The sequence below is a fragment of the Streptococcus sp. HMSC061E03 genome (genome assembly GCF_001813505.1).
GTDB lineage: Bacteria > Bacillota > Bacilli > Lactobacillales > Streptococcaceae > Streptococcus.
The window spans coordinates 18,334-70,316 of sequence record NZ_KV812792.1 but is presented as its reverse complement, the minus strand read 5'-3'; the positions used below and the strand labels follow the sequence as shown (position 1 = coordinate 70,316).

48 protein-coding genes, 1 other RNA gene and 2 pseudogenes are annotated in these 51,983 nt (G+C 41.5%); 45 read left to right on the top strand and 6 right to left on the bottom strand.

What is annotated here, in order from left to right; all coding sequences use genetic code 11:
• Positions 1–111: 111 nt before the first annotated feature.
• Genes tsaE through HMPREF2917_RS07620 form a run of 3 tightly spaced genes read left to right on the top strand, consistent with a single transcriptional unit; the run spans position 112 to position 2,297 of the window.
• Positions 112–567 carry a tRNA (adenosine(37)-N6)-threonylcarbamoyltransferase complex ATPase subunit type 1 TsaE gene (gene tsaE, locus HMPREF2917_RS07630; RefSeq protein WP_049505954.1) on the top strand — a complete coding sequence of 152 codons (456 nt, stop codon included), beginning with the start codon at positions 112–114 and terminating at the stop codon, positions 565–567.
• Positions 560–1,090, top strand: a complete 531-nt coding sequence (locus HMPREF2917_RS07625) for a GNAT family N-acetyltransferase (protein ID WP_049474383.1) — start codon at positions 560–562, stop codon at positions 1,088–1,090. The genes tsaE and HMPREF2917_RS07625 overlap by 8 nt, the downstream gene beginning before the upstream one ends.
• A 13-nt stretch (positions 1,091–1,103) precedes the next feature.
• Positions 1,104–2,297 (top strand): glycopolymer--peptidoglycan transferase LytR, encoded by a 1,194-nt coding sequence (locus HMPREF2917_RS07620; protein ID WP_070590001.1) that lies wholly within the window; start codon positions 1,104–1,106, stop codon positions 2,295–2,297.
• A 21-nt stretch (positions 2,298–2,318) separates the two neighbouring features.
• On the opposite strand, the gene HMPREF2917_RS07615 is transcribed toward HMPREF2917_RS07620, so the two are convergent.
• Together HMPREF2917_RS07615 and HMPREF2917_RS07610 are read right to left on the bottom strand one after the other, a co-directional pair.
• Complete coding sequence (locus tag HMPREF2917_RS07615) at positions 2,319–2,609, bottom strand: hypothetical protein (protein WP_070589999.1); 291 nt, start codon at positions 2,607–2,609, stop codon at positions 2,319–2,321.
• Between the two features lie 12 nt (positions 2,610–2,621).
• Entirely contained in the window at positions 2,622–3,035 is a 414-nt protein-coding gene (locus tag HMPREF2917_RS07610) for an HIT family protein (protein ID WP_003012582.1), read from the bottom strand.
• Positions 3,036–3,102: 67 nt separating this feature from the next.
• Between HMPREF2917_RS07610 and HMPREF2917_RS07605 the strand changes: the two genes are divergently transcribed.
• The 20 genes and pseudogenes from HMPREF2917_RS07605 (at position 3,103) to HMPREF2917_RS07515 (ending at position 26,657) form a co-directional block, all read left to right on the top strand.
• Complete coding sequence (locus tag HMPREF2917_RS07605) at positions 3,103–3,834, top strand: ABC transporter ATP-binding protein (RefSeq protein ID WP_070589996.1); 732 nt, start codon at positions 3,103–3,105, stop codon at positions 3,832–3,834.
• Positions 3,831–4,886 carry an ABC transporter permease gene (locus HMPREF2917_RS07600; RefSeq protein ID WP_049505947.1) on the top strand — a complete coding sequence of 352 codons (1,056 nt, stop codon included), beginning with the start codon at positions 3,831–3,833 and terminating at the stop codon, positions 4,884–4,886. Before HMPREF2917_RS07605 ends, HMPREF2917_RS07600 begins: the two co-directional genes overlap by 4 nt.
• Before the next feature lie 40 nt (positions 4,887–4,926).
• Positions 4,927–5,721 carry a cell cycle regulator CcrZ gene (gene ccrZ, locus HMPREF2917_RS07595; protein WP_003003852.1) on the top strand — a complete coding sequence of 265 codons (795 nt, stop codon included), beginning with the start codon at positions 4,927–4,929 and terminating at the stop codon, positions 5,719–5,721.
• Positions 5,718–6,353 (top strand): tRNA (guanosine(46)-N7)-methyltransferase TrmB, encoded by a 636-nt coding sequence (gene trmB / locus HMPREF2917_RS07590; RefSeq protein WP_024056398.1) that lies wholly within the window; start codon positions 5,718–5,720, stop codon positions 6,351–6,353. Before ccrZ ends, trmB begins: the two co-directional genes overlap by 4 nt.
• Positions 6,354–6,450: 97 nt before the next feature.
• Entirely contained in the window at positions 6,451–6,930 is a 480-nt protein-coding gene (gene rimP, locus HMPREF2917_RS07585; protein ID WP_003003953.1) for a ribosome maturation factor RimP, read from the top strand.
• Positions 6,931–6,974: 44 nt separating this feature from the next.
• Entirely contained in the window at positions 6,975–8,117 is a 1,143-nt protein-coding gene (nusA, locus tag HMPREF2917_RS07580) for a transcription termination factor NusA (RefSeq protein ID WP_031575236.1), read from the top strand.
• 14 nt (positions 8,118–8,131) lie between these two features.
• Positions 8,132–8,428, top strand: a complete 297-nt coding sequence (gene rnpM, locus HMPREF2917_RS07575; protein ID WP_003010401.1) for an RNase P modulator RnpM — start codon at positions 8,132–8,134, stop codon at positions 8,426–8,428.
• Positions 8,421–8,720 carry a YlxQ-related RNA-binding protein gene (locus HMPREF2917_RS07570; RefSeq protein WP_045760253.1) on the top strand — a complete coding sequence of 100 codons (300 nt, stop codon included), beginning with the start codon at positions 8,421–8,423 and terminating at the stop codon, positions 8,718–8,720. The genes rnpM and HMPREF2917_RS07570 overlap by 8 nt, the downstream gene beginning before the upstream one ends.
• Before the next feature lie 16 nt (positions 8,721–8,736).
• Positions 8,737–8,860 (top strand): annotated as a pseudogene (locus HMPREF2917_RS11875) (translation initiation factor IF-2 N-terminal domain-containing protein); the annotation flags it as partial.
• Positions 8,861–8,955: 95 nt separating this feature from the next.
• Positions 8,956–11,451, top strand: a pseudogene (infB, locus tag HMPREF2917_RS07565) (translation initiation factor IF-2); the annotation flags it as partial.
• 73 nt (positions 11,452–11,524) lie between these two features.
• Positions 11,525–11,875 carry a 30S ribosome-binding factor RbfA gene (rbfA, locus tag HMPREF2917_RS07560; RefSeq protein WP_003003976.1) on the top strand — a complete coding sequence of 117 codons (351 nt, stop codon included), beginning with the start codon at positions 11,525–11,527 and terminating at the stop codon, positions 11,873–11,875.
• 449 nt (positions 11,876–12,324) lie between these two features.
• Positions 12,325–13,956: a Na/Pi cotransporter family protein gene (locus tag HMPREF2917_RS07555; RefSeq protein ID WP_037608308.1), complete on the top strand. Its 1,632-nt coding sequence runs from the start codon at positions 12,325–12,327 to the stop codon at positions 13,954–13,956.
• Between the two features lie 153 nt (positions 13,957–14,109).
• Positions 14,110–15,267, top strand: a complete 1,158-nt coding sequence (gene nagA, locus HMPREF2917_RS07550) for an N-acetylglucosamine-6-phosphate deacetylase (RefSeq protein WP_070590019.1) — start codon at positions 14,110–14,112, stop codon at positions 15,265–15,267.
• Between the two features lie 131 nt (positions 15,268–15,398).
• A complete protein-coding gene (locus HMPREF2917_RS07545) occupies positions 15,399–15,617 on the top strand; it encodes a hypothetical protein (RefSeq protein ID WP_003018530.1) in 219 nt (72 codons plus the stop codon).
• Positions 15,614–16,456, top strand: coding sequence for an aldo/keto reductase (locus HMPREF2917_RS07540; protein ID WP_070589988.1), 843 nt, complete (start codon positions 15,614–15,616; stop codon positions 16,454–16,456). The genes HMPREF2917_RS07545 and HMPREF2917_RS07540 overlap by 4 nt, the downstream gene beginning before the upstream one ends.
• A gap of 269 nt (positions 16,457–16,725) precedes the next feature.
• Positions 16,726–21,147: a S8 family serine peptidase gene (locus HMPREF2917_RS07535; protein WP_070589985.1), complete on the top strand. Its 4,422-nt coding sequence runs from the start codon at positions 16,726–16,728 to the stop codon at positions 21,145–21,147.
• Positions 21,148–21,658: 511 nt separating this feature from the next.
• Positions 21,659–22,576, top strand: a complete 918-nt coding sequence (gene glyQ / locus HMPREF2917_RS07530) for a glycine--tRNA ligase subunit alpha (protein WP_070589983.1) — start codon at positions 21,659–21,661, stop codon at positions 22,574–22,576.
• 207 nt (positions 22,577–22,783) lie between these two features.
• A complete protein-coding gene (glyS, locus tag HMPREF2917_RS07525; RefSeq protein WP_070589980.1) occupies positions 22,784–24,820 on the top strand; it encodes a glycine--tRNA ligase subunit beta in 2,037 nt (678 codons plus the stop codon).
• Positions 24,821–24,853: 33 nt separating this feature from the next.
• Positions 24,854–25,111, top strand: a complete 258-nt coding sequence (locus HMPREF2917_RS07520) for a DUF896 family protein (protein WP_003010384.1) — start codon at positions 24,854–24,856, stop codon at positions 25,109–25,111.
• A gap of 163 nt (positions 25,112–25,274) precedes the next feature.
• Positions 25,275–26,657 carry an amino acid permease gene (locus HMPREF2917_RS07515; protein ID WP_070586285.1) on the top strand — a complete coding sequence of 461 codons (1,383 nt, stop codon included), beginning with the start codon at positions 25,275–25,277 and terminating at the stop codon, positions 26,655–26,657.
• Positions 26,658–26,916: 259 nt separating this feature from the next.
• Here HMPREF2917_RS07515 and HMPREF2917_RS07510 read toward each other — a convergent pair whose 3' ends face one another.
• Complete coding sequence (locus tag HMPREF2917_RS07510) at positions 26,917–27,096, bottom strand: hypothetical protein (protein WP_042759811.1); 180 nt, start codon at positions 27,094–27,096, stop codon at positions 26,917–26,919.
• Between the two features lie 150 nt (positions 27,097–27,246).
• On the opposite strand from HMPREF2917_RS07510, the gene rsmH reads away from it, so the two are divergent.
• The 13 genes from rsmH (at position 27,247) to pepC (ending at position 40,893) form a co-directional block, all read left to right on the top strand.
• Positions 27,247–28,197: a 16S rRNA (cytosine(1402)-N(4))-methyltransferase RsmH gene (gene rsmH / locus HMPREF2917_RS07505; protein ID WP_070589978.1), complete on the top strand. Its 951-nt coding sequence runs from the start codon at positions 27,247–27,249 to the stop codon at positions 28,195–28,197.
• Positions 28,198–28,208: 11 nt separating this feature from the next.
• A complete protein-coding gene (gene ftsL, locus HMPREF2917_RS07500) occupies positions 28,209–28,544 on the top strand; it encodes a cell division protein FtsL (protein WP_003010374.1) in 336 nt (111 codons plus the stop codon).
• Positions 28,537–30,819 (top strand): penicillin-binding protein PBP2X, encoded by a 2,283-nt coding sequence (gene pbp2X, locus HMPREF2917_RS07495; RefSeq protein WP_070589976.1) that lies wholly within the window; start codon positions 28,537–28,539, stop codon positions 30,817–30,819. The genes ftsL and pbp2X overlap by 8 nt, the downstream gene beginning before the upstream one ends.
• A gap of 1 nt (position 30,820) precedes the next feature.
• Entirely contained in the window at positions 30,821–31,813 is a 993-nt protein-coding gene (gene mraY / locus HMPREF2917_RS07490) for a phospho-N-acetylmuramoyl-pentapeptide-transferase (RefSeq protein WP_070589973.1), read from the top strand.
• 133 nt (positions 31,814–31,946) lie between these two features.
• A complete protein-coding gene (locus HMPREF2917_RS07485) occupies positions 31,947–33,290 on the top strand; it encodes a DEAD/DEAH box helicase (RefSeq protein WP_023920282.1) in 1,344 nt (447 codons plus the stop codon).
• A 196-nt stretch (positions 33,291–33,486) separates the two neighbouring features.
• On the top strand, positions 33,487–34,287 hold the full coding sequence (locus HMPREF2917_RS07480; protein WP_049498839.1) for an amino acid ABC transporter permease: 801 nt from the start codon (positions 33,487–33,489) through the stop codon (positions 34,285–34,287).
• Entirely contained in the window at positions 34,287–35,030 is a 744-nt protein-coding gene (locus HMPREF2917_RS07475; RefSeq protein WP_003003991.1) for an amino acid ABC transporter ATP-binding protein, read from the top strand. The genes HMPREF2917_RS07480 and HMPREF2917_RS07475 overlap by 1 nt, the downstream gene beginning before the upstream one ends.
• 81 nt (positions 35,031–35,111) lie before the next feature.
• Positions 35,112–35,339 carry a DUF4059 family protein gene (locus tag HMPREF2917_RS07470; protein ID WP_003003995.1) on the top strand — a complete coding sequence of 76 codons (228 nt, stop codon included), beginning with the start codon at positions 35,112–35,114 and terminating at the stop codon, positions 35,337–35,339.
• A gap of 58 nt (positions 35,340–35,397) precedes the next feature.
• Positions 35,398–36,309, top strand: a complete 912-nt coding sequence (gene trxB, locus HMPREF2917_RS07465; RefSeq protein WP_070589970.1) for a thioredoxin-disulfide reductase — start codon at positions 35,398–35,400, stop codon at positions 36,307–36,309.
• 139 nt (positions 36,310–36,448) lie between these two features.
• Positions 36,449–37,909 carry a nicotinate phosphoribosyltransferase gene (locus HMPREF2917_RS07460; RefSeq protein ID WP_070589968.1) on the top strand — a complete coding sequence of 487 codons (1,461 nt, stop codon included), beginning with the start codon at positions 36,449–36,451 and terminating at the stop codon, positions 37,907–37,909.
• Positions 37,906–38,730, top strand: a complete 825-nt coding sequence (nadE, locus tag HMPREF2917_RS07455; RefSeq protein ID WP_031575281.1) for an ammonia-dependent NAD(+) synthetase — start codon at positions 37,906–37,908, stop codon at positions 38,728–38,730. Before HMPREF2917_RS07460 ends, nadE begins: the two co-directional genes overlap by 4 nt.
• Positions 38,731–38,939: 209 nt before the next feature.
• Positions 38,940–39,491 carry a GNAT family N-acetyltransferase gene (locus HMPREF2917_RS07450; RefSeq protein ID WP_031575284.1) on the top strand — a complete coding sequence of 184 codons (552 nt, stop codon included), beginning with the start codon at positions 38,940–38,942 and terminating at the stop codon, positions 39,489–39,491.
• A gap of 67 nt (positions 39,492–39,558) precedes the next feature.
• Positions 39,559–40,893 carry an aminopeptidase C gene (gene pepC / locus HMPREF2917_RS07445; RefSeq protein WP_009732326.1) on the top strand — a complete coding sequence of 445 codons (1,335 nt, stop codon included), beginning with the start codon at positions 39,559–39,561 and terminating at the stop codon, positions 40,891–40,893.
• A 432-nt stretch (positions 40,894–41,325) separates the two neighbouring features.
• On the opposite strand, the gene pbp1a is transcribed toward pepC, so the two are convergent.
• Both pbp1a and recU read right to left on the bottom strand, forming a co-directional pair.
• On the bottom strand, positions 41,326–43,440 hold the full coding sequence (gene pbp1a / locus HMPREF2917_RS07440) for a penicillin-binding protein PBP1A (protein ID WP_021154545.1): 2,115 nt from the start codon (positions 43,438–43,440) through the stop codon (positions 41,326–41,328).
• Entirely contained in the window at positions 43,441–44,034 is a 594-nt protein-coding gene (recU, locus tag HMPREF2917_RS07435) for a Holliday junction resolvase RecU (protein ID WP_003010355.1), read from the bottom strand. It lies immediately after the preceding gene.
• A 64-nt stretch (positions 44,035–44,098) separates the two neighbouring features.
• Here recU and HMPREF2917_RS07430 point away from each other — a divergent pair, with 64 nt between their 5' ends.
• The 5 genes from HMPREF2917_RS07430 to HMPREF2917_RS07410 all read left to right on the top strand — a co-directional run bounded on the left by HMPREF2917_RS07430 (position 44,099) and on the right by HMPREF2917_RS07410 (position 48,079).
• A complete protein-coding gene (locus tag HMPREF2917_RS07430; protein WP_023920293.1) occupies positions 44,099–44,626 on the top strand; it encodes an SLOG family protein in 528 nt (175 codons plus the stop codon).
• A gap of 69 nt (positions 44,627–44,695) precedes the next feature.
• Entirely contained in the window at positions 44,696–45,037 is a 342-nt protein-coding gene (gene gpsB / locus HMPREF2917_RS07425; protein WP_049496141.1) for a cell division regulator GpsB, read from the top strand.
• Positions 45,038–45,053: 16 nt separating this feature from the next.
• An RNA gene (gene rnpB / locus HMPREF2917_RS07420) (RNase P RNA component class B) lies at positions 45,054–45,419 on the top strand.
• 66 nt (positions 45,420–45,485) lie between these two features.
• Positions 45,486–46,643: a THUMP domain-containing class I SAM-dependent RNA methyltransferase gene (locus HMPREF2917_RS07415; protein WP_023920295.1), complete on the top strand. Its 1,158-nt coding sequence runs from the start codon at positions 45,486–45,488 to the stop codon at positions 46,641–46,643.
• An 11-nt stretch (positions 46,644–46,654) separates the two neighbouring features.
• On the top strand, positions 46,655–48,079 hold the full coding sequence (locus HMPREF2917_RS07410) for a cell division site-positioning protein MapZ family protein (protein ID WP_070589966.1): 1,425 nt from the start codon (positions 46,655–46,657) through the stop codon (positions 48,077–48,079).
• Between the two features lie 229 nt (positions 48,080–48,308).
• Here HMPREF2917_RS07410 and HMPREF2917_RS07405 read toward each other — a convergent pair whose 3' ends face one another.
• The gene (locus tag HMPREF2917_RS07405; protein ID WP_049474465.1) at positions 48,309–48,791 is read right to left on the bottom strand and encodes an S-ribosylhomocysteine lyase; all 483 of its coding nucleotides are present in this window, start codon (positions 48,789–48,791) and stop codon (positions 48,309–48,311) included.
• A gap of 234 nt (positions 48,792–49,025) precedes the next feature.
• Here HMPREF2917_RS07405 and HMPREF2917_RS07400 point away from each other — a divergent pair, with 234 nt between their 5' ends.
• From HMPREF2917_RS07400 to HMPREF2917_RS11535, 4 genes are all read left to right on the top strand, one after another.
• The gene (locus HMPREF2917_RS07400) at positions 49,026–50,633 is read left to right on the top strand and encodes a ribonuclease Y (RefSeq protein ID WP_070589963.1); all 1,608 of its coding nucleotides are present in this window, start codon (positions 49,026–49,028) and stop codon (positions 50,631–50,633) included.
• A 106-nt stretch (positions 50,634–50,739) separates the two neighbouring features.
• Positions 50,740–51,372, top strand: a complete 633-nt coding sequence (gmk, locus tag HMPREF2917_RS07395; protein ID WP_003003905.1) for a guanylate kinase — start codon at positions 50,740–50,742, stop codon at positions 51,370–51,372.
• A gap of 25 nt (positions 51,373–51,397) precedes the next feature.
• The gene (rpoZ, locus tag HMPREF2917_RS07390) at positions 51,398–51,712 is read left to right on the top strand and encodes a DNA-directed RNA polymerase subunit omega (RefSeq protein ID WP_070589960.1); all 315 of its coding nucleotides are present in this window, start codon (positions 51,398–51,400) and stop codon (positions 51,710–51,712) included.
• 121 nt (positions 51,713–51,833) lie between these two features.
• A partial coding sequence (locus HMPREF2917_RS11535) for a primosomal protein N' family DNA-binding protein (protein WP_371106498.1) occupies positions 51,834–51,983 on the top strand: 150 nt, incomplete at its 3' end.

The following is a 51,983-nucleotide window of genomic DNA, read 5'->3' as shown; positions in this document are numbered from 1 at the left end:
TTAACTTATTTTACTTTAAAATAGTTTGTCTATCTATCTAAAAAGCAAACCTGAGTCGAACAATTTCTAAAAGAAAGAGCAGATTTTTAAAAAGTTTGGTATAATAGAGAAATGATTAGTCACAATGAAACGGAGCTGATCGCTCTAGGAAAACAGCTAGGAAAACTCTTAGAAAAGCAAGACGTGATCATTTTATCAGGTGATCTAGGAGCAGGAAAAACGACCTTTACCAAAGGAATTGCAAAGGGGTTAGGGATTGATCAGATGATTAAAAGCCCGACCTATACCATTGTTCGTGAATACGAAGGTCGCTTGCCTTTATACCATTTGGATGTTTACCGGATTGGGAATGATCCAGATTCTATTGATTTAGATGATTTTCTATTTGGAGATGGTGCTACCATTATTGAATGGGGAGAGCTGATTGAGCCGAGTCTTTCGGATGCTTATCTAAAAATTTTTATCCGAAAATTAGAAGATGGGCGAGAGTTAGCTTTTCAAGCTCATGGAGCGCGTGCAGAAGCTTTACTAGCATCCTTTGAGCAGGTGGAAAAAACCGATGACTAAGGAAAAGGAAGTGACAGTAGAAATTCGGCAAGCTGACAGTGCAGACGCGGCTCTTGTCGTTGATTTCTTAAATCAAGTTGGGAAAGAGTCAGATTACATGACGCTAGATGAAGCTGGAATTGGCATGTCTCCAGCAGACATGGAGCAATTTCTGATGGTGCAAGAGATGGCGGAAAACAGGATTTGCCTCTTGCTATTTCTAGATCAGGAACTGGCAGCTTTGTTAAATATCACTGCAGCTTCTCAACGGTCCATTCAGCATATTGGTGATGTCTTTATTGTGGTTCAAAAAGCTTATTGGAATCAAGGACTTGGACAGATCTTGTTGGAAGAAGGGATCGAGTGGGCGCACTCGACCGGTGTTCTTCGCAAACTAGTCTTGAATGTCCAAGTGCGCAATGAACGGGCGGTTCACCTGTATAAAAAGTTAGGTTTTGAGATCGAAGGTTGCCAAGCTCGTGGAGCTTGTTCAGCTGAAGGAGAATTCTTAGATGTTTACCTTATGGGGAAACTGATAGATTAGAGAGAGATTCTATATGGTTAAAAAAATTATTTTAATGTTTTTGAGCTTATTGACGGTAACAGTGATTGGGATTGGGGCTTATGGCCTTACCATCCTAAACCAAACGACTGGGACTCTCAGTAAGACCTATAAAGGCTTTGGAAATGAGACCAATGTCATTGCAGAAAACAAGCCGATGACCATCCTTTTGATGGGGGTTGATACAGGTAGCGGTTCTCGGGAAGATCCTTGGGCCGGAAATAGTGATACTATGATTTTGGTGACTGTTAATCCTCAAACAAAAGAAACAACCATGACTAGCTTGGAAAGAGATATCCTAACCAATATTACTTCAGATGGCGAAACGGTCCAAGCAAAATTGAATTCGGCTTATGCTCAAGGTGGTGCCAAGTTAGCCATTAAGACCATTCAAGATCTTTTGAATATCCATATTGACCGCTATGTCATGATCAATATGAAGGGGCTGGTTCAATTAGTGGATAAGGTTGGTGGCATCACAGTCAACAATCCATTTGACTTCGATATCTCGATCGAGGAAAATGAGCCAGAATATACGGCTAAGATCGCACCAGGACGTCAGGAGATTAATGGGGACCAAGCTCTCGTTTATTCACGCATGCGCTACCAAGACCCAGAAGGAGACTACGGACGTCAAAAACGCCAACGTGAAGTGATCAAAAAGATTGTTGAGAAAGTTTTAAGCCTCAATAGTTTGAGTCACTACAAAGGAATCATTGAGTCTGTTAGTGACAATATGCAAACCAACATAGCGCTTGACAGTAATAGTCTTCTTCAATTGTTAGGATATAAAGATGCCCTTTCAACGATTCATCAGTACCAGCTGAAAGGAGAAGATGCCACCTTAGCAGATGGCGGAAGTTATCAGATTGTCACTTCAAAACATCTCTTGAAAATTCAAAATATCATCCGCAAAGCTTTGGGGATGAAAGAAATTAAAACATTGAAAACCAATGCTTACCTATTAGATGGAGATGAAGAGTTGAAGAATACTTCTTCTCAAACTGAAAATCCAGCTCCAGCATCTGGGGAAGCACCTGTTTACCAAGAGTTTAATCAATTACCAGTTGTACCATCAACCCAGGATACGGGAGTGGTGACGCCTCAAAGTTCTGTTGCACCAGTGACACCAGTTGCTCCTGCAGCTACAGAGTCGAGCAGTGTGACACCTACGGTACCTTCAGAATAAGAAAAAAACGATTGAGTTTTCTCAATCGTTTTTATTTGGTTGCCAGATGTCTTGAATTTCTTTTAGAGAGGCTGTTGCTTGTTGACTAAATAGTTTGGTCTTGTATTGGAAATCCGTTACCAATTCTTGAAGATTGGTCTTTTGGTCTTGGATAATATCCAGATTGCGTTGGATTTTTGCTAGGTTATCTTGAATTCCCTTGACCAATTGGCTGGATTCAGTCACCTCTGTTTTAATTTCTTTGCGGTTTTTTACTAGGTGGTAGCTAATGCTAGCTCCTGTTGCAAACCAAAAGAGATTTTTGAGTTTCATATGGCCTCCTTTTTAACTGTTTTTGATGGTTTCTGCGAGAACTGCTAGTTGTTCAAAATTAGGCTCGTGTTCAGTAAATGAAATGGCAAGCTCATCTTGATCGGAATAGCGAGGGATAATGTGGACATGTGTGTGAAATACGGTTTGTCCAGAAACTTCTTCCATGTTGCTGATGATATTCATTCCCTTAGCTTGGGTAGCAGCTTCTACTTTTTTAGCAACTTTAGAAACACGTGCAAATAGTTGAGCTGTGGCGGTTTCGTCCATCTCTAAGAGGTTGCGAGCGTGTTTTTTTGGAACCACTAACGTATGACCTGGTGTAACCTGAGAGATGTCCAAAAATGCGAGGACTTCCTCGTCCTCATAGACTTTGGAGGAAGGAATGTCGCCAGCTATAATCTTACAAAAAATACAATCGTCAACCATAAATACACCTCATTTAGACTAAATTTTGTTATAATATAAGAACATTATACCAGAAATCGGAGAAAATATGTTAGAAATCAACAAGTTGACAGGGGGCTATGTCAACATCCCTGTCCTGAAAGAGGTGAGTTTTTCAGTTCCGGATGGCCAACTGATTGGTTTGATTGGACTTAATGGAGCTGGGAAGTCAACCACGATTAATGAAATTATTGGTCTCCTGCATCCTTATGCTGGTGAAGTACGGATTGACGGCTTGAGTCTGCCAGAAGCTCCAACGGAATACCGCAAGAAAATTGGTTATATTCCAGAAACCCCTAGTCTATATGAAGAATTAACCTTGAGAGAGCATATCGAGACCGTAGCTATGGCCTATGATTTAGACATGGAGCAGGTCATGGTGCGCGTCCAGCCTTTGTTGGAACGATTTCGTTTGGCTGAAAAATTAGATTGGTTCCCGACCCAGTTTTCAAAAGGGATGAAGCAAAAGGTCATGATTATTTGCGCCTATGCAGTGGATCCAAGTCTTTATATTGTCGATGAACCCTTTTTGGGATTGGATCCTGTTGCAATTGCAGATTTGATTCAGTTATTGGCCGATGAGAAAGCAAAAGGAAAATCGATTTTGATGAGTACCCACGTACTGGATTCGGCTGAAAAGATGTGTGATGGTTTTGTGATCCTCCATAAAGGGCAGATCCGAGCAAAAGGGACCTTGGACGAGCTGCGTTCAACTTTTGGGGATGAGAAAGCAAGTCTAAATGATATCTACATGACCTTGACAGAAGAGGAAACAGCATGAAAGAGTTGATGAAAAAACGGCAAGAAACGTTTCGAACTCAATGTGTAAAATATAGCCGCTATGTTCTCAATGATCATTTCGTCCTCTTTATGCTGATTTTCATAGGATTTTTGGCGGTTCAATACAGCCAATTCTTACAAGATCTCCCCAAAGATACAAGCCTGATCCGCTGGAGTCTCATGATTGGTTTGCTCCTCTTGGTTCCGATAGGCTCTATTGCGACCTACTTAGAGAAGCCCGATGCTTTATTCCTTTTGGTAAAGGAAGAGGAAGTGAAACGTTATATCAAAGGGCAGGCCAAGAAGTCTTTTGTGTTTTGGTTTTTGATTCAAAGTTTTGTCCTTCTATTATTTGTGCCTCTTCTTCTGGCAACGGGGCTGGATAAACTTGCTATTGTAGCTTATATCCTTGTCTTAGGAGTGGCTAAAGGGGCTGTTTTTAGCTGGAAGGAAGCGCGCTTCTACCAGGATGGAAATTTGAATTGGAACTTGGCCATTGCTCGTGAGAATGCAAGGAAACAATTGATTCTTCGTTTCTTTGCCTTGTTTACAACGGTAAAAGGTATTTCCAACAGTGTCAAAAGAAGAGCTTACTTGGATGGTTTCTTAGGGCTTCTTCCCAAGACACATGGCAATACGTGGCTGCACTTATATATGCGCTCCTTCCTACGGAATGGAGATCTTTTCTCTATGACTCTACGACTCTTGGCTCTTTCCATTCTCGCTATCATCTTTATTCCCCAGCCTCTCGTAGTGATTGCGCTTGTAGCCTTGCTAAATTACTTAATTATTTTTCAATTACTGGGGCTTTACAGTGCTTTTGATTACCAACCCTTGACCCTCCTTTTTCCGATGAAAAAGGGCAGTAAAAAGGCAGGGTTGAACAAAACGATTCAGCTGGTCATGGGGATGATAACGGTGATAGAAGGGGGAATTGGCCTGGTCTTTATTTCAGATAAAGTCCTGTTGTTAGGCTTATTCGCTTATACAGTTGCTTTAATCCTACTCTATCTTCCATTTAAGATGGCGCGCTTGGTTGACGAAAATCGTTAAAATTAGTAAAATAGATTGGAAACTTTTTACGGAGGAAAAGATGGACTCGAATGAAAAAGAGCTAAGCCTCACCCCAATTCCTGGGAAGAGTGGGAAGGCCTACATGGGGACCTACCCAGATGGTGGGCGCGTTTTTGTAAAAATGAATACGACCCCAATCCTTGCGGGTCTAGCAAAAGAACAGATTGCTCCTCAATTATTATGGAGTCGACGATTGCCAGATGGAAATGTGATGAGTGCCCAAGAATGGTTGAATGGGGAAATTCTCACGCCAAATGGGATGTCAAAAAAACAAGTGGTCAATATTTTAACGAGATTGCACCGTTCTAGACCTTTGATGACCCAATTGAAAAAACTTGGCTATCCTGTGGAATCTCCATTAGAATTGCTCAATTCTTGGAGCAACCGGTTGCCAATTGCCCTACGTCAGAACCACTATATCCAATCAGTCGTAAAGAATTTACGTAAGACAGTGCCTGCCTTTCGGGAGGATTATGCGACGATCGTTCACGGGGATGTCCGGCATAGTAACTGGATTGAGACAGAGAGCGGCTTGATATATCTAGTCGATTGGGATTCCGTTCGTTTAACTGACAGGATGTTGGATGTGGCGCATATCTTGAGTCACTATATCCCAGATTCTAATTGGCGCGATTGGTTAGGTTATTATGGCTACAAGTACAATCAAAAGGTCTTTGACAAACTCTATTGGTTTGGTCAATATTCTTTCTTGTGCCAAATTGCTAAATACTATGAAAACAATGATTTAGAAAATGTCAATCGCGAGATCTATGCTCTGCGCAATTTCCGGTTGAAATATGGAAAGGAAATATGAGAGTTAGAAATCGCAAGGGAGCGACTGAATTATTAGAAGCGAACCCGCAATATGTGGTCCTAAATCCAGAAGATGCCAAGGGAAAGTGGCATGAGATTTTTGGAAATGACCATCCTATTCATATCGAAGTGGGTAGCGGAAAAGGGGCCTTTATTACTGGGATGGCCAAGGCCAATCCAGAGATCAACTACATCGGAATTGATATTCAAAAATCAGTCTTAAGTTATGCTTTAGATAAGGTCTTAGAAGCTGATGTTCCTAATATTAAATTACTTTGGGTAGATGGGGATAGCTTGACTAACTATTTTGAAGATGGAGAAATTGATCAGCTCTATCTGAATTTTTCAGATCCATGGCCAAAGAAACGTCATGAGAAGCGTCGCTTGACTTACAAGACCTTCCTAGACACCTTCAAGCAAATTCTTCCAGAACATGGGGAGATTCACTTTAAAACAGACAACCGAGGTTTGTTTGAATACAGTTTGGTGAGTTTTTCGCAATATGGAATGACTTTGAAGGGAGTCTGGTTAGACCTTCATGCTAGTGACTTTGAGGGCAATGTCATGACGGAATATGAGAAGAAGTTCTCAAGTAAAGGCCAGGTCATTTACCGTGTAGAAGCACAGTTTTAGCATATTCCTTGCAATCATTGGGAAATCGTGCTATAATACATTAAATGAATAGAAAAGGAGAGGCGGGGAAATATCTTCGCCTCTTATCTATGAGGAGGTGGCAACCATCGCAACGATTGTTGACTTAGTAACAGAAGTGATTCAGCCAGCTATAAAGGAACCATTTGAATTGGTTGATGTTGAATATGGCAAAATGGGTGGTGACTACGTCTTAAGCATTTTCGTAGACAAACCAGAAGGAATCACACTGAATGATACAGCGGATTTGACAGAAATCATCAGTCCGCTATTGGATCAAATCAAACCAGACCCATTTCCAGAACAGTACTTTTTAGAAGTCACCAGTCCTGGCTTGGAGAGACCTTTGAAAACCAAGGAAGCACTCGAGGGAGCTGTTGGTAAGTACGTCAATATCAGCTTGTACAAGGCTGTTGAAAAGCAAAAGGTCTTTGAGGGGAACCTGGTAGGTTTTGAAGAGGATGTTTTGACCATTGAATATATGGATAAAACACGAAAGAAAACAGTGGATATTCCTTATAACCTTGTGTCCAAAGCAAGGTTGGCTGTAAAATTGTAACAGAATGAAAGAAAGGATGCCTTTATAGAAGAGGCAAGAAAAACATGAGTAAAGAAATGCTAGAAGCCTTCCGCATTTTGGAAGAAGACAAAGGGATCAAAAAAGAAGATATCATCGAAGCAGTCACAGAATCATTGCGTTCAGCCTATCGCCGTCGTTATGGACAATCAGAAAGTGCAGCGATTGAATTCAATGAAAAAACTGGAGATTTCCGTGTTTATACGGTTCGTGAAGTGGTGGATGAAGTCTTTGATAGCCGTTTAGAAATCAGCTTGAAGGATGCCTTAGCCATTAGCTCTGCTTATGAGTTGGGTGACAAGATCAAATTTGAAGAAGCACCAGCTGAATTTGGTCGTGTAGCAGCTCAATCTGCCAAACAAACCATCATGGAAAAAATGCGGAAGCAAACGCGCACCATCACCTATAATACTTATAAAGAACATGAAAATGAAATCATGAGTGGAACGGTGGAGCGCTTTGACAATCGATTTATCTATGTCAATCTTGGTTCAATCGAAGCACAATTGTCTAAGCAAGACCAAATTCCAGGAGAAGTGTTCCAATCTCATGATCGAATTGAAGTATTTGTCTACAAGGTAGAAGATAATCCACGTGGTGTCAATGTCTTTGTTAGTCGAAGCCACCCTGAAATGATCAAACGTTTGATGGAACAGGAAATTCCTGAAGTCTATGATGGAACTGTTGAGATTATGAGTGTAGCGCGTGAAGCTGGAGATCGTACAAAAGTTGCGGTTCGTAGCCATAACCCAAACGTAGATGCGATTGGGACTATCGTTGGTCGTGGTGGATCGAATATTAAAAAGATTACCAGCAAGTTCCACCCAGCTCGATACGATCAAAAATTAGACCGTATGGTTCCGACAGAAGAAAATATCGATGTCATCGAATGGGTTCCAGATCCAGCTGAATTTATCTACAATGCGATCGCTCCTGCAGAAGTGGACCAAGTTATTTTTGATGATGAAGATAGCAAACATGCTCTCGTTGTGGTCCCAGACAACAAATTATCTCTTGCCATTGGTCGTCGTGGTCAAAACGTTCGTTTAGCAGCTCATTTGACTGGTTACCGCATCGATATCAAATCTGCTAGTGAGTTCGAAGAAATGGAAGCAGCTCAGGAAACTTTTGAAGACCAAGTAGAAAGTGACGAAGAGCAAGTCGATTAAGAGAGGGAGGGAAAATGGTAAAAACAAGAAAAATCCCTTTAAGAAAATCTGTCGTTTCAAATGAAATTATTGATAAGCGCGATTTGCTCCGCATTGTCAAAAATAAAGAAGGACAAGTCTTTATCGATCCAACTGGCAAAGCCAATGGTCGAGGTGCTTACATCAAGCTAGACAATGAAGAAGCGGCACTTGCTAAGAAAAAGAAAGTTTTTAATCGTAGCTTTAATATGGAAGTGGAAGAAGCTTTCTATGATGAATTGATCGCTTATGTAGATCATAAGGTGAAGAGAAGAGAGTTAGGCCTTGAATAAGCAAAAGATAAGTAATTTGTTGGGTTTGGCGCAAAGAGCAGGAAAACTCATTTCTGGAGAAGAACTCGTGATCAAAGCAATCCAGGAAGAAAAAGCAAAATTAGTTTTTCTGGCAAATGATGCAGCTAGTAACCTGACAAAAAAGGTGACAGATAAGGGTCACTATTATGAGGTTCAAGTATCTACCGTGTTTTCAACACTAGAATTAAGCACTGCAATTGGACGTTCTCGTAAGGTCGTCGCTGTTGTAGATGCTGGATTTTCAAAGAAAATGAGGTCTCTTATGGAATAGAAGAGGAGGACAGCAATTGTCTAAGAAAAGATTATACGAAATTGCCAAAGAATTGGGCAAGGAAAGTAAAGAAGTCGTCACTCGTGCGAAAGAATTAGGTTTTGACGTCAAGAGTCATGCATCTAGTGTCGATACTGATGTTGCTGAAAAGTTGATCAAGAGCTTTGCAGCGAAAAAAGAAACAGTCGAAAAGAAAGTAGCAGAAGTGGCTGCCAAGACAACGGCTGTCGCAGAGAAAAAAGAAGCAGCGCCTGTCAAAAAAGAAGGAGCAACTGAGACAAAATCAGTAACGCCAGCTGCTAAACCAAAGAGTCGTAACTTTAAAGCGGAACGAGAAGCGCGTGCAAAAGAACAGGCTGAACGTAGGAAACAACAAGACAATCGTCCAAAACGTGATCGCAAAGATAATCAGCGTCATGGTGACAACCGAAATCAACGACCACAAGAGAGAAATGAACAACGAAATCAAGGTTCTGAGCGTCGCAATAACCGACCAGATCAAAGACGTGGTGCACAGCCCCAAGTGGCACCAAAAGTTGATTTCAAAGCGCGTGCAGCAGCACTGAAAGCTGAACAAAATGCTGAGTACGCACGTGGAAGTGAAGATCGCTACAAACAACAAGCTGCAAAAGCAGAACAAGAACGTCAACAGCGCCGGAAACGGGTAGAAGCACCAGAAGTGAAAGCACCTGTACAGGAGCCAGCTGTTGAGAACCATACAAAACCAGCTGTTGCTGCTGCTCCAGCTCAAGTCGATACACGTCGGAAGAAACAAGCGCGACCAGATAAGAAACGCGATGATTTTGATCGTGAAGAAGATGGTCCAAGAAAACAACAAAGGAATCGAAATAGTCAAAATCAAGTGAGAAATCAGAGAAATAGTAACTGGAATAACAATAAGAAAAATAAAAAAGGAAAGAACAACCGTAATGATGCTCCAAAACCAGTAACAGAGCGTAAATTCCATGAATTACCAAGTGAATTTGAGTATACGGATGGAATGACGGTTGCCGAAATCGCAAAACGCATCAAGCGTGAACCGGCTGAAATCGTCAAGAAACTCTTTATGATGGGAGTCATGGCGACTCAAAATCAATCGCTGGATGGAGATACGATTGAACTCTTGATGGTGGATTATGGAATTGAAGCCAAGAAAAAGGTTGAAGTGGACAATGCCGATATCGAACGCTTCTTCGTTGAAGATGGTTATTTGAATCCAGATGAGTTGGTAGAGCGTCCACCAGTTGTCACCATCATGGGACACGTTGACCACGGGAAGACTACCCTTTTGGATACCCTTCGTAATTCACGTGTAGCAACAGGTGAAGCGGGAGGAATCACTCAGCACATCGGGGCTTATCAAATCGTGGAAAATGGCAAGAAGATTACCTTCTTGGATACACCTGGACACGCGGCCTTTACTTCTATGCGGGCGCGTGGTGCATCTGTTACCGATATTACCATCTTGGTTGTAGCAGCAGATGACGGGGTGATGCCACAGACCATCGAAGCCATCAACCACTCAAAAGCTGCCAATGTTCCAATCATTGTGGCCATCAACAAGATCGATAAACCAGGAGCTAATCCAGAGCGTGTCATCGGTGAATTGGCAGAGCATGGAGTTATGTCAACAGCTTGGGGTGGTGATTCTGAGTTTGTAGAAATCTCAGCTAAGTTCAACCAAAATATCGATGAACTCTTGGAAACGGTCCTTCTTGTGGCTGAAATCCAAGAACTCAAAGCAGATCCAACTGTTCGTGCCATCGGTACTGTTATCGAAGCACGTTTGGATAAAGGAAAAGGTGCGGTGGCAACCCTCCTTGTTCAACAAGGTACCTTGAATGTCCAAGACCCAATCGTTGTCGGAAATACCTTTGGACGTGTCCGTGCCATGACCAATGACCTTGGACGTCGTGTGAAGGTTGCAGGACCATCTACTCCGGTTTCTATCACTGGTTTGAACGAAGCGCCAATGGCGGGTGACCACTTCGCGGTTTACGAAGATGAAAAATCTGCGCGTGCGGCGGGTGAAGAACGTGCCAAACGTGCTCTGATGAAACAACGTCAAGCAACCAACCGCGTCAGCCTTGAAAATCTCTTTGATACCTTGAAGGCTGGGGAAGTGAAATCTGTTAATGTCATCATTAAAGCCGATGTACAAGGTTCGGTTGAAGCCCTTGCTGCTTCCCTTCAAAAGATTGAAGTAGAAGGTGTGAAAGTGACCATCGTTCACTCAGCAGTTGGTGCCATCAACGAATCAGACGTGACCCTTGCAGAAGCTTCAAATGCCTTCATCATCGGATTTAACGTCCGCCCTACGCCACAAGCACGTCAACAAGCTGAAGCTGATGAGGTAGAAATCCGTCTTCACTCAATTATCTACAAAGTGATTGAAGAAATGGAAGATGCCATGAAGGGTATGTTGGATCCTGAGTTCGAAGAGAAAGTCATCGGGGAAGCAGTTATTCGTGAAACCTTTAAGGTCTCTAAAGTGGGTACCATCGGTGGATTTATGGTCCTCAGTGGTAAGGTCACTCGTGATTCCAAGGTTCGTGTCATTCGTGACGGTGTCGTGATATATGACGGTGCTCTTGCAAGCTTGAAACACTTCAAAGATGATGTCAAAGAAGTGACAAATGGTCGTGAAGGTGGATTGATGATTGAAGGCTACAATGATATCAAGACAGACGATACCATTGAAGCCTACATCATGGAAGAAATTAAAAAATAAGAGGCTGACTAGGAAAAAAGAGGAATTTTCTCTGATTTCCTAGTTTTTAAACACAAAGCAGAAAGGAGTTCCTATGGCAAGTCATTTTCGGACAGATCGAGTAGGGATGGAAATCAAGCGTGAAGTCAATGAGATTTTACAAAAGAAAGTCCGTGACCCGCGTGTTCAAGGCGTTACTATTACGGATGTTCAAATGCTAGGTGATTTGTCTATGGCCAAAGTGTATTATTCAATTATGAGTGATTTGGCTTCAGACAATCAAAAGGCTCAGACAGGCCTTGAAAAAGCAACAGGAACCATCAAGCGTGAATTAGGTCGGAATTTGAAACTGTACAAGATTCCGGATCTTACTTTTGTCAAAGACGAGTCTATCGAATACGGTAACAAGATCGATGAGATGTTACGCAATTTGAACAAAGACTAGAGAGGTTGGAAATTTTCCACGCCCAGATTGAAAGACAAAGTCTTCTTAGAAACTTTCCTTAGGTGAGTACGGACGTCAGCGAACTTCTTCGAAGTTCCATGACTAATTATTGAGCCTAAGGTCTCAATAATTCCGAGTACCTGAAACTATTAAGTTTCAGGTACTTTTCTCACGACGAAAAGTTTCAGTAGATGATTGAATCACTCTAACGAGTAACATTTCTTTTTATAGAATTTATTAGATTTATAAAAAAGAATAGTTTGTCTACAGTCTCGGGTTGGAAATTTTCCACCCTCTTTTTTTGGCTCTTAAAACGAGGAAAATAAAACAGAAGGAAAAACGGTTTCAAAAAATAATAGAAATTTACAGAAATCTCTTGTGTGATTGGAAATTATCCTTTACAATAGGAGAGGAGTTTTATTTCTGATCTCAAATTTGGAGGAATGAACATGTCGATTAACTGGCAGGAAATTGTATTTAACTTTTTGGGAGGCCTGGGGCTCTTTCTCTATAGTATTAAAACCATGGGAGAAGGCTTGCAACAGGCTGCAGGAGATCGACTTCGATACTATATTGATAAATATACGAGTAATCCCTTTCTAGGGGTTCTAGTAGGGATTGGGATGACTGCCTTGATTCAGTCGAGTTCAGGGGTTACAGTGATTACGGTCGGTCTGGTGAGTGCAGGACTTCTAACCCTCCGTCAAGCTATTGGTATTGTTATGGGGGCCAATATTGGAACGACTATTACCTCCTTTATCATTGGTTTTAAATTAGGAGACTACGCTCTTCCCATGCTCTTTATCGGAGCGGTTTGTCTCTTCTTTACCAAAAATCGTTTGGTTAATAATGTTGGACGAATCGTTTTTGGTGTCGGTGGTATCTTCTTTGCCCTCAACTTGATGAGTGGGGCTATGGAACCTCTTAAAGATTTGCAAGTCTTTCGTGACTATATGGTGCAGTTAAGTAAAAGTCCTATCTTGGGTGTCTTTGTTGGATCAGGCTTAACACTTTTGATTCAGGCCTCTTCTGCAACCATTGGTATCTTGCAAAATCTCTATGCTAGTCATTTGATTGACCTGAAAGGAGCCCTCCCAGTTCTCTTTGGTGATAATATCGGAACGACCATTACAGCTATCATTGCTTCCTTGGGAGCTAATATTGCGGCCAAACGTGTGGCAGGTGCCCATGTAGCCTTTAATGTTATCGGAACCATTATCTGTCTTGTCTTCCTTGTTCCGTTTACCTCTTTGATTCAATGGTTTGAAACGACTCTTCATTTATCCCCAGAAATGACCATAGCCTTTGCTCACGGAACCTTTAATATAACCAATACCATCATCCAGTTCCCATTCATTGGAGCTTTGGCATACTTTGTGACCAAGCTGATTCCTGGTGAGGATGAGGTTGTCAAATATGAACCGCTCTACTTGGATGAAAACTTGATCACCCAAGCGCCTTCGATTGCTCTTGGAAATGCGAAAAAAGAGTTGCTTCATTTAGGTGGATATGCAGACAAAGCTTTTAATCTTTCTTATGATTATATTGTTCATCAAAATGAGAAAACAGCTGAAAAGGGTCATAAGACAGAAGAAGCCATCAATACCATTGATGATGATTTGACTCGCTACCTGATTCGTTTGTCAAGTGAAGCCTTGAGTCCGAGAGAAAGTGAAGTTCTCACCAATATCTTGGATTCTTCACGGGATTTGGAGCGGATTGGAGATCACGCGGAAGCCTTGATCAATCTGACCGATTATTTAATTCGTAAGAAAGTGGTCTTTTCAGAAGCGGCCTTGGCTGAATTGGAAGATATTTACAACCAAACCCATCAATTTGTAGAGGATGCCTTAAAAGCTGTTGAGAACAATGATGTGAGTCTTGCAAACCAATTGGTAGCACGTCACGAGGCAATTGAAAAGTTGGAGAAAAGACTTCGGAAAACCCATATTCGTCGTTTGAACCAAGGCGAATGTACACCTCAAGCCGGAGTAAACTTTATTGATATCATTTCTCACTATACACGTGTTGCAGACCATGCCATGAATCTCGCTGAAAAAGTACAAATCGAGCAAATTTAAGGAACGTCAAACAGAGTAAGTAGGAAGCTTACTCTGTTTTTTGTTGGATTCTATTCAAAAATAGGTCTAGACCATTTACAAATGGAAGTGAAAGCGTTATAATATGTATGAATATAAATGGAACACAGTTCCTACAATGGAAAGGACGATTTTATGTCTACATATATTAAAGCAGATCAATTTTATTATCCACATGGGGTTCGCCGCGGAGGCTATTTGGAGCTTGTTGATGGCAAGTTTGGAAAACATGTGGAAAGCTTACCAGAAGGTGCGGATGTGCTGGATTATTCTGGTTACAGCATTGCGCCTGGCCTCGTAGATACCCATATTCACGGATTTGGTGGGGTAGATGTGATGGATAATAATATCGAAGGCACTCTCCATACCATGAGTGAAGGGCTCTTGAGTACAGGGGTTACGAGCTTTTTGCCTACGACCCTTACTTCCTCTTACGAACAACTTTTGGCAGTAACTGAAAATATCGGTGCACGATACAAAGAAGCAACAGGAGCTAAGATTCGCGGGATTTATTTTGAAGGACCTTATTTTACAGAAAAATACAAGGGAGCTCAAAACCCATCTTATATGAAGGATCCAAGTATGGAAGAATTCCGGGCTTGGCAAAAAGCTGCCAATGGTCTGTTGAATAAGATTGCCCTTGCTCCCGAGCGTGAAGGGGTGGAAGAATTTGTTCGGACCATTACAGGAGAAGGGGTGACAGTCGCTTTGGGACACTCCAATGCTACTTTTGAAGAAGCTAAAAAAGCGGTTGATGCAGGTGCGAGTGTCTGGGTGCATGCCTACAATGGTATGCGTGGTTTGACGCACCGTGAACTCGGTATGGTTGGTGCCATGTATGAGTTGCCTCATACCACAGCAGAGTTGATCTGTGATGGCCATCACGTTGATCCGCTAGCATGTGATATCCTGATGAAACAAAAAGGAAAAGAAAATGTTGCCTTGATTACTGACTGTATGACAGCTGGGGGATTAGAAGACGGGGATTATATGCTTGGGGAATTCCCAGTCGTGGTTGCTGAAGGGACTGCTCGCTTGAAATCAACTGGTAATCTAGCTGGCTCAATCTTGAAATTGAAAGATGGATTAAAAAATGTTGTAGAGTGGGGGATTGCTAACCCTTACGAAGCAGTGATGATGGCCAGCCTCAATCCGGCAAAATCAGTCCATATTGATGATGTTTGTGGTCAAATTCGAGAAGGATATGACGCGGACTTCATCGTGCTTGATCAAAATTTGGATCTGGTTGCGACCTATCTCGATGGGGTCAAACGTTACCAAGCTACCAATTAGATTCAAGAATCGAAGATAGAATACTTCCTCTCTAAGTCATACCTAGAGAGGTTTTTGTTTACCGATGGTAGTGCAATTTTGTGAATGCTGTCTTTTCATGCTATAATGGGAATTGAAATGTGAGGTAGCTTATGAAGGCAATTGATATACGTTTTTTATTGATGGGAATTTTTTTCTTGCTCTATGGGATTGTAAGAAAAAATATCTTTATTGTGATTGTTGGTGGGGCATTTTTACTCTATAGTTTTTATAGCAAGAAGATGGAGCCAACCAAGAAGAATATTTTTAAGCCAGAGCTCAAGCTTCGAGGGCCTAAGAAACCGAAATCGAAGAAAGGAAAGAAAAAATGAACAATTATCGTTTAAATAATGGGGTGGAGATTCCTGTATTAGGATTTGGAACCTGGAAAGCAGCAGATGGAGAAGAAGCCTATCAAGCTGTCTTAGCTGCTTTAAAAGCAGGTTACCGCCATATCGATACAGCTGCGATTTATCAGAATGAAGAGAGTGTGGGTCGGGCCATTAAAGACAGTGGTCTTGCGCGCGAAGACCTGTTTATTACCACCAAACTTTGGAATACTCATCACACCTATGAAGACGCTCAAGCTGCTTTGGAAGAGTCTCTTGAGAAACTAGGCTTGGACTATGTAGATCTTTATTTGATTCATTGGCCAAATCCAAAACCTCTTCGAGAAAATGATGCTTGGAAACAACGAAATGCTGAGGTTTGGCGGGCAATGGAAGATATGCTAGCTGCTGGCAAGGTTCGGGCTATTGGCATTAGCAATTTTCTTCCTCATCATTTGGAAGCGCTCCTTGAAACAGCTCGGGTCATCCCAGCTGTGAACCAAATTCGTCTAGCACCTGGGGTTTACCAAAGCGAAGCCATTGCTGTAAGTCGCAAGCATGGTATCTTACTAGAGGCTTGGGGACCTTTTGGCCAAGGGGAGTTGTTCCAAAATGAACAAGTAAAAGAAATGGCTGCCAAATATGGAAAGACCGTTGCTCAACTAGCCTTGGCTTGGAGTTTACAAGAAGGCTTCCTTCCATTGCCAAAATCGGTTACGCCTGAGCGGATTGCGAGTAATCTAAATTGCTTTGATTTTGAATTGGCGGCAGATGATGTGGAACTCCTGCGCCATCTTCCGGTTGAAGCAGGTGCACCAGATCCGGACACCAAAGATTTTTAAAAGAGAATTTCTATTCATTAATGAAAACCGAGGACAGTTTCGTTCTCGGTTTTTAAAAACCTTTCAATGATTAAATAATTTTAAAACTCCAACAAAAACAGATGTTCTATAATACTTTCCCATTCTAATTTACAATTTTCCGAACGAAAATAAATTAATAGCTAGTAATATTCGTGAATGTTACATTTGTGTTACAATTTGTTTTTTGAATGAATTTTCAGATAATTTTGCGTTATAATAGTTACTATTAAAATAAAAGGGGAGTTTCTATGAATAGACAAGAACGTTTTTCATTAAGAAAATACAAATTTGGTGTAGCCTCAGTTTTATTAGGGGCTGTTTTGGTATTTGGATCTGCACAAGCGAGTGCAGAAGAACAAGCGGCCAGCCAAACGAGTGCTGGAACACAGCTTGTAGCCACTACTCAACAGGCACCTGCTGAAGAAGAGCATTCACAAGCAACAGAAGCAAGTACAGCAGTTGCTAGTGAGAAAGTAGAAGTTGCAAAAGAAGTAACAGTTGCTGAAAAGACAACGAATACAACAGAAGCAGCTCTTATTGAAAAAACAGAAGCTCCGAAAGAAGCAGCTGCTGTTCCAGAAACAAAACCGGAAGTAGCAGAAAAACCTGTAGAAAAAGCAACAGAAGTGGCTTCTGCGACAAGTTCAGAAACAACGAATCGCCATGAGGCAGCTGAAAAACCTCAAAGCATCGAAAGTGACGAAATTATTACTGTTCCCCAAACCTGGAAGCAAGGCTATAAAGGGGAAGGGATGGTTGTTGCCGTTATCGACTCTGGCTTGGATGTGAACCACGAGGTTCTTCGGATTACCGATCCTTCAAAAGCTAAGTTTAAAAACCAAGGAGAAATCGAAGCTGCTAAGAAAGCAGCAGGAATTGATTATGGTAAATGGTACAATGACAAAGTTGTATATGCCTATGACTACTTTGATGGTACCGACAATATCAAAGAGGCCGAAAGAGATTCTCATGGGATGCACGTTACTGGGATTGCAACAGGGAATCCTGATAAAGAAGCAGGAAACGGTGAAAAGATCTATGGTGTAGCACCAGAAGCGCAAGTTATGTTTATGCGTGTCTTTTCAGATCGTCAAAAAACAACAGGATCTGCTCTTTATGTAAAAGCAATTGATGATGCTGTAGCTCTTGGTGCAGATACTATCAACATGAGTCTTGGCTCTACGACTGGTTCTACGGTCAATGCGGATTCAGATATTGTAGATGCCATTAAACGAGCGCGCGCTAAAGGCGTATCTGTCTTAATTTCTGCAGGAAATAGCAATAGCTTTGGAAATGGTTACTCAAGACCTTCTGCTGAAAATCCAGATTATGGTTTGGTCGGAAATCCTTCAACAGTAGAGGACTCCATCTCTGTTGCTTCTATCAATAATAATGTTATTACGACAGAAGTGTTTGAAGTCAAAGGCCTTGAAGGCAATGCGGAATTAGATAACGGGAAGTTTGACTACAGTAAATCTGCAACAGATACAGACTTTGAAAAAGGCAAAGAATATGAGTATGTATCAGTTGGTCTTGGGAAAGAAGATGATTTCAAAGATCTAGATCTTACTGGTAAATTGGCGCTTATCCAACGTGGAGAAATTCCATTCTCAGAAAAAATTGCCAATGCCCTCCACCATGGTGCAGTAGGGGCCTTGGTTTACAATAATGTAGAAGGATCGAATCTTGGAATGGCAATTGATGGAGATGCTAAGAAAATTCCATCTGTCTTCATTTCAAAACGCTATGGGGAAGCTCTGAAAGCTGGATCTTACAAAGTTGTCTTTAACAATACCATGGCCAACCGTCCATCTCCAGAAGCAGACCAATTGTCTGATTTCTCAAGCTGGGGAGTGACAACCGATGGTCAATTGAAACCAGATGTCACAGCACCTGGTGGGAATATCTTCTCTTCTTTGAATGACAATACCTACGGGGATATGAGTGGTACTAGTATGGCCTCACCTCACGTAGCAGGTGTTGCAGCCTTGGTTAAAGAATACCTTGTGAAGAACCATCCAGAATTGACTCCTGAACAAGTTTCTGAAACAGTGAAAGCCTTGATCATGTCTACGGCTAAACCACACGTTAACAAAGAAACAGGTGCTTATACTTCTCCTCGTCAACAGGGAGCAGGGGTGGTTGATACGGCAGCTGCAGCCGTTTCAACAGACTTGTATGTCACTGGTGAAAACAACTACCCAAGTGTCACTCTTGGAAATGTTGGAGATAGCTTTACCTTTGATGTCACTGTCCACAATATTTCAGATACCGATCGTACCTTGAAAATGTTGGTGAATACTGATACAGATGAAGTGAAGGATGGTAAATTTACCCTCCGTCCACGTAAATTGACTGAAACAGCTTGGCCTGAAGTAACTGTGAAAGCTCATAGCTCTGAAACGGTTACAGTGAAAGTCGATACAAGTAAATTCACAGAAGAGTTGAGCAAAGAAATGCCGAACGGCTATTTCCTTGAAGGATTTGTTCGCTTTGTAGATCCGGCTGATGATGGGGATGTGGTCAGCTTGCCGTTTATGGGATTCAAGGGAGAATTCCAAAACCTTCCAGCTGTTGAAAAACCAATCTATGATTTGGTTCGCGAAGGAAAAGATGGCTTCTACTATCATGTTCCAAAAGATTTGAATATCTCCTCTAGTGCCAATGTTTCTGCGCTTGTTACCCTTCAAAATGATCTTCTCCTCACACAAGGAAAACGAGATGGTCGTCGGATGACAGTTCTTGGTATTGAAGAAAATGCGGAAGGTACACATTCTCTTCAATTAGATGAAAATGGAAATGTTCGCATCGCTATTTCGCCAAATGAAGATGGGAATAAAGACCTTGTTGAATACAAGACAGTCGCTCTTCGAAATATTGAAAACCTTCATGCAACGGTCTACGCAGCAAGCGATACGGAACATAAAAATCCATTGTGGGAAGGAACTCCATCTGACCATCGTAAGAACTTCTTCAACGGTGACCAAAAGAACCCACGCAGTTACACACTAGATAACACTGCTTGGAACGGTACCGATGCAAATGGGAAAGCAGTAGCAGATGGTGTATATGATTATGTCATTCGTTACACACCAATGGTTCCTGGAGCTGAGGAGCAATCAACAACCTTCAAGGTTCAAGTCGATACTCAAAAACCAGTGATCACATCTGGATATATCCGTTTCAAAGATGGGGCTCAACAGTTTGTAGCACGTAAAGCCAAAGATGTTGGCGATGGTGGTATCTTAACTGAAAAACTCGTCTATGTGACTCCATTTGATGATCAGGGGACAATGGTCCAAACCAGTGAAGATAAGAATGGTACACGTGCGCTTGAAAATTACCATGTGATCAAGGCCAATGCAGATGGTAGCTTCGATCTTCCTGAAAACATCGATAAGAAGAATATCTACTACTATGTAGAAGACTTTGCGGGGAACGTAGATTATGTTTCACTAGCTGATTTAGTTCGGGATCAAAATAGTGGTCGGGTTCAAATTGCAGTTCGTGACGCTAAAACGAACAAAGATTTGGATACTATGTATGTTTACCGAATCAAAGATAGCAACGGCAAATACGTGTCAGTTGATAAGACAAAAGATATTAACTTCTTGAACTTTGGTCATTATACTGCTGAAATATTTACGTATGATCGTACAGAAGTGAAATTTGTCAGCAGCTTGACGCAAGAATTTGATTTGACAGAGGATAATAGTTTCCAAACGATTGCTTTTCTTGCCAATACTTTAGAATATGCACCAGTTAGCATCAGCTTTGATCAACCGGTTTCAAAAGCAGCTACGATCGTATTAAAAGGGGCAGATGGTGAAAACTTTGTCTTGCCTGCTGAAAAATATGGTAAAAATGGCTTTGGTAAATCTGTAGCAACTGGTCAATATACCTTGGTTGCAACTCTTCCTACAGGTTATGAACTAGCTGAGGAAGCACCTGTGATCTCAGTTGTCGCAGGGCGCAACAACAATTATCGTATCGGAGTGATCTCAAAAGTAGATCTCTTGGCTGCTTTGAACAACCAAGCAGATGTTACAAAGACAGCGCAGTACTTCAATGCCAGTGCGGATAAGAAGGAAGCCTATGACCAAGCCTTGCAAGCGGCCCAAGCAGCCTTGACCAACAAGGTCAGTCAAGAGCAAGTCAACCAAGCTCTAGCTAGTCTTGAAGCTGCTAGCCAAGCTTTAGATGGGAAAGATTCAAACGTTGCGGCCTTGAAAGAAGCGATGCAAGCTTACGATGCTACAACTAAAACTGGTCATTATGCCAATGCCAAAGAAAAAGTACGTCGCGACTACGATCGTGCTTTCCAAACAGTGGCCTTGCTTGCAGTTGATCCAACTGTGAAACAAGAACAAATCAATCAAGCACTTGCTGAGCTTAGCCGTGCGGAAGGAAAATTAAACGGGAAAGCAACTGATTTTTCAAGCCTTGAAAAATACATCAAGGAAGAATTGAAGTTCCAAGAAAAGAATGCTAAATTCATCTATGCTGGAAATGAAGAAAAAGAAGCTTACCTAGCAGCCTTCAAGGATGCACAAACTATCCTTTCAAATCCAGGAGCAAGCCAACAAGATGTGAAAGATGCTTTGACAGCCTTGAAGAATGCCAAGAAAAAACTTCATGGTAAAAAACCAAAAGCTGCAAGACGTCCATAAGAAAAACAACATTGTTTGTTAGCCTAAAATCCGTATGAAACGATTGTTTCATGCGGGTTTTAATTTACAAGTCACTAAAAATCTGCTATAATACTAGTCAAGAAAGAAGGGCTTACGGCGTTTTTCTAGCGAGCTTGGGATAGTGAGAGCCAAGTAGAGCAAAGTAAGCAAGTGGCGCTTTCTCTCAGTAAAAAGCTGAGTAAAGTAAAATAAAATGAAGTAATAAATTAGGGTGGAACCGCGTTTCTGACGCCCCTAGGTCACAGACTTAGGAGTAGAGACACGGTTCTTTTTGTATCCTGAGTCACAAGAAATTTTATGAATAAGGAGTAAAACATGTCTAAAAAATTGACTTTCCACTGCGTCAGTGGCAGAGATCTCCTTACAGTCGGACTGCCACACGCTCAGCACTAGGGTGCCTGAGCTAGACGCAGTACTAACTCGTCTTGCCTCGTGTAATCGACGAGGCAGACTCGTGTCGCAAGAAATCATTTAAATCAAGGAGTATTTAATGTCTAAGAAATTAACCTTTCAAGAAATTATTTTGACTTTGCAACAATACTGGAATGACCAGGGTTGTATGCTCATGCAGGCTTATGATAATGAAAAAGGTGCGGGAACCATGAGTCCTTACACCTTCCTTCGTGCCATTGGTCCTGAGCCATGGAATGCGGCTTATGTAGAGCCATCACGTCGTCCAGCGGACGGTCGTTACGGAGAAAACCCAAACCGTCTTTACCAACACCACCAATTCCAAGTGGTCATGAAACCATCACCATCAAACATCCAAGAGCTCTACCTTGAATCATTGGAAAAATTGGGGATCAATCCTTTGGAACACGATATCCGTTTCGTTGAAGATAACTGGGAAAACCCATCAACTGGTTCAGCTGGTCTAGGTTGGGAAGTTTGGCTTGACGGTATGGAAATCACTCAGTTCACCTACTTCCAACAAGTTGGTGGATTGGCAACTGGTCCGGTAACTTCTGAGGTCACTTACGGATTGGAACGTTTGGCTTCTTACATCCAAGAAGTCGATTCTGTTTACGATATTGAGTGGGCTCCAGGCGTTAAATACGGAGAAATCTTCCTTCAACCAGAATATGAACACTCAAAATACAGCTTTGAAGTTTCTGACCAAGATATGCTTCTTGAAAACTTCGAAAAATTTGAAAAAGAAGCAGGACGTGCTTTGGAATTGGGCCTTGTTCACCCAGCCTATGACTACGTTTTGAAATGTTCACATACCTTCAATTTGCTAGATGCTCGTGGAGCAGTATCCGTTACAGAACGTGCCGGCTATATTGCCCGCATCCGTAACTTGGCCCGTGTCGTAGCCAAAACTTTCGTCGCAGAACGTAAGAAACTTGGTTACCCACTTCTCGACGAAGCCACACGCGCAAAATTCCTAGCAGAAGAGGAAGAATAAAGAGAGCGTATTAGATGGGATTGGCTGATCGAGCAATCCTACAGAACCAGTTGCCGCAGTGATAAAGGTATCGTTAGAGAAACTAACGATACCAGGCAAAATTGGAGACATTAGGCTCCAATTTTAGCAATGAAACGACGAAGTCGGTTGCTGCGTGCCAATCACATAAGGCAAACTGGAAAAAAAGATATTTTTCGGAGAAAAAACATGACAAAAAACTTATTAGTAGAACTTGGACTTGAAGAGTTGCCAGCCTACGTTGTCACACCAAGTGAAAAACAACTCGGTGAGAAAATGGCAGCCTTCTTGGATGACAACCGTCTTTCATACGAAAGCATTCAAACCTTCTCAACACCACGCCGTTTGGCCGTCCGTGTGATTGGTTTAGCGGATCAACAATCTGATTTGACCGAAGATTTTAAAGGACCTTCTAAGAAAATCGCCTTGGATGCAGATGGAAACTTCTCAAAAGCGGCTCAAGGATTCGTCCGTGGAAAAGGCTTGACGGTTGATGATATCGAATTCCGTGAAGTCAAAGGCGAAGAGTACGTTTATGTTACGAAGCACGAAGCTGGAAAACCAGCTAAAGAAGTCTTGGCTGGCGTTCCAGAGGTGCTTGCTTCATTGACCTTCCCTGTTAGCATGCACTGGGCTAACAACACCTTTGAATACATTCGCCCAGTTCACACCTTGATCGTTCTTTTGGGCGACGAAGCGCTCGACCTTGACTTCTTGGATATCCACTCAGGTCGTGTGAGCCGTGGACACCGTTTTCTTGGACATGAAGTGGAAATTACCAATGCGGATTCTTATGAAGAAGACCTTCGTACCGTTTACGTGATTGCGGATAGTAAAGAACGTGAAAACATGATTCGTGAGCAAATCAAAGCCATCGAAGCAGAACAAGGTGTTCAAGTTCAAATCGAAGAAGGCCTTTTGAATGAAGTCTTGAACTTGGTCGAATACCCAACTGCCTTTATGGGAAGTTTTGATACTAAGTATTTGGATGTTCCAGAAGAAGTTTTGGTGACCTCAATGGAAACGCACCAACGTTACTTTGTTGTACGTGACCTGGATGGTAAGCTTAAACCAAACTTCATCTCAGTTCGTAATGGGAACGCTGAGCACTTGGAAAATGTCGTTCGAGGAAATGAAAAAGTATTGGTGGCACGTCTTGAAGACGGTGAATTCTTCTGGCGTGAAGACCAAAAACTCAAGATTGAAGATCTGGTTGCTAAATTGGCGAATGTAACCTTCCATGAAAAAATCGGTTCTCTTTCAGAACACATGGCCCGTGCGGGTGTTATTGCAGCGTCATTGGCTGAGCAAGCTGGTTTGACTGCTGAAGAAACGGCAGCTGTCGCTCGTGCAGCTGAAATCTACAAATTTGACCTCTTGACGGGTATGGTCGGAGAGTTCGATGAATTGCAAGGAATCATGGGTGAAAAATACGCCCTCCTTGCTGGTGAGGATGCTGCGGTTGCGACAGCTATCCGTGAGCACTACCTTCCTGATTCAGCAGACGGAGCTCTTCCAGAGACTAAGGTTGGTGCCATCCTTGCGCTTGCAGATAAATTGGATATCCTCCTTTCCTTCTTCTCAGTTGGCTTGATTCCATCAGGTTCTAATGACCCTTATGCGCTTCGTCGTGCAACACAAGGAATTGTTCGTATCTTGGATGCCTTTGGTTGGCACATCCCTATGGATGAGTTGATCGACAGCCTTTACGGACTTTCATTTGCTAGTCTTTCTTATGACAATCAAGCAGAAGTGCTCAACTTCATCAAGGCGCGTGTGGACAAGATGATGGGACGTACACCAAAAGATATCAAAGAAGCTGTACTTGCTGGTTCAAATTTCGTGGTTGCGGATATGCTGGAAGCAGCAGATGCTCTCTCAGAAGCTGCTAAGACGGATGGTTACAAGGCAGCTGTTGAGTCACTCTCTCGTGCTTTCAACTTGGCAGAAAAAGCAGATGCTTCAGTAGAAGTCGACGCTAGTCTCTTTGAAAATGATCAAGAAAAAGCCCTTTCTAAAGCGATTGAAGAGCTTGAATTGACTGGTTCAGCAAGTGACAAATTGGCTCAACTCTTTGCTCTTAGCCCAGTCATTGATGCTTTCTTTGACAATACTATGGTAATGGCAGAAGATGAGGCGGTTAAAAACAACCGTTTGGCCCTTCTTGCAGGCCTTGTAGCGAAAGCTAATGCTGTTGCAGCCTTCAACCAATTGAACACAAAATAAGTACCTGATGACGGGTAGAAAGTAGGTTTTATTATGACACCTGAAAAAATCGCTCGAATCAATGAGCTTGCTAAAAAGAAAAAAACAGAAGGTTTGACGCCAGAAGAAACAGTGGAGCAAGCAAAACTTCGTGAAGAATACATTGAAGGTTATCGTCGTTCGGTTCGTCACCACATTGAAGGGATCAAAATTGTGGATGAAGAAGGTAACGATGTAACACCTGAGAAACTACGCCAAGTGCAACGGGAAAAAGGTTTGCATGGCCGTAGCCTCGATGACCCTAATTCATAAGCAAAAGAGTGCTGGAAGAGACTCCAGAACTCTTTTTAATCTATAAAATTCAGAATATTCTGGACTAGATTGACCAATTTTTAAAAACATGGTATAGTAGATTGTGTGAAAATTTGAAGTATACTTTTCTGAAAATGTACAGAAAAAGAATTGGAGTAATCATATGTCAAAAAAACATCATCCTGGTGAAGAAACCGAAAATGGGATGGTTCGTGGTCTGCAAAATCGGCATGTTCAGCTGATCGCTATTGCAGGAACCATCGGGACAGGGCTCTTTCTTGGAGCTGGTCGTTCCCTTTCTTTGACAGGTCCCTCTATTATTTTAGTCTATATGCTGACTGGCACCTTCATGTACTTGATGATGCGGGCGATCGGAGAAATGCTCTATATGGATCCTGATCAACACACCTTTATCAACTTTATCACCAAGTATCTAGGAAAAGGTTGGGGTTATTTTTCAGGATGGTCCTATTGGGTCTCCTTGGTATTTTTGGGAATGGCAGAGATCACCGCTGTTTCCAACTATGTCCAGCTTTGGTTTCCAAATTGGCCAGCCTGGCAGATTCAAATTATCTTTTTAGCGCTCTTAAGTTGTGTAAACTTGATCGCTGTGAAGGTTTTTGGAGAGGTTGAATTCTGGTTTGGAATGATCAAGATTGTCACTATTTTAGCCTTGATCGCAACAGGAATCTTTATGGTGACGACGAATTTTGAAACACCAGCTGGACACGCTAGCTTAAGTAACATTACCAATGGTTTTCAAATGTTTCCAAATGGTTGGGTCAAGTTCGTCATGGCCTTCCAAATGGTCTTCTTTGCTTACCAAGCGATCGAGTTTGTCGGAATTACTACTTCTGAAACAGCTAATCCCCGACAAGTATTGCCAAAAGCTATTAAAGAAATTCCAATCCGGATTGTGATCTTTTATGTAGGAGCTTTGTTGGCGATTATGGCTATTTTCCCTTGGCAACAGCTTCCTGTCAATAAGTCACCGTTTGTAACAGTCTTTCAGATGGTAGGAATCAAGTGGGCAGCAGGATTGATTAATTTTGTTGTACTGACAGCTGCGGCATCTTCCTTGAATTCTACTCTCTATTCAACAGGGCGTCACTTGTACCAGATTGCAAAAGAAACACCAAACAGTAAAGTGATGAATCGTTTGAAACTGAATAGCTTATCTCGTATGGGAATTCCAAGTCGGGCGATTATTTTTTCTGCGATTGTGGTTGCTGTTTCAGCCTTTATCAATGTCTTGCCAGGTGTCTCAGATGCCTTTGCCTTGATTACGGCATCTTCTTCTGGTGTCTACATTGCTATTTACATTTTGACTATGCTTGCCCATCTTAAGTACCGTAAATCGAAAGAATTTATGCCAGATGGTTTTGTCATGCCAGCCTATAAAGTGTTGAATCCATTGACCATTGTTTTCTTCCTCTTTGTATTCGTTTGTCTCTTCTTGCAAGAATCAACATACATTGGAGCGATTGGAGCAACCATCTGGATCATTCTTTTTGGGATTTACAGCAATTGGAAACATAATCAATAAACCGAAAGAGAGTGGGACAGAAATCGGTCATTCGTTAGAATTCGATTTCGTCGTCCCACCTTCGCACAGTTGAGTAGGCCTGTATAAGCTGATGAAATCAGCGTATTAGAGCCCACTCAACAACTGCGTCTTGCTCGACAATCCAAAAACAATAGAGAGGCTAGGACTTTTGTCCCAGCCTCTTTTTTATTTCAGAGCTAGTTTGCTTTTTTTAAGAAATTTCTTGGAGGGAATAAAAGAAAAACAGAGATGGAAGAAATTATTTTTCTTCCATCTCTGTTTTTTGTCCTTGAATGGCTTTTTTGAACCACCAAAGTGAGCCGACTAGGATCAGGGCAGCAAGCCAAAAAATCCAAGCCTCAATAGTGGTTAGAAAAAAGTAGAGAGCGATAGCATCGACCAATAAAAGTGGGATGAGAATCTGTTTTCTTATTTTCATAAGAATATTGTATCATAAATCCTAGAGGAAACAAGTGAAATCAAGCCTTTCTAGGTATTTTGTAGGATCCGAAAAGGTCCGATAGGATTAGTTAGTGAATTTTCTTTCAGGAGTGCATCTTGGTCCCATTTGTGGTAAAATAGTAAAGATATGAGTAAAGAATTTCATCATGTAACGGTTTTGCTTCATGAAACGATCGATATGCTGGATGTTAAGCCAGATGGGATCTATGTAGACGCCACATTGGGTGGGGCAGGCCACAGCGAATATTTGTTAACAAAATTAAATGAATCGGGCCATCTTTATGCCTTCGACCAAGATCAGCATGCGATTGAGAATGCTAAGATTCGTTTGGCACCTTTCATCGAGAAAGGCATGGTGACCTTCATTAAGGATAACTTTCGTCATTTGAAGGAACGTCTAAACGAATTGGGTGTGACTGAAATTGATGGAATCTGTTATGACCTAGGTGTCTCTAGTCCTCAGTTAGATGAACGGGAACGCGGATTTTCTTATAAGAAAGATGCGCCTCTGGACATGCGGATGAATCAAGAAGCTTCCTTGACAGCCTATGAGGTCGTTAATAGCTACGATTACCATGATCTAGTCCGTATTTTTTTTAAATATGGAGAGGACAAATTTTCCAAGCAAATTGCGCGGAAAATTGAGCAAGCACGAGCAATTAAACCGATTGAAACGACGACTGAATTAGCAGAGATTATTAAATCTGCTAAACCAGCTAAGGAGCTCAAGAAAAAGGGCCATCCTGCTAAACAGATTTTCCAAGCCATTCGTATCGAAGTCAATGATGAATTGGGAGCTGCAGATGAATCGATTCAGCAAGCCATGGATTTGTTGGCCCTCGATGGTCGTATTTCTGTGATTACCTTTCATTCGTTAGAGGATCGATTGACCAAACAATTGTTTAAAGAAGCTTCGACGGTTGAGGTTCCAAAAGGACTTCCCTTTATTCCAGATGATTTGAAACCAAAGATGGAGTTGGTCAACCGGAAACCTATTTTGCCAAGTGAAGAGGAGCTTGAGGGCAATAATCGATCCCATTCAGCAAAATTACGGGTTGCTCGAAAAATACACAAGTAAGAGGAATTGATATGGCAGCAAGAGATGAGAGAACAAGAACACAGGTATTGCAAGACCACTTTCGCCGTTTCTCTAGAGTAGAAAAGGCTTTTTATGGGTCGATTGTCCTAACAGCTGTTATTTTAGCCATTAGTATCGTCTTTATGCAGACACGAATTTTACAAGTACAGAGTGAGTTGACTGATTTGAATACGGAACTAGAAGCCAAAAAGACGGAATTGGCAGATGTTCGTCAAGAGGTCAATGAATTAACACGTTATGACCGCTTATCACAGTTGGCTAGCTCCCAAGGAATGAAGCTGCAAAAAGAAAATCGAAAAACAGTGAGTGCAAGTAGTGATGAATAAATTTAAAAAATTTTTAATCGGGTATTCGATAAAGAAACGTCGCTTGCCGGATCAGAATCGAAAACAAGTTGGGAAAAATCTCAGTGTACTGGCGATTTTCCTCTTTTTTCTCTTTCTGATTAATTTTGCAATGATTATTGGGACTGACAAAAAATTCGGTGTGACCTTATCGGATCAAGCAAAAAAAGTCCATGAGGAGACGGTTATTGTTCCTGCAAAACGTGGAACGATCTATGACCGAAATGGAGCAGTAATTGCTGAAGATGCTACGACCTATAACGTTTATGCTGTTATTGATAAAAAGTACAAATCAGCAACCGGAAAAATCCTCTATGTAGAAGAGAGCCAATTTAAAAAAGTAGCAGAAATCTTTAAGCAGTACTTAGGGATGGATGAGGATTACGTCATTCAACAGTTGTCGCAAAAGAAATTGAAACAAGTTTCTTTTGGATCGAACGGAAACGGCATTACTTATAGTAATATGACGGCTATCCGTGAGGCCATGGAAGCAGCGAAGATTGAAGGGGTTGCCTTTACAACTAGTCCAAATCGAAGCTATAAAAATGGAGTTTTTGCCTCTCAATTTATAGGGCAGGCCTCTCTTCAAGAAGATAAAGAGGGGAATAAAACCTTGAAGGGGCAATCAGGGATGGAGAAATCCCTCGATCGTATTCTCGCTGGTCAAAATGGAGTCATCACCTATGACAAAGACCGAAACGGCAATATCGTTCCTGGTTCAGATAAGGTTTCTGTCAAAACAGAAGATGGAAAAGATGTTTATACGACCATTTCGGCAGAATTGCAGACCTACCTTGAGACACGTATGGATGTTTTCCAAGAAAAAGTAAAAGGAAAGTATGTTAGTGCGACTCTTGTGAGTGCAAAAACAGGAGAAATCCTTGCGACAACGCAACGTCCATCTTATAATGCGGATACCAAACAAGGGCTGGATCTGAAAAACTTGAAAACCTGGAATACCATCCTTTATCAAGATCAATATGAACCGGGTTCAACGATGAAGGTCATGTTATTAGCTTCGGCGATTGATCATGGAACCTTCCCAGCTTATAATGAGGTATACTACAGTAACGAACTACAAGTAAAAGATGCGACCATCCGTGACTGGGATGTCAATATGGGACTGGCTGAAGGTCGCTATATGAATATCGCGCAGGGCTTTGCCTATTCTAGTAATATTGGGATGACCAAGCTAGAGCAGAAGATGGGAAATAACGTCTGGATGAATTACCTCCACCGCTTCAAATTTGGTCTCCCTACCCGTTTTGGCATGGGCGATGAGGGTTTTGGAAGCCTTCCGGGTGATAACTATGTTACTCAAGCTATGTCTGCCTTTGGACAAGGGCTATCTGTCACCCAAACGCAGATGTTGCGAGCATTCTCTGCCATTGCAAATGATGGGGAAATGTTGGAGCCGAAATTTATTAGTGCTATTTACGATAAAAAATCAGACACAGCCCGCAAATCAAAAAAAGAAGTTGTTGGAAAACCAGTTTCAGGATCAGCTGCGCAACAGACACGGAACTATATGATCACCGTCGGAACAGATCCAGAGTATGGAACCTTGTACAGTGATGGACCCATCATTCAGGTACCCGGTCAAATCGTTGCGGTGAAATCAGGGACTGCCCAAATGGCGACAGATCAAGGATACTTGCAAGGAGAAAATGATTATATCAACTCGGTTGTAGCCATGACACCTGCAGAAGATCCTGAATTCATCATGTATGTGACGGTCCAACAACCAGAAGTGAAATTCTCAGCCACCAGCTGGGAAGAACTGGTCAATCCTATTTTGGAAGATGCAGTTGCTTTAAAAGACGAATTGCACTTAACATCAGAGGCACCAACTTTGGATGATGTGACCAAAGAAACGACCTACAAAATCCCTTCAGTGGAAACTCTCTCTAAAGAGTTGAATCTGAAGCAAAATCTAAGCCCAGGTGCTTATTCAGAGGAATTGCGTCGCAATTTGGTGCAACCAATTGTCCTAGGAACCGGGAAAAATATCCGCAAAATGTCTGTGGATGTAGGCTCTAAAGTCAAAGCCAATCAACAAGTATTGTTATTGACAGAAGACTTTGATGCGGTTCCAGATATGTATGGTTGGACTAAGAAAAATGCAGACATCTTTGGAGAATGGACTGGAATTGAAATTACCTATAAAGGTAGTGGAAAGAAAGTAACCAAACAAAGTGTCAAAATGAACACCTCACTCAATAAAACCAAAAAGATTACGTTAACATTAGGAGACTAAGATGTATATTGCTACGATCCTTGTATCGTTTCTATTAACAGTGGCTGCTATTCCAGCCTTTATTCGATTTTACCATCGTGCTCATATTTCTGGGCAACAAATGCATGAAGATGTGAAACAACACAAAGCGAAAGCTGGCACTCCAACAATGGGTGGAGTGGTGTTTCTCATTACAGCAGTTCTAGTCAGTTTTGTCGTTACCGTATTGACTGGAAATTTCACGCGACCTGTTCAACTTACTCTATTTATCTTGATTCTATATGGAATTGTTGGATTTTTGGATGACTTTTTAAAGGTTTTTCGTAAGATTAATGAAGGGCTCAATCCAAAGCAAAAATTAGCTCTTCAACTCGTTGGTGGAATCATCTTCTATATTTTTTCTGAACGCCACGGTGCAGGAAGCCTTTTGAATGTCTTTGGTTACGATCTTTACTTGGGCCATTTCTACATTCTCTTTGCTTTGTTTTGGTTGGTTGGTTTTTCAAATGCCGTCAATTTGACAGATGGGATTGATGGATTAGCCAGCATTTCCGTTGCCATTAGCCTGAGTGCCTATTCCTTTATTGCCTATATGCAAGGAAAATGGGACATTCTCTTTGTCACCTTGAGTATGATTGGGGCCTTGCTAGGATTCTTTGTCTTCAACCACAAGCCGGCTAAAATCTTTATGGGAGATGTCGGTAGTCTAGCTCTTGGAGGGATGCTTGCAGCCTTGTCAATGGCTTTGCATGTCGAGTGGACGCTGCTCTTGATTGGTCTGGTCTATGTCATTGAAACAGGTTCAGTGATGCTACAAGTGACCTATTTCAAATGGACCAAGAAACGTTACGGGGAAGGACGTCGGATTTTCCGAATGACTCCTTTCCACCATCATTTAGAACTGGGCGGCCTTTCTGGTAATGGGCAAAACTGGTCAGAATGGAAAGTGGATGCCTTTATGTGGACCATTGCCTTTGTAACAAGTGTCGTGACTCTAGTCCTTCTCTACCTATAAAACGACGGTGGGCTTGCCCATCGTTTTTTGCTGACTGAGAGAGACTTCGCTGGTTAGGAAAAATGACTCATAAGAGAAGCAAGAAGACAGCTTTTCTGATATAATAATAGAGATCATGAAAGGAACTGAGAAAATGAAATTTACAGAGTTTAATTTTAAGCCCTATATTCAAGAGGCACTGAAAGAAATCAATTTTAGAGAAGCAACCGAAGTACAGGAAAAACTAATTCCGATTGTCCTAGCTGGAAATGATTTGGTAGGAGAGTCAAAGACTGGTTCTGGGAAAACCCATACGTTCCTCTTGCCGATTTTTCAAACGTTAAACGAAGACAGCCAACAAGTTGAAGCGGTCATCACGGCTCCTAGTCGGGAGTTGGCGACGCAAATTTACCAAGCTGCTCGTCAAATCGCTAGTCATTCTGAAAAAGAGATTCGGATTGTGAATTATGTTGGAGGAACGGATAAAAGCCGTCAGATTGAAAAACTGCAGGTCAAACAACCACATATCGTGATTGGAACTCCAGGCCGGATCTACGATCTAGTTGCATCTGGTGATCTGGCTATTCATAAGGCCCATACTTTTGTGGTAGATGAGGCGGATATGACACTGGACATGGGATTCTTGTCAACCGTGGATAAGATTGCTTCAAGACTTCCGCAACAACTGCAATTTTTAGTTTTTTCAGCCACCATTCCGCAGAAATTACAACCTTTCTTGAAAAAATATCTCTCAAACCCAGTCATGGAGCAGATTAAGACCAAGACGGTGATTTCAGATACCATCGATAATTGGCTGGTTTCGACCAAGGGTCGGGATAAAAATGAGCAAATTTACCAATTGACCAAGACCTTGCAACCTTATTTGGCTATGATTTTCGTTAATACCAAAACGAGAGCAGATGATCTCCATGCCTATTTAGTGGCTCAAGGATTAAAAGTGGCGAAGATTCACGGAGATATCCCACCACGTGAACGGAAACGGATCATGAATCAGGTTAAAAATCTTGATTTTGAGTATATTGTGGCCACAGATTTGGCGGCGCGTGGAATTGATATCGAAGGGGTGAGTCATGTCATCAACGATGCCATTCCACAAGATCTTTCCTTCTTTGTTCACCGTGTTGGCCGGACAGGACGCAATGGTCTACCAGGTGTCGCTATTACTCTTTATCAACCGAGTGATGATTCAGATATCCGTGAACTAGAAAAAATGGGCATTCGTTTCGTACCGAAAGTGTTGAAAAATGGGGTTATTGAAGATACTTATGATCGGGATAGACGGGCCAATCGTGAGAAAAAGCAAGAGAAACTCGACATCGAAATGATTGGTCTGGTGAAGAAGAAAAAGAAAAAAATCAAACCAGGCTACAAGAAAAAAATTAAATGGGCAGTTGATGAAAAGCGGAGAAAAGCTAAGCGAGCTGAAAACCGTGCGCGTGGTCGGGCCGAACGAAAGGCCAAACGTCAAACTTTCTAACCCCTTCTTTCAAATGTTCAGAAGAAAACATAGATTTTCTTTATGAACTCCATAAAGAAAAACTATTAGGAACTTGTCTAAAATTATGATAGACTAAATTTGAGTAGTCTATCATTTTTCTATTTCTGTAGCAATTTTTGGAATTCCGATAGTGAATGTGATAGAATGTTTATGTTCGAGAAAGGAAGTAACAAAAATGTTTACAACTAATCTTTTAACTGCCAACTGGTATGCTGACTTTTTAAAACACGTTCCAGATAGCAAGCTGTTTAGTTTGAGAGCTGTATTGGATGCATTTCCGGCTGTCATAGGAAAATTGCCTGTGACGATTTTATTAGCCCTAGGAGGCGCATTTTTTGGGATTATTTTTGCCATGATTTTTGCTCTGGTCAAAATTAATCGTGTACGAATTCTTTACCCGATTCAAGCTGTTTTTGTCAGTTTTTTACGGGGGACTCCTTTGTTGGTTCAGTTGATGTTGACCTATTATGGGATTCCTCTTATTTTAAAAGCGATCAATCAGTCTTATGGAACAGCTTTTAATATTAATGCCATTCCGGCTGAGCTGTTTGCAATTGTTGCTCTTGCCTTTAATGAGGCGGCTTATGCGAGTGAGACCATCCGGGCAGCCATTTTATCAGTGGATCCTGGTGAAATTGAGGCAGCGCGTAGTCTTGGGATGACCAACCGTCAAGTTTATCGCCGGATTATTATTCCCAATGCAGCAGTCGTTGCAACTCCTACTTTAATCAACTCTCTCATCGGATTGACCAAGGGGACTTCGCTAGCCTTTAGTGCCAGTGTGGTTGAAATTTTTGCCCAAGCACGGATTATTGGTGGGAGCGATTTGAAGTACTTTGAACGCTTTATCACGGTATCGATTGTTTACTGGATTGTGAACATTCTCATTGAAATACTAGGCCGTCACATTGAACGTCGACTGGATATTGAGACTCCCGTAGCAATTGATTTACCAGATCAGGAGGTCCGTATCTAATGATTTATATTTCAGAATTATCAAAGACATTTTCAGGTCAAAAGGTTTTAAATAATCTCAGTTTGGAAATTCAAAAAGGGGAAGTCGTGGCCCTAATCGGGTCTTCGGGAGCTGGTAAATCAACCTTCTTACGCAGTTTAAACTATTTGGAAGCACCAGATAGCGGTAGAATTAAGATTGATGATTTCGAAGTTGATTTTGAGCACATTACCCAAGATCAAATCTTAACCTTAAGAAGAAAATTGGCCATGGTGTTCCAACAGTTTAATTTATTTGGTAGAAAAACAGCCCTTGAAAATGTGAAAGAAGGGCTCATTGTTGTGAAGGGCTTATCCGATCAAGAAGCAACGAAAATTGCTCGAGAAGAACTGGCAAAAGTCGGCTTATCGGATCGTGAAAATCACTATCCTCGTCACCTCTCAGGTGGACAAAAACAACGGGTTGCTTTGGCTCGTGCCTTGGCCATGAAACCAGAGGTTCTTTTGCTGGATGAACCGACTTCAGCCTTGGATCCAGAATTGGTTGGAGAAGTTGAAAAATCCATTGCCAATGCGGCAAAATCGGGACAAACCATGGTACTGGTCAGCCATGATATGTCTTTTGTAGCGCAAGTAGCAGATAAGGTCCTATTTTTGGATAAAGGACGGATTATTGAATCTGGAACACCAGAGGAAATCATGCAACATCCAAAAGAAGAACGGACAAAAGAATTCTTTGCTAGTTACAAACGGACCTATGTTTGATATAATAGAGAAGAGGTAAGACTCAGCTGGCGATGCTAGCTGGGTTTGTTTTCTGAAAATGTAAAAATATTTGGAGTCGTGATGTTAAATAAATTATTGTCCTTATATTTACAAAGTTTAGTGACGACAACGATTTTAGTTGGGATCGCTTCTTGTATTTGGATTGGCTACCGTGCCCTTAAGAAGAAAGATAAAACAGCCAAGCAACGACAAGCCCATTTGTATGATATCCTCTTAATTGATATCATGACGATTCCTATTTTAACCTTTGCGGTCATAGGGATTTTGTTTATCTTTCAAGCACGATAATTGCAAAAAGACCGTGTTAGAATTATAATGGTTACAACAAAACAGAAAGAGGTTGAGTATGTTTGATACAGTGATTATTGGAGCGGGTCCTGCAGGGATGACTGCTGCCCTTTATGCAGCACGAAGCAATTTAAAGGTCGCATTGATTGAGAGAGGAATTCCAGGCGGTCAAATGAACAATACGTCTGACATTGAAAACTATCCTGGCTATGCGAATATTAGTGGCCCAGACTTGGCTGAAAAAATGTTTGAGCCTTTAGAAAATCTTGGTGTGGAACATTTGTTTGGACAGGTAGAGCGCATCGAAGACCACGGAGCAACCAAAAAGATTGTCACAGATGATGGGGAATTTGAAGCTAAAACCGTGGTGATTGCAACAGGGTCTAACCACCGTCCATTGAATGTCCCTGGCGAAGAGGAGCTGAATAGTAGAGGGGTTTCCTACTGTGCTGTTTGTGATGGAGCTTTCTTTAGAGACGAGGATCTCTTGGTCGTTGGTGGAGGTGATTCTGCGGTAGAAGAAGCTGTCTTTTTGACTCAGTTTGCAAAAACAGTGACCATTGCCCATCGTCGTGATCAGTTGCGTGCCCAAAAAGTTCTTCAAGATCGTGCCTTTGCCAATGATAAAATTCATTTTGCTTGGAATACGGTTGTTGAAGAAATTAAGGGGGAACCAAAAGTAACGTCTGTCCTTTTAAAAGATGTGAAGACAGGAGAGGTTAGAGAGCAAGCCTTCGGTGGTGTCTTTATCTATGTCGGTTTAGATCCTGTCAGTGAATTTGCGACAGAACTTGGTATTTTAGATGAAAATGGCTGGGTGGTCACGGATGATCATATGAGAACCACAGTCCCAGGTATTTTTGCAGTTGGCGATGTTCGTCAAAAAGACCTACGTCAAGTGACGACAGCCGTCGGAGACGGTGCGATTGCTGGCCAAGAAGTTTATAAATATATCACAGAAAACTTTTAATCTTTTAAAAATCTGAGGTTTGTGTCTCAGATTTTTTTTGTGCTTTCCTTTCAGTATTCAATGGGGCTGAAATGTGCTATAATGGTACTAATTTTATGGTAGGAATTCATAGAACAAATCTAAAAAAAGAGGTATTCATATGTATCCAGATGACAGTTTAACGTTGCATACTGATTTATACCAAATCAACATGATGCAGGTCTATTTTGATCAAGGTATCCACAATAAACATGCTGTATTTGAAGTGTATTTTCGTCAACAGCCTTTTAAAAACGGCTATGCTGTATTTGCTGGCTTAGAGCGAATTGTGAAATATTTGGAAAACTTGAGTTTTTCTGAGAGCGATATTGCCTATTTAGAGTCACTTGGTTATCATGGAGCCTTCTTGGAATATCTCCGTGATCTCAAGTTGGAATTGACGGTACGCTCGGCTCAAGAAGGTGACTTAGTTTTTGCCAATGAACCAATTGTCCAGGTCGAAGGTCCTCTGGCTCAGTGTCAATTGGTGGAAACAGCCCTCTTAAATATAGTCAACTTTCAAACCTTGATAGCCACAAAGGCTGCACGCATTCGTTCGGTCATTGAAGATGAGCCTTTGATGGAATTTGGGACACGTCGCGCGCAAGAAATGGATGCTGCGATTTGGGGAACTCGTGCGGCAGTCATCGGAGGTGCTAATGGGACTAGTAATGTTCGGGCAGGAAAACTCTTTGGAATCCCTGTTTTAGGAACCCATGCCCATTCTCTTGTACAGGTATATGGAAATGACTACCAAGCCTTTAAGGCCTATGCGGAAACCCATAAAGATTGTGTCTTCCTCGTCGATACCTATGATACCCTTCGTATTGGGGTACCAGCAGCTATTCAGGTAGCGCGTGAAATGGGAGAGAAGATCAATTTCTTAGGCGTTCGGATTGATTCAGGAGATATTGCCTATATTTCTAAAAAAGTTCGCCAGCAATTAGATGAGGCTGGGTTTACAAATGCTAAAATCTACGCTTCTAACGACTTGGATGAAAATACCATCCTCAACTTAAAAATGCAAAAAGCAAAAATTGATGTATGGGGTGTGGGAACCAAACTAATTACGGCTTACGATCAACCAGCACTTGGGGCGGTATACAAAATTGTTTCTGTTGAAAACGAAGCAGGAGAGATGATCAATACCATCAAGCTTTCTAATAATGCAGAGAAAGTTTCTACTCCAGGTAAAAAGCAAATCTGGCGGATTACCAGTCGTGAAAAAGGTAAGTCAGAAGGGGACTACATTACTTATGATGGAGTAGATGTTTCTCAACTGACAGAACTTAAAATGTTCCATCCGACTTATACCTACATCAATAAAACGGTCCGAAACTTTGAGGCTATTCCTCTTTTAGTGGATATTTTTAAAGAGGGGCAATTGGTTTATCAACTACCACCATTATCAGAAATTCAAGAATATGCTCGTAAAAATTACGATCAATTGTGGGATGAATACAAGCGTGTCCTTAATCCACAGCATTACCCAGTTGACTTGGCAAAAGATATTTGGCAGGATAAGATGGATCTAATCGAGGAAATGCGTAACAAGGCCAATGGAGAAGGAGAAGCAAAATGAGTTTGCAAGAAGAGATTATCCAACAATTGGGTGTCAAGCCTAGCATTGATCCTCAGGAAGAGATTCGCCGCTCGGTTGATTTCTTAAAAAGATATCTAAAAAAACATCCCTTCTTGAAAACATTTGTATTAGGGATCTCAGGAGGACAAGATTCGACTCTTGCTGGGCGATTAGCTCAATTAGCCATGGAAGAAATGCGCTCAGAGACAGGAGATGCCTCCTATCAATTTATTGCTGTTCGCCTTCCTTATGGGGTACAGACAGATGAAGAAGATGCTCAAAAAGCTTTGACCTTTATCCAGCCAGATGTCAGCCTAGTCGTTAACATCAAGGAATCAGTTGATGCCATGGAACGCGCTGTCGAAGCAACAGGAACGGATATCTCCGACTTCAACAAGGGCAATATCAAGGCTCGCAGTCGCATGATTGCTCAGTATGCTTTAGCAGGTGCGCGGAGTGGAGCCGTTATTGGGACGGACCATGCAGCGGAAAATATTACAGGTTTCTTCACAAAATTTGGAGATGGTGGTGCAGATATTTTACCCCTTTTCCGTTTGAACAAGCGCCAAGGAAAACAATTGCTTAAAGCCTTGGGAGCTGATCCTGCTCTCTATGAGAAAATCCCAACTGCAGATTTGGAAGAAGAAAAACCAGGAATAGCAGACGAAGTAGCGCTGGGTGTCACCTATAATGAAATCGATGATTACCTAGAAGGCAAACAAGTGAGCCCAGAAGCTCAAGCCACTATTGAAAAATGGTGGTACAAAGGCCAACACAAACGCCACCTGCCAATCACAGTATTTGATCATTTCTGGGAGTAAAAAGGTCCACTGGACCTTTTTAGCCCGAGTCTTAAAATAGGAAAACGAGACAGAAATCGGTAACTCGCAGAGTTCGATTTCGTAGTCTCACCATACAATATTGTGAAAAGCATCAAAAAGAAGGGCGATTTCATCCGTCCTTTTCTTCTAGATTAAAGTAACCAACTTGCAACGTTCAAGTTGCATGAAAAAATGAAGGGAGACAATCTATGAATCATCTTGGAAGTCTTGTCATAGAGACAGAGCATTTATACTTGAGGCCTTTCGTTTTGGAAGATGCACCAGCGATGTTTGAAAATTGGGCTTCGGATCCTGAAACCCTGAAATATGTCACTTGGGATGCCCATGCATCTACTGAGAGAACCAGAGAATCGATCAAAAGATGGATCGAACAGTATCGTAAACCAGATACTTATAAATGGGCGCTTTGTTTGAAAACATCACTGGATCAGGTAATTGGAGATATTAGTGTGGTTTCTCAAGACCAGGAAAGTCAATCATGCGAGCTAGGTTATATCCTTGGCAAGAAATTCTGGGGGCGGGGATTCATGACAGAAGCCGTCATAGCTGTTTTGGATTTCTTATTGAACAAAGTCGGATTTAAAGAAATCAAAGCCACTTATGTCAGTTTAAATCCTGCTTCAGGGAAAGTCATGGAAAAGGCAGGAATGCAGTATGTAGAAACCATCCCTCATGCCATTCAACGCAAAGGATATTGCGGGGATAAAATCATCTATTCTAAACAGAATCCCTCTCTATAGGGTGATTTTTACTTGAAGATTCTGCTCAAAGGATTATAATAGTAAATAATGAAAAAAGGAGATTGCTATGTCAGAATTAACGAAAGAATTTACAGACCAGCTCTATGCTAATTATGAAGCAAATGTGAAATATGCGGCTCTTGAAAATGCTGTTACCCACAATGGGATCCATGCATCGCTTGAAACGCGCAAGAGTGCAGTAGAAAATACACCAGTTTTTTCACTTGATTTGACCAAGGATAAGGTGACAAACCAAAAAGCATCTGGACGTTGTTGGATGTTTGCGGCTTTAAATACCTTCCGTCACAAGATGATTTCAAGCTTCCAATTGGAGGATTTTGAATTGTCTCAAGCACATACTTTCTTTTGGGATAAGTATGAAAAATCAAACTGGTTTTTGGAGCAAGTGATTGCTACAGCAGATCAAGAATTGACCAGCCGTAAGGTGGCTTTTCTCCTACAAACCCCACAACAAGATGGTGGTCAATGGGATATGGTGGTATCCCTCTTTGAGAAATACGGAGTGGTTCCAAAATCAGTTTATCCGGAATCGATTTCTTCAAGTAATAGCCGGGAATTGAACACCTACCTCAATAAACTCTTGCGTCAAGATGCGCAAATCTTGCGTGACTTGATTCACTCAGGCGCAGATAGTGAGGCAGTTGCGAGCAAGAAACAAGCGTTGTTGCAAGAAATCTTTAACTTCTTGGCTATGTCTTTAGGATTGCCTCCGCGTGAATTTGACTTTTCATACCGTGATAAGGACAACCAATTCCATACCGAAAGTGGCTTAACTCCACAAAGCTTCTACAAAAAATATGTAGACCTTCAATTAGACGATTACGTCTCCATTATCAATGCCCCAACTACAGATAAGCCATATGGAAAATCTTACACCGTAGATATGCTGGGCAATGTGGTTGGTAGCCGTCCAGTCCGCTACCTAAATGTTCCAATGGATCGATTGAAAGAATTAGCTATTGCTCAAATGAAAGCAGGAGAAACTGTCTGGTTTGGTTCAGATGTAGGCCAAGTCAGCAACCGTAAAGCCGGAATCCTGGCAACAGATGTCTACGATTTTGAAGCAGGCATGGACATTCATTTGACACAAGACAAGGCGGGTCGCTTGGACTATGCAGAAAGTCTCATGACACACGCTATGGTCTTGACAGGGGTTGATTTAGACGAAGCAGGTCAGCCTCGTAAATGGAAGGTTGAAAATTCATGGGGAGACAAGGTCGGTACAGATGGTTACTTTGTGGCTTCTGATGCTTGGATGGATGAATATACCTATCAAATCGTGGTTCGTAAAGAATTCCTAACAGCAGACGAATTAGCAGCCTATGAAGCAGAACCAATTGTCCTAGCACCGTGGGATCCAATGGGAGCTTTAGCAAAATAATGATATAGAAAAGAGCCGAAAGGCTCTTTTCAGATTGAAGACAAAATATCTTAAAAACTTTCCTTAGGTGAGTACGGACGTCAGCGAACTTCTTTAAAGTTCCATGACTAATTATTGAGTCTAAGGTCTCAATAATTCCGAGTGCCTGAAACAATAACGTTTCAAGCACTTTTCTCACAGCGGAAAGTTTCAGTATTTTCTTAAATCGATTTAAATATTGGAACTCAATTTTGTTTTTTGCAGAATCACTTAACTTATTTTGCTTTAAAATAGTTTGTCTACATTCTAATAAGAGCCGAAAGGCTCTTTTTTTTATATACTCAAAAATAAAAAAGCTGGGAAGTCTAACTAAATAAATCAGATTTTATTCGTTCTGGTTTTTTAACCATTGTTTTAAAAAAAGCCGGGCAAAAGCCCGACTTCTCCATTCTATTATTCGTTATGATTGTTAGAGTCTTGCGAAGAAGGCTCAGATGGTTTAGATTGATTTTCTTCGTTCGAAGAGCTAGACGATGGTTCTTCATACGAATACTGATCAGTGGAATAACTTGGCTCATAGTAGTAGTTATTGTAGTTGTTCTTACCATTGTTTAAGTAGAGATAAGAACCACTTCGATACAGTCCACTTGGTTGCGTCCAATCCGTATGACCAGAGTTATTATTATTAGCAAGATAGAGCATCATTTGACGGTAGACATCCGTTGCGACCTGTATTCCATTATCCAATACTGGTGTAAAGCGATTGGAATAACCTGTCCATACTGCCATGGCATATTCAGGAGTGTAGCCTACAAACAATTCATCCGGTGTTACAATATTTGAATAAGCATTTTTTGTCAATTTACCGATTTCGTTATCAGCATAGTTTGATGTACCTGTCTTACCAGCTTGGTAGATTCCCGAAATGGCAGCATTTGTACCGGTACCAGACAAGAGAACTGTCTTCATCATATCTGTCATCATGTAGGCAGTTGTTGCTTTCATTGCACGAGTTCCTTCGGACTCAAATTCCTTGGTTGTGCCATCACTAAAGACAACCCGACTAACATAGGATGGTTTGTAATAGGTACCGCCATTGGCAAAAGCAGCATAGGCAGCTGCCATTTTCTCACTGCTGGCTCCGTATTTGTTGCTAGAATCGCTAGTGTTACTCGAGATAGCGTTGGCGTAAACCATTTCTGGGTAATCGATCCCTAATCCATTGAGGAATTTCTTAGCTTGTTTAAGACCAACTTTTTCCAGGGCCTTCACCGCAGGCACGTTACGAGATTGTTGAATTGCGTAGGTAATGGACATGCTACCATAGTATGAACGGTCCCAGTTGTAGACAGGCGTTGATGAATGAGGGAAGTTGTATGGCGCATCTGTTGTAGTAGCTGCTGTAGAGGTATATTCCTCATGTTCAAGAGCTGGTGCGTAATCTGTGATTGGTTTCATTGTTGAACCCCAGTCACGGTTCGTTTCAACCGCTTGGTTTGTACCAAAGGAAACATTGCTGGATTGGTGACGAGAACCCAGCTGAGCAATGACTTTACCAGTATTGACATCAATAACGGTAGAAGCTACTTGCATTTCATCATCCGGGTAATTGACATATTCATCTGTATTGTAGATATCCCATAGTTTCTTTTGAGCTTCTGTATCCACGTTTGTATAGACATCCATTCCGGTTGTCAACAAATTGTAGCCCGTTTCTTCTTCGACTTGCTCGATCACTTCTTTTAGGTAATTATCCATATAGGCTGGGTAACTGCTTGAAGAACTGAGACTTTGCAGACCATCTGTAACAGGTGTATTGACCGCTGCTTCGTATTGTTTGTTAGAAATGGTCTTCATATCGAGCATTTCTTTTAATACTAAGTTTCGGCGCTGTTGCGCTGCTTCAGGATGGGAGTATGGATCGTATTGGTTTGGTGCTTGGGGCATCCCCGCAAGGAGTGCCAATTGAGGGAGCGAAAGATCTTTTAGATCTTTTCCGTAATAACTTTTCGCAGCTGTCTGCATTCCGTAGTTCCCATTCGCCATAAATACTTTATTGACGTAATAGGTCAAGATTTCTTGTTTGGTTGCTTTCTTTTCTAGTTGGGTTGCTAACCAAGCTTCTTGGATCTTACGAGAGAGGGTACGGTCAGAGGCTGAAGTGGAGAAATAGGTTAACTTGATCAATTGTTGCGTCAAGGTTGACCCACCTTGACTTCCTCCTCGTAAGTTGTGAAGGAAGGAACCGCCGATCCGAATGATGTCGACCCCACGGTGATTGAAGAAACGGTGGTCTTCAATCGCAACGATAGCATTGACCAAATCAGTAGGGATTTCATTGGCTGTGACATTGATTCGTTTCTCAGCTCCCAAATCCGCGATCAAGTTATTTTGGTTGTCATAGATCTTACTAGATGTTGTTGCAACCAAATCTTTTTCAGACAAGGTTGGTGCTTTCATAGCATAGTAACTAAATATCAGTCCACCGAGGACAAATAAAAGTAAGAAAAATGAAATGGCTGCGATGGCAACATATTTCAACCATTGAATGACTGTTTGTTTATTCATTTAAATACCGCCTAGAAGTTTCTGTTCGATAATATCAAGATAAGGAACGCTTGGAAGACGATTCTTATCTACTAGAAAGCCGTGCTCCTGAATATAGGAGAGGGGCATGGATTTACTACCATGATCGATGTTGTAATAGTGAATTAATGCAGGAGCAGGAAGTAAGTAGGTTTCACTCAACTTTGCAAAATGCAAGAGAACGAAACAGATACCGCCTTGCTGAACAACTGCCTCCATATGATCGATTTGATGTTGATGAAAATTTTTCATCGGCATGGATTGCTTTTGCTGTGTTTCCTTCGCTTCAAAATCGATATAGCGTCCCTTGTATACTCCAGAATAGTCCGTCGTTGAGGCTTGCCTGAAATAGGCTTCAACAATCTTTGCCCGACTGCGACGTGGATAATCCACTTTCACGATTTGAATCGGTGTTGGTTTTTTATGGATGACTGCTAGACCTCGAGAAAGATAGTATTGATTGCTTTCATTGATCATTTTTTCAAATGTCATCCCACGATTCGCAAAGTCGACTGGATGTTTCCTTTGTGTAGAGACCAAGGTTTTTTTGGCTACTTTATGTGGATAGTTGACCATAGTTCTCCTTATTGGTACAATTACATCACTCTATTATATCATAAATTAGAATAATGAGGAAAAAATGAATACCATACTTGTTGCAGGTTATAAGAGTTTTGATGTGGGAGTCTTTTCCAATAAAGACCCTCGACTGACCATTATCAAAAAAGCCATTGAAAGAGATCTTCGTCGTCTATTTGAAGAAGGAGTGAAATGGCTGGTCTTTTCTGGTAATTTGGGATTTGAGGCTTGGGTACTAGAGGTCGCCTTTGCATTAAAAAAAGATTACGATTTTCAAATGGCGACGATCTTCCTATTTGAGAATGTTGGCGAAAATTGGAATGAAAGCAATCAGGAATTATTAGCACGCTTCAAACAGGTGGATTTCGTGAAATATGCCTATCCACACTATAGCAATCCGGGTCAACTAAAAGAATACAATCAGTTTTTGATAGATAACGCGGATGGAGCTTATGTTTTTTATGATCCAGAAAATGAAACCAATTTAAAATATCTTTACAAAATGATGGTAGAAAAAGAACCATTTTATGTCAAACAATTAAGTTTTGATGACTTAAATGAACTTGCTGAAAATTTTTACGAAAACTAAGTGTTATACCTTGATTTTTCTTACCATTTTTTTATATAATTGAGATGATGAACTAGATTGGAGAGAGTAATGGCGAGTATTATTTTTACTGCGAAAGATATTTTTGATCAAGATTTCAAACGAGAAGTTCGTGGTTATAATAAAGATGAAGTAAATGAATTTTTGGATGATGTCATAAAAGACTATGAAACCTATGCTGCTTTGGTGAAGGAATTGCGTGAAGAAAACGCACGCCTTCGTGAAGAACTTGCCCAAAAAGCACAGGAAACACCACAAACATCTCCGATTGCTAGCACTGCTACGCAAGAATACCCGCAAGTGACAACAGCGACGAACTTTGATATTCTCAAACGTCTCAATCGTTTGGAAAAAGAAGTTTTTGGGAAACAGATCGTAGATCGCGATTATTAATCCCATAGATTGTGCAATTTTTGGATAATCGCGTGAGAAAATACTCTCATGAGGAAAGTCCATGCTAGCACAGGCTGTGATGCCTGTAGTGTTTGTGCTAGGTGAATCCATAAGCCTAGGGACTTGGTATTCAAGTTACGGCGAGTGAAGGAGCTAAGTCTAAGGATAAGCTCTAGTAACTCTGAAAGTGCCACAGTGACGTAGTTTTTAGGGAAACCTAAAAAGTGGAACGCGGTAAACCCCTCAAGCTAGCAACCCAAACTTTGGTCGGGGCATGGAATGCGTGGAAACGAACATAGCATTCTGACTGGAAACAGTAGACAGATGATTATCGAAAGAAATGGTACCTAGTCATTTCTGGAACAAAACATGGCTTATAGAAAATTGCATATAGGTTGATGAGGTGGAGAGAGATCTCAACCTCCTTTTTTAAAGTGATAGGAATAAGATGAAAAAACAATTTGAATTGATTGCAACGGCCGCTGCTGGTATAGAGGCTGTTGTTGGTCGAGAACTACGCGATCTCGGCTACGATTGCCAGGTTGAAAATGGACGGGTTCGATTTCAAGGAGACCGTCGAGCAATCATAGAGACCAATCTCTGGTTGCGCGCGGCTGATCGAGTGAAAATTGTGGTTGGGACTTTTCCAGCCAAAACCTTTGAAGAACTCTTTCAAGGTGTCTTTGCTTTGGATTGGGAAAACTATTTGCCTTTAGGAGCACGTTTTCCTATTTCTAAGGCTAAATGTGTCAAATCAAAACTCCATAATGAACCTAGCGTTCAGGCCATTTCGAAAAAAGCAGTGGTTAAAAAGTTACAAAAACACTATGCCCGACCAGAAGGTGTTCCTCTCATGGAAAATGGGGCAGAGTTCAAGATCGAAGTATCGATCCTTAAAGACCAAGCCACTGTCTTGATTGACACCACTGGTAGTAGCCTCTTCAAACGTGGTTATCGGACTGAAAAAGGGGGAGCCCCTATTAAGGAAAATATGGCAGCGGCAATTCTTCTGCTGTCAAACTGGTATCCAGATAAGCCCTTGATTGACCCGACATGTGGTTCTGGAACGTTTTGTATTGAGGCAGCGATGATTGCGAGAAATATGGCACCTGGTTTACGTCGGACCTTTTCTTTTGAAGAATGGAACTGGATGGATGATCGCTTGATTCATGAAGTCCGTCAAGAAGCAAGCAGAAAAATCAATCGCGAGATCGAATTGGATATTATGGGAACCGATATCGATGCACGGATGGTTGAGATTGCCAAAGAAAATGCCCAGAAAGCGGGCGTTAGCAGTGACATTACTTTCAAACAAATGCGAGTCCAAGATCTTCACTCAGATAAGATCAACGGGGTGATTATCTCCAACCCTCCATATGGAGAACGCTTATCCGATGATGAGGGTGTGACGAAATTGTATACTGAAATGGGGCACGTATTTGCACCTCTCAAAACCTGGAGTAAATTTATCTTAACCAGTGATGAAGGTTTTGAATCTAAATTCGGTAGTAAAGCAGATAAAAAACGAAAACTTTATAACGGAACCCTAAAAGTTGATCTCTACCAATATTTTGGGGAACGAGTAAAACGGCAGATAAAGGCATAGAAAGGATTTTTATGACAGAGAAGGATAATAAGCCATTAGAGCAAGAAACAGAATCAATTTTAGAGTTTGAAGATGCTAAAGAGATGACGATTGGGCAAGCCAATCGAAAGGCAGAAGAAATCGAAGCAGGTGTAACGGAAGGTGATAATGTCTTAGACAAATACATCAAACAACACCGAGCTGAAATTGAAGCTGAAAAATACGATACAAAAATTTTGGCCAAAGAAGAATTGGCTAAAGCTGAAGAGTTGGCAGCTACAGAAACAGTTGCTGAAGTATCTGAAGCAGTGGAGGCACCGGAAGTAACGGAAACGGTCTTGGAACAAAGACCTGAAATGGATGCTATCTCAACAGAATTACCTGCTAAGATTAAATTTGGACCCACACCAACTGAACCAGTTGTAGAAGCAGAGGACCTTCCTGAGGAAACACCAAGCAATGCGGGTAAACGAATCAAAGCAGTTCTATACTCTGCATTAGGTCTAGCGATTGTCGGGTCGGCCATTTTTGTGACCTATAACTGGATGCACAGTCGTGGAAAATCTGGTGGTACAACTGTTGTATCGTCTTCATCTAGCAAGTCATATTCTACTTCTAAATCAAGTAGCAGTGAAACACAGGCTCAAAAATTGGAAGAGTTTACCAAAGCCTACGATGCCTTTTTTGTAGATGAATCAAAAAGTGCTCTTAAAAATGATAAATTCGGAGACTTGGAAAATCTGAAGAAACTGCTGGACAAATTAGAAGGAAGCAGTGATTATAATGCGGCTAAAACAAAATATGAAGACCTTGTGAAGCAAGTTTCTGCTATTCAAAAAGTGAATTCTCAATTTAGTTCTCCAGTCATCAAAGATGGAGTTCTTGATGCAACTGCCAAAGCGAAAAGTGATGCGACCTTTGCAGAAACAAAGACAGGCAATGAAAAATTAGATAGCTTATTGAATGAAGCGGTTGCGCAAGGACGTTCACAACAAGTTGCGACACCGGCACCAGTGACTGGAACAGGTGGTACAGATACTTCTAATGCAACTCCAGCCCCAGCTCAAGCAGCAACGCCTACGGCCCCAACTGTCAATGCTGCTACAGGTGGTGCAGGAACGGCAAGTCCAGGCTATTCAGGGTACGGTCTTCCAAGCGATGGTGTCCCACTTCAGCGGAACCTGAGCCGTGTGCCATATAACCAAGCAGCTATCAATGATGTCAATAACCCAGCTTGGGTATTTGGTGATGGGATCCTTGAAAAAGTATTGAATATTGCTCGTAAACGTGGACATATCACTGGCAATCAATACATTTTAGAGCGTGTCAATATCATTAACGGTAATGGCTATTACAACCTCTTCAAACCAGATGGAACCTATCTCTTTAGTATCAATGCCAAAACTGGTTATTTCGTAGGAAACGGAAAAGGTCATTCAGATGCTCTGGATTATTAATGCTTGATCAGACATCCCTTTTCTGGGAAAAATGACAATAAAAAAGAGAGTGGGACAGAAATCGGTCATTCGTTAGAATTCGATTTCGTCGTCCCACCTTCGCACAGTTGAGTAGGCCTGTATAAGCTGATGAAATCAGCGTATTAGAGCCCACTCAACAACTGCGTCTTGCTTGACAATCCAAAAATAATTGAGAGACTAGGACTTTTGTCCCAGCCTCTTTTTCGTATTAAACAAGATGACGTTCAAACGGATCGTCCGAAATTCCTTGATCTAGAATCAGGCGACACCATTCTTTGGCTGAGAAGAGGCTGTGATCCTTGTAATTTCCACAAGACTCAATGGTTGTGCCTGGGACATCCTCCCAAGTGCTGACAGATGCAATTTCTTCTAAAGAATCTTTGATTACTTTAGCAATTTCCGTACTTGAATGCTGTCCCCACATGATCATATGAAAACCGGTGCGACATCCAAATGGGGAACAATCAATCATACCATCGATGCGTTTGCGAATAAGCATTGCAAGAAGATGCTCGATGGTGTGGAGCCCTGCCGTTGGAATCGCATTTTCATTGGGTTGCACCAGACGAATATCGAAGTTAGAGATGATATCTCCTTTGGGTCCAGTTTCTTCCCCAATCAAGCGTACATAGGGAGCCTTCACAGCCGTGTGGTCCAATTCAAAACTTTCAACAATTACTTCTTTTGTCATACTCAAATCCTTCTTTGTTTTTCTTGATTATAGCATAAAAAAGTAGATTCAACAAAGTGGAAATAAATGAATGTCTCACAGAGGTTCCATGAAAGAAAAGTCGATAAAAGAACAAGTGTTAAGCAAAAATATAAAAGGTTTTTCCTGTTTTTTTAGATTGTTAATTTTAGTAATTTATGGTAAAATGTAAAAGAATTTTTAATTCAACTAATTAAATAGATTTGGGGTAAAAGCATGAATTTTGTTATTACAGGTGTTTTTGCCGCGGTCATTGGTTTAGTCATTGGATATGTGGGAACTGCTCTTAAAATGAAAGCTTCAAAAGAAGCTGCGGAACTCACCCTTTTGAATGCTGAACAAGAAGCAACGAATTTACGTGGACAGGCTGAACGCGAAGCCGATTTGATTTTAAAAGAGGCGAAGCATGAGTCAAGTTCACTTAAAAAAGAAGCACTTTTGGAGGCAAAGGAAGAAGCCAGAAAATATCGTGAAGAGGTCGATGCTGAGTTTAAGTCAGAACGACAAGAATTGAAGCAATTAGAAAGCCGTTTGGCAGAACGTGCTAGCAATCTTGATCGCAAAGACGACATTTTAACAAGCAAAGAACAGTCTCTTGAACACAAAGAGCAAAGTCTTACAGATAGAACTAAACACATTGATACGCGTGAACAACAGCTGGAAGAGCTTGAACACAAGAAAGTAGAAGAACTGGAACGTGTCGCTGCTCTAAGTCAAGGAGAAGCGCGTGACATTATTTTGAGTCAGACGGAAGAGCAACTTTCAAAAGAAATTGCCTCACGGATTCGTGATGCTGAATTGGAAGTGAAAGAACGTTCTGATAAAATCGCAAAAGACATTCTCGTCCAAGCCATGCAACGGATGGCGGTTGATTTTGTTGCTGAGCAAACAAATTCAACCGTTCATTTGCCGGACGATAGTATGAAAGGTCGGATTATCGGTCGTGAAGGTCGCAATATTCGTACCTTTGAGAGCTTGACAGGTGTCGATGTGATTATTGATGATACGCCTGAAGTGGTGACCTTGTCAGGGTTTGATCCGATTCGTCGTGAAATCGCCCGTATGACAATGGAGAGCCTTCTCAAAGATGGTCGGATCCATCCAGCCCGTATCGAAGAGCTGGTTGAGAAGAACCGTCAGGAAATTGACAACCGGATTCGTGAATACGGTGAAGCGGCTGCCTATGAAATTGGTGCGCCAAACCTCCATCCAGATTTGATGAAAATCATGGGACGGTTGCAATTCCGTACTTCTTATGGTCAAAACGTTTTGCGTCACTCCATTGAAGTTGCCAAACTTTCTGGTATTATTGCTAGCGAGTTGGGTGAAAATGCTACTTTGGCACGACGTGCAGGATTCTTACATGATATCGGTAAAGCGATTGACCGTGAAGTGGAAGGAAGTCACGTCGAGATTGGAACTGAATTGGCACGGAAGTACAAGGAACACCCAGTGGTGGTCAATACTATTGCCAGTCACCATGGTGACGTGGAACCAGAAAGTGTCATTGCAGTCATTGTCGCTGCAGCGGATGCCTTGAGTGCAGCTCGACCTGGAGCACGAAGTGAGTCACTTGAAAGCTACATCAAACGCTTGCAAGATCTTGAAGAGATTGCAAATAGTTTTGAAGGAGTTAAAACAAGTTTCGCCCTTCAAGCGGGTCGTGAAATCCGTATTATGGTTAGCCCTGAGGCAATCAAGGATGATAAAGTGACGATCTTGGCTCATGATATTCGTGAGAAGATCGAGTCCAATCTGGAATATCCTGGAAACATTAAGGTTACCGTTATTCGAGAATTGCGTGCAGTCGATTACGCAAAATAAACAAAAAGCTTGAGATCTAGCATCTCAAGCTTTTTGAATGAAAAAATCAGTTGAAAATTAGGCCGATTTTTGTTACACTAGATAGAAAGACATTGAAGGAGAAATCATGGCGGATCGTGGCTTATTAATCGTATTTTCTGGCCCTTCGGGGGTTGGAAAAGGAACGGTTAGACGAGAAATTTTTGAAAACTCGGACAATCAGTTTCAGTATTCTGTATCGATGACGACGCGTGCACAACGTCCAGGTGAAGTGGATGGTGTCGACTATTTTTTCCGTACACGTGAAGAATTTGAAGATTTGATCCGTCAAGGGCAAATGTTGGAGTACGCTGAGTACGTTGGAAATTACTATGGGACTCCTTTAACCTATGTGAATGAAACCTTGGACAAGGGAATCGATGTATTCCTTGAAATTGAAGTTCAGGGTGCACTTCAAGTAAAGAAGAAAGTTCCAGATGCAGTTTTTATTTTCCTAACTCCGCCTGATTTGGATGAATTGCAAGATCGATTAGTGGGTCGCGGGACAGATAGTGCAGAAGTCATTGCGCAACGGATTGAAAAAGCAAAAGAAGAAATCGCCATGATGCGTGAATATGACTATGCCATTGTGAACGACGAGGTTCCTCTCGCTGCTGAGCGTGTCAAACGTGTGATCGAAGCAGAGCATTTCCGTGTAGACCGTGTCATTGGCCATTATCTGGATATGTTGCCGAAAACACAAACTATTGTGAAGAGATAAATAATTAGAAATTAGGTATAGGAATATGATGTTAAAACCTTCTATTGATACATTGCTTGACAAAGTACCATCAAAATATTCATTGGTTATTCTTTTGGCAAAACGGGCCCACGAATTGGAAAGTGGTGCAGTACCAACTCAAGAATTCCAATCAGTTAAATCAACATTACAAGCGCTTGAAGAAATCGAGTCTGGAAACGTAGTTGTTCACCCGGATCCGGAAGCAAAACGTGAAGCGCTTCGTCGTCGGATTGAAGCAGAGCGGATTCGCAAAGAAGAAGAAGAGCGCAAAATTAAGGAACAAATTGCCAAAGAAAAAGAAGATGGTGAAAAAATTTAAGGTTGGGGGCTTCTCAATCTTATTTTTTGCTATTTAAAGGGTTCCGTGATAAAGTAAAGCTCATATAATAGAGGCTGGAGGTGAAAAAGTGATAGCAAAAGTCATCGTAGATGTCCCATTGATGCAGACAGATAAACCCTATTCGTATCAGATTCCATTAGAATTTGAGGATATGGTGGAGGCAGGTATGCGAGTTCATGTCCCCTTTGGTAAAGGGAATCGCCTCATTCAAGGGATTGTGGTAGATGTTTTAGAAGAGGCAGACACAAGC

Bases quoted from the DNA above. Each gene is read 5' to 3' on its own strand.
- HMPREF2917_RS07545 (WP_003018530.1), top strand. From the start codon at position 15,399: ATGAAGGCAATTGATATACGTTTTTTATTGATGGGAATTTTTTTCTTG.
- HMPREF2917_RS07450 (WP_031575284.1), top strand. From the start codon at position 38,940: ATGAATCATCTTGGAAGTCTTGTCATAGAGACAGAGCATTTATACTTG.
- rsmH (WP_070589978.1), top strand. From the start codon at position 27,247: ATGAGTAAAGAATTTCATCATGTAACGGTTTTGCTTCATGAAACGATC.
- HMPREF2917_RS07625 (WP_049474383.1), top strand. From the start codon at position 560: ATGACTAAGGAAAAGGAAGTGACAGTAGAAATTCGGCAAGCTGACAGT.
- pbp2X (WP_070589976.1), top strand. From the start codon at position 28,537: ATGAATAAATTTAAAAAATTTTTAATCGGGTATTCGATAAAGAAACGT.
- trxB (WP_070589970.1), top strand. From the start codon at position 35,398: ATGTTTGATACAGTGATTATTGGAGCGGGTCCTGCAGGGATGACTGCT.
- pepC (WP_009732326.1), top strand. From the start codon at position 39,559: ATGTCAGAATTAACGAAAGAATTTACAGACCAGCTCTATGCTAATTAT.
- HMPREF2917_RS07515 (WP_070586285.1), top strand. From the start codon at position 25,275: ATGTCAAAAAAACATCATCCTGGTGAAGAAACCGAAAATGGGATGGTT.
- gmk (WP_003003905.1), top strand. From the start codon at position 50,740: ATGGCGGATCGTGGCTTATTAATCGTATTTTCTGGCCCTTCGGGGGTT.
- pbp1a (WP_021154545.1), bottom strand. From the start codon at position 43,440: ATGAATAAACAAACAGTCATTCAATGGTTGAAATATGTTGCCATCGCA.
- HMPREF2917_RS07610 (WP_003012582.1), bottom strand. From the start codon at position 3,035: ATGGTTGACGATTGTATTTTTTGTAAGATTATAGCTGGCGACATTCCT.
- HMPREF2917_RS07535 (WP_070589985.1), top strand. From the start codon at position 16,726: ATGAATAGACAAGAACGTTTTTCATTAAGAAAATACAAATTTGGTGTA.
- HMPREF2917_RS07480 (WP_049498839.1), top strand. From the start codon at position 33,487: ATGTTTACAACTAATCTTTTAACTGCCAACTGGTATGCTGACTTTTTA.
- HMPREF2917_RS07415 (WP_023920295.1), top strand. From the start codon at position 45,486: ATGAAAAAACAATTTGAATTGATTGCAACGGCCGCTGCTGGTATAGAG.
- nagA (WP_070590019.1), top strand. From the start codon at position 14,110: ATGTCTACATATATTAAAGCAGATCAATTTTATTATCCACATGGGGTT.
- HMPREF2917_RS07540 (WP_070589988.1), top strand. From the start codon at position 15,614: ATGAACAATTATCGTTTAAATAATGGGGTGGAGATTCCTGTATTAGGA.
- HMPREF2917_RS07600 (WP_049505947.1), top strand. From the start codon at position 3,831: ATGAAAGAGTTGATGAAAAAACGGCAAGAAACGTTTCGAACTCAATGT.
- HMPREF2917_RS07520 (WP_003010384.1), top strand. From the start codon at position 24,854: ATGACACCTGAAAAAATCGCTCGAATCAATGAGCTTGCTAAAAAGAAA.
- nusA (WP_031575236.1), top strand. From the start codon at position 6,975: ATGAGTAAAGAAATGCTAGAAGCCTTCCGCATTTTGGAAGAAGACAAA.
- HMPREF2917_RS07605 (WP_070589996.1), top strand. From the start codon at position 3,103: ATGTTAGAAATCAACAAGTTGACAGGGGGCTATGTCAACATCCCTGTC.
- HMPREF2917_RS07460 (WP_070589968.1), top strand. From the start codon at position 36,449: ATGTATCCAGATGACAGTTTAACGTTGCATACTGATTTATACCAAATC.
- rbfA (WP_003003976.1), top strand. From the start codon at position 11,525: ATGGCAAGTCATTTTCGGACAGATCGAGTAGGGATGGAAATCAAGCGT.
- HMPREF2917_RS07430 (WP_023920293.1), top strand. From the start codon at position 44,099: ATGAATACCATACTTGTTGCAGGTTATAAGAGTTTTGATGTGGGAGTC.
- recU (WP_003010355.1), bottom strand. From the start codon at position 44,034: ATGGTCAACTATCCACATAAAGTAGCCAAAAAAACCTTGGTCTCTACA.
- HMPREF2917_RS07510 (WP_042759811.1), bottom strand. From the start codon at position 27,096: ATGAAAATAAGAAAACAGATTCTCATCCCACTTTTATTGGTCGATGCT.
- ftsL (WP_003010374.1), top strand. From the start codon at position 28,209: ATGGCAGCAAGAGATGAGAGAACAAGAACACAGGTATTGCAAGACCAC.
- HMPREF2917_RS07555 (WP_037608308.1), top strand. From the start codon at position 12,325: ATGTCGATTAACTGGCAGGAAATTGTATTTAACTTTTTGGGAGGCCTG.
- HMPREF2917_RS07400 (WP_070589963.1), top strand. From the start codon at position 49,026: ATGAATTTTGTTATTACAGGTGTTTTTGCCGCGGTCATTGGTTTAGTC.
- HMPREF2917_RS07615 (WP_070589999.1), bottom strand. From the start codon at position 2,609: ATGAAACTCAAAAATCTCTTTTGGTTTGCAACAGGAGCTAGCATTAGC.
- gpsB (WP_049496141.1), top strand. From the start codon at position 44,696: ATGGCGAGTATTATTTTTACTGCGAAAGATATTTTTGATCAAGATTTC.
- HMPREF2917_RS07470 (WP_003003995.1), top strand. From the start codon at position 35,112: ATGTTAAATAAATTATTGTCCTTATATTTACAAAGTTTAGTGACGACA.
- HMPREF2917_RS07475 (WP_003003991.1), top strand. From the start codon at position 34,287: ATGATTTATATTTCAGAATTATCAAAGACATTTTCAGGTCAAAAGGTT.
- trmB (WP_024056398.1), top strand. From the start codon at position 5,718: ATGAGAGTTAGAAATCGCAAGGGAGCGACTGAATTATTAGAAGCGAAC.
- glyS (WP_070589980.1), top strand. From the start codon at position 22,784: ATGACAAAAAACTTATTAGTAGAACTTGGACTTGAAGAGTTGCCAGCC.
- HMPREF2917_RS07485 (WP_023920282.1), top strand. From the start codon at position 31,947: ATGAAATTTACAGAGTTTAATTTTAAGCCCTATATTCAAGAGGCACTG.
- tsaE (WP_049505954.1), top strand. From the start codon at position 112: ATGATTAGTCACAATGAAACGGAGCTGATCGCTCTAGGAAAACAGCTA.
- HMPREF2917_RS07620 (WP_070590001.1), top strand. From the start codon at position 1,104: ATGGTTAAAAAAATTATTTTAATGTTTTTGAGCTTATTGACGGTAACA.
- HMPREF2917_RS07410 (WP_070589966.1), top strand. From the start codon at position 46,655: ATGACAGAGAAGGATAATAAGCCATTAGAGCAAGAAACAGAATCAATT.
- ccrZ (WP_003003852.1), top strand. From the start codon at position 4,927: ATGGACTCGAATGAAAAAGAGCTAAGCCTCACCCCAATTCCTGGGAAG.
- rnpM (WP_003010401.1), top strand. From the start codon at position 8,132: ATGGTAAAAACAAGAAAAATCCCTTTAAGAAAATCTGTCGTTTCAAAT.
- HMPREF2917_RS07405 (WP_049474465.1), bottom strand. From the start codon at position 48,791: ATGACAAAAGAAGTAATTGTTGAAAGTTTTGAATTGGACCACACGGCT.
- glyQ (WP_070589983.1), top strand. From the start codon at position 21,659: ATGTCTAAGAAATTAACCTTTCAAGAAATTATTTTGACTTTGCAACAA.
- rpoZ (WP_070589960.1), top strand. From the start codon at position 51,398: ATGATGTTAAAACCTTCTATTGATACATTGCTTGACAAAGTACCATCA.
- nadE (WP_031575281.1), top strand. From the start codon at position 37,906: ATGAGTTTGCAAGAAGAGATTATCCAACAATTGGGTGTCAAGCCTAGC.
- mraY (WP_070589973.1), top strand. From the start codon at position 30,821: ATGTATATTGCTACGATCCTTGTATCGTTTCTATTAACAGTGGCTGCT.